The following is a 57671-nucleotide window of genomic DNA, read 5'->3' on the forward strand; positions in this document are numbered from 1 at the left end:
TCGCGTTTTTCCCAGACCTTGATGGCGGTGCGATTGCCGGCCGATGGGCCACCGATACGGATACCTTCGGGATGGTAGCCCCCGTGGCCAAAGGGCGAGGAGCCGCCGGTGCCAATCCACTTGCTGCCCCCCGCGTGACGTCCCTGCTGCTCTTTCAGACGTTCCTTGAACATCTCCAGCAGTTTGTCCAGGCCATGCTTTTCCAGAGCGGCTTTTTGCTCGGGGCTGAGATGACGCGTCAGCGTTTTGCGCAGCCAATCTTCCGGCAAGGTTTTGTCTTTGGCCAGCGCTTCCAGTTGTGGCTGGTAAAACTCGCCAAAGGCCAGATCAAAGCGATCGTACAGCGTTTCGTCTTTAATCAGCACCAACCTGGACAGATGATAGAAATCGTCCAGGGTGGGCGGCATGATGCCTTTGCACAGGGCGTCCAGCAGGGTCAGGTGCTCCTGGATCGAAACCGGTAGTCCGCGCTCGCGCAGGTGGTAGAAAAAATCAAGCAACATGGCTGTGCTGCCTTAGTTTGTCGAGCAAGTGGGCGCGTGTGTCGGGCCACTCGCCTGCCATCAGGCTGTAGAACATCGTGTCGCGGATGGTACCGTCGCGGCGGAGGGCATGGTGGCGAACCCGCCCATCAAAACGCGCTCCCAGGCGAGTGATGGCTTGTTGGGATTTGAGGTTCAGATGATCGGTACGCCAGCCCACGACGCCAGCCCCTAAGGTCTCGAAGGCGTGTTGCAGCAAAAGTAGCTTGGCCGCTGTATTGACATGGCTGCGCTGCGCGCTGCGTGCGTACCAGGTGTAGCCAATTTCCAGCCGGGCCACTGGCGCGACAATGTCATGGTAGCGAGTGGTGCCGACGGCGCGTGCCGTCGTCAGATCGCGTACCAGAAAGGGCAGCATATGGCCTTGCTCCAGACCGTCCAATGCCTTTTTGACATAGTCCTGGGCCTGGCCGGGGGCGGGCACGCTGGTTACCCGTACATTCCAGAGCTCGCCGTCGGCCGCGGCGGCTTCCAGCAGTTCCGCATGCGCCAGCTGCAAAGGCTCAAGTCGCACTCCCCATCCTTCCAGTGTCAGGGGGGCAAGCGGCTGGGAGAAAGCGCTCGCTTGCATATCAGCTCCTGCGCTGGCTGCGTTGGCTCATGGCGGCCAGGCGTTGCATCAAGGACAGATCCTGTTCGTTTTTCAACAGGGCTCCGGCCATCGGGGGCAGACCTTCGTCCAGTTCGTGCAGGGCCTCGGCAGGAATGTCGTTGGCCAGCAGCAGACGCAGCCAATCCAGAAACTCCGAGGTGGAGGGCTTTTTCTTCAGCCCCGGTACCTCGCGCAAGGCAAAAAAAGTATCCAAGGCGCTAGCCAGGATGTCGCTGCGCAGATTGGGGTAATGCACGGCCACAATCTGTTCCATGGTCTCGCGCTCGGGGAAACGGATGTAGTGAAAGAAACAGCGGCGCAGGAACGCGTCGGGCAGATCTTTTTCGTTATTGGACGTAATGATGATTAAAGGGCGATGGCGTGCCTTGACGGTCTGGCGAGTCTCGTAAACATGAAACTCCATGCGATCCAGCTCCTGCAGCAAATCGTTGGGGAACTCGATGTCGGCCTTGTCGATCTCGTCGATCAATACGACGGCCGGCTCTTCGGACTCAAAGGCTTGCCACAGTGTGCCCTGCACAATGTAGTTGCCAATATCGCGGACTTTTTCATCGCCCAGTTGCGAATCGCGCAGACGCGAGACCGCATCGTATTCATACAGGCCTTGATGTGCCTTGGTGGTGGACTTGATGTGCCACTGCAGTAGCGGGCGGCCCAAGGCGCGGGCCACTTCCAGGGCCAGCAGCGTCTTGCCGGTGCCAGGTTCACCTTTGATCAACAACGGACGCTGCAGTGTCAACGCGGCGTTGACGGCCAGCTTCAGATCATCGGTGGCAACGTATTGATCGGTGCCTTCAAAACGGGTCGTAGTAGTCATAAAGCGGCTCAAACTTGTACTTAAAATGTTGATCTGTCAAGAATAGAAACTCGGGTATAAATACTAGTATCAGTCATCCTTGGCAATTATCATACAATCGACTCAGTACTCGTCGGTCAGCATCACAGAGCCAGGTGTCGCGTTGTTTCACCTTTTGCTGCAATGGACGCAGAGCCTGACCCAGACCGTTTTCAACTCCACAACAAAGCGAATAGCGATGATGAAGTTGCAAATGAAGCGGTATGTCTCTTTCTTTCTTCTGGCCTCAAGCGCCTGCCTGCCCTGGGCAGCCAAGGCACAGGATTCCGCGCCGATCAAGGCCGATCCCGAGGCGGCGCGCGACAAGATTTCCATGTGTATAGGCTGTCATGGCTTGCCCGGTTACAAGGCCAGCTTTCCCGAGGTCTATCACGTCCCCATGATTGCCGGGCAAGGAGCCGCGTACATCGAAGCAGCGCTTAAAGAGTACGCCAGTGGTGCCCGAACCTTCCCCACCATGCAGGCCATTGCCCAGAGTTTGTCAGAGCAGGACATGGCCGATATTGCCGCGTACTACGCGGCCATCAAACCTTAAGGACGGGGAGGTGGATATGAAAAAAGCAGTCGTGCTGGTGCTGGTGGGATTGATGGCCGGTGCGGGCGCTCAAGCCATGGCGGCCGACGATCTGGTTACGGCAGGTGGGCAAGCCTGGAAGAGACTCAATTGCGCATCCTGTCACGGAGAGGACGCGAAAACCCCCTTGAACCCTGAATACCCTGTGTTGGCCGGTCAGCATGCAGATTACCTGCGTCAGGCCTTGATGGCTTATCAGCGTGGACAAAAGGGGGCGCCGGCCAGCTCTAACATTCGCAAAAATGCCGTCATGGGCGCCATGGCCAACACCATGAGTCAGGCCGACATTGACAGCGTGTCAGTCTGGCTCTCGCGCCAGCCTGGTCCCTTGAGCACCCGCAAGTAAGCATTACCCGGCGCAGAGGCGTGGCGCTGTTAATCGCGCGTGCTGTGGCGCAAGATGAGTTCGATGTAGCGTTCGTTGTTCAGCGGTGTGCCCAGCCGTTGTGCCTCCCAGATGACTTCGCCCAGCGCTTCCATGATGATATGGGCTGCGGCATGTGGGTCGTGCGTGGCCAATAGGCGCTGGTAGGCGTTTTTGATGCCGGGTGGCTGATCAATGGATAGCTGCTCATTAATGGCCAGATGCATGGACAGATGCAAGAAGGGGTTGCTGCGTCCTTGCTCGACCGAGTAGTCCTGGTTGAGGGCATCGGCGTTGCGCAAATCTTCGTGGTATTCGGGGTGCTGTTGCACCAGATCCACCGCCATGGTCTCCAGAGCCGTCAACAGATGACCGCTCTGGTGCTTATCCCAGGCTTCGATGAAAAATTGGCGAACCTGTTCGCGAGAGGGGTTGAACATGGTGGAATCAAGAAAAAAGGGTCAGGAAATCGGTACGGATGCTGCGTCAGTGGCGTCCAGTTGTGTAGGCGATAGGCCCATACAAGCGGCAAACGGGGCCGTGTAGAATAGATAAGTTGTCAAGAATGCAAGCATTTTTGGCAAGCTTTGAGTTTACAGGTGCCTGAATACGCGCGAATTAAGTTAAACTCTTATATAAGACTTCGGAAACGCGAAAGCGTTCCGTGTTTAGCTATCCCTAATATTGGAGCACAACTGGAGCATCCATGTCCTATCAGCATATCAAGATCCCCGCGTCGGGGCAGAAAATTACAGTTAACGCGGATTTTTCCCTGAATGTTCCCGATCAACCCATTATTCCTTACATCGAGGGTGATGGTACGGGTGTGGATATTTCGCCAGTCATGATCAAAGTGGTCGATGCTGCCGTTGCCAAAGCTTACGGTGGCAAGCGCAAGATCGAATGGATGGAAGTGTACGCCGGCGAGAAATCCACCAAGGTATACGGTTCCGACGTGTGGCTGCCAGAAGAAACCCTGGATGCCGTTAAAGACTACGTTGTTTCCATCAAAGGCCCTCTGACCACTCCCGTTGGCGGTGGCATCCGTTCCTTGAACGTGGCCCTGCGTCAACAACTGGACCTGTACGTCTGCCTGCGCCCTGTGCGCTACTTCAAGGGCGTTCCTTCGCCTGTGCGTGAGCCAGAAAAGACCGAAATGGTCATTTTCCGCGAAAACTCCGAAGACATTTACGCTGGTATCGAGTTTGCTGCCGAGTCCGAAAACGCCAAGAAGCTGATCGACTTCCTGCAAAACACCCTGGGCGTGAACAAGATTCGCTTCCCCAATACCTCCGGCATTGGTGTCAAGCCCGTGTCCCGCGAAGGTACCGAGCGCCTGGTGCGCAAGGCCATCCAGTACGCCATCGACAATGATCGCTCTTCCGTGACGATCGTTCACAAGGGCAACATCATGAAGTTCACCGAAGGTGGCTTCCGTGATTGGGCTTACGAACTGGCTCAAAAAGAATTCGGCGCCGAGCTGATCGACGGCGGCCCATGGTGCAAATTCAAGAATCCCAAGACCGGTCGTGAGATCATCGTCAAGGATTCGATTGCTGACGCCTTCTTGCAACAGATTCTGCTGCGCCCTGCCGAGTACGACGTTATCGCCACACTGAACCTGAACGGCGACTACATCTCCGACGCGTTGGCTGCACAAGTGGGTGGTATTGGTATCGCTCCTGGCGCCAACCTGTCCGACTCCGTAGCCATGTTCGAAGCTACCCACGGTACGGCTCCTAAGTACGCTGGCAAAGACTACGTGAACCCAGGTTCGCTGATCCTGTCTGCTGAAATGATGCTGCGTCACATGGGTTGGACAGAAGCTGCTGATCTGATCATCTCCAGCATGGAAAAATCCATCACCTCGCGCAAAGTTACGTATGACTTTGCCCGTCTGATGGAAGGTGCGACCCAAGTGTCCTGCTCCGGCTTCGGTGACGTGATGATCGAAAACATGTAATGAAAACAGGCTTTTAAGCCAGTTTTCTACATGACAAACCGCCGACCTTCGGGTCGGCGGTTTTTTTTCGTCCCATGCTTTGGCAGGCTGTTCTGCGCCTTTTTTATTTCTGCTTTTGTGCTCAAACTATTTTTGATCGTTAGTTTTATGCAATTGAAACGGCGGATGAATTGTAATTTTTACTAGGTAAATACCCCTATAAACCCAATAAAACAAGGTTTTTTGTATGTTTTTCTGGTTATTAATATTGCGATTATTTAACGATGGCTATAAATTTGAAATATCAAATAATTCTAAGGAGCGGTTATGGCTATCACAGGAGCACCATTGCTTGTCGAGCGTGAGCGGACGATCGTCACGCAGGCCCCGTCCCGTCAGGAGACAGAGGAGATTCTGGAACGTATCCACGACATCGGCCCGCTGCTACGCGAGTTGGCCCCTCAGGCTGACCGTAATCGCGTGTTGTCAGACGAGACGGTTCAAGCTTTGGAGTCCACCGGAGCCTGGCGTATTTCAGCCTTGAAGCGTTACGGTGGTTACGAGGGTGGGGCCGAGATGCTGTTACAGTGCGCCAGCGCGGTGGGCTATTACGATCCGGCGGCCGCCTGGTGTGTGGTGATTTCAAATGGTTCGGTGATGCTTGCCAATCGTTTCAGCGATGCCATGCTGGATGAAGTGTTTGCGGATGGCCCCATCCGCGCTGCGTCTATCTTTGCCCAGCCCCAAGGCACAGCAAGGCCCGACGGCGAAGGCTGGCGTATCACAGGCAAGTGGCCCTTCGCCTCGAACAGCAATCACTCGGACTGGGCGCTTGGGATTTTGTTCATTAAAGAAAGCGAGCAGGCCGAGCCCACCGTGGGCTTTGTGTTAATGCGTCGTGATGAGTTTGAAATTCAGGATACCTGGTACACCATCGGTATGCGCGGTTCGGGCTCCAACACGATGGTGGCTGAAAACCTGTGGGTGCCTAAAGAGCGACTGATTACCTTTCAGCAATTGATGGGGGATGTACAGGAGCAAGACCCTCTGGCCACATTTGGCCGTCGTTTGACCCCGCATTTGACCATGTCGACCTGCATTCAAGCGCCATCGTTAGGTGCGGCTCAGGCCGCGATGGATTTCACCAGCGGCGTCAGTGGCAAGCGTGGCATTACCTACACCCATTACACGAAACAGTCGGACTCAGGGGCGTTCGTTCAGAACCTGGGGGCAGCCAGTATTCAGATTGATAGCGCGCGTTTATTGTTGGAGCGCGCTGCAGCGCAGATTGATGCGGCTGCTTCTGGCATAGTGCCCATGCCCTTGGCGCTGCGTGCCCGCCACCGCGCCGGGATCGGTCATGCTGGGCATGAACTGGTGGATGCGGTGAATAATCTGTGCTGGTTGCATGGCACTGCCTCCTTTGCGGAAAACAGTCTGCTGGGCCGCATGTGGCGCGATATCAATACAGGCACTCGCCATGCTTCGATTACGGCACCGATGGGCTACGAGCTTCACGGCAACGGCATGACCGGTACGCCTTATATTTCCAACAAGCTTTAAGCCATGACGGCGACATTGCGGATCCATGCCCCCTCGCGTCGTTGTCGTGCCGATGGCGTGAAAGTGCAGGCCTGGTATGGCCTGCGTTACGCCCAAGGCACGCGCCGTTTTGAAGCGGCGCAGGCGGCGATCGGGCGGATGGCAGCGACATCGCTGGATCAGGTGCCTGTCTTTCCGCAGCGCCCTAGCCGTCTTGCTGCGGTCATGGGCGCAGGCAGTGCCAATCCGCAATCTGAAGACGCATATTTTCTGAATGTGTGGGCACCTGCCCAAGCGCAAGGTCTGCCCGTGCTGTTCTTTATCCACGGCGGTGCCTGGATGAGTGGCGGCGCTTCTTTGGACTGGTATGACGGCACCCGTCTGGCAGCGCAGGGCATGGTGGTGGTCAATGTGAATTATCGCCTCGGTGCCTTGGGGCACTTGGGTGATGCACAAGCGGACGACTTGCCCTTGCCGGCAGCCGATTTGCGCTTGGCGCTCCAATGGGTGAAGGATCGCATCCACGCCTTTGGTGGCGATCCGGACAGGATCACCTTGATGGGGCAGTCGGCGGGTGGCTGGTACGCGCATTTGCTTAGCGTGCTGGAGTCCACACGAGGCTGGATTGATCGTGTGGCCTTGCTCAGCATGGGAACGCGCACGCCATGGTCGCCCGAGCAGCAAAGAAAAACCACGGAACGCGTGCGACAAAGCCTGGGCGATCAGTGGCTGACCGCGGATGTGGATATCGTGATGCAGCACGGCATGATGGCTTTGGACAAAGAACCACCACGTTTGGCTCATGCTCCGTCAGCATTCTTGCCTGTGATCAGTGCCGGGATGCCACCGGATTTATGGAATCCTGACTGGGCGGCGCACGCCTGCCATGCACAGGCGGTGTATCTGCGCTGTACTGCCCAAGAGTCCTCGGTGTTCTTTTTTGACGTGCCTTTTCATCGGCAGGCGACGCAAGAGCAGGTTGATCAGGCGTTGGGTGAATGGCCTGTGGGGGATTTGCCCGCCATTCTGTTACGAAATGGAATGTATCAGGGAGCGGGGTCGGGCCTGACGCCGTATCGGCAAGTTGTTGCAGCCTCGTCATGGTTGCAATTTCAGCGTTTTCCCACGCACTATGCGGCCAGTTTGAAGGCAGCGGGGCATTCTGTGATTTGGAGTGACTTCACGGAACAAAGCCCGCTGGAGGCTGTGTTCAGCGGGCATTGTTTTGATTTGCCGTTCCAGTTTGGCAACTTCCAGGCCTGGCAGGATGCACCCATGATGCAGGGGGTGACGCTGGAGCGGTTTGAGCGTGTCGCCCAGGACTTGATGGGTGACATCGCTCGCTTTGCAGGGGCGTAACGAAAGGAGTGGACTTAGTCCGTCCCGCGGGCCTTCCAGTTTGGAATGGCCTGCTGCACGTGTTGCGAGCTCAAGGGGCTCAGCAGTCGATGCAAGTCACCAAACAGTTTGCGGGCCGAATTGCCTACCCAGTTGTCTGGCAACAGCTCGGGTGCCAGGCCGGGGTCCAGAAAGGGCAGTCGGCGCCAGCGGGTCACCATCGGCATATAGAGGCGGAAGGCTTCCAGAGGGTCGCCCGTGCCTTGGCGCAAAGCGGTTTGCCAGACTTCAACCTCGTCCTGATACGCGTTCAAAAAAGACTGGTACTCATTAGCCAGCTTGTCCCAATTCCACCAGCGGGAGATTTTTTCCTGAATATCGCTCAGGCCGCTAGGCTCACAGGTGAACAGCTCAATATAAGGCCACAGTTGGTGCTCGCGGATGTACTCCACGGCTTCGGCCTGCAAGCGAGCCGGGCCTATATACAAGCCAGCATTTACCGTGCCGAACCCCATCCGTGACAGGCCCGTTCGAATCTTGTGGCGATTCTGACGCTCACTTTCGGGAACGGAGAAAGAGACCAGGAGCCAAGGGTCGCGGATATTCATGGAGGGCGAGGAGAAAATCCGTTCGTCGCCCGCTTGCATGTGAGGCTCAAGCTCGGCGGCCAAGGCATAGCCTTTTCCTGAGGCGGCCGACTGGCTGATCAGCACGCCTTTTTTCTTGAGTCGTGAGATGGCAGAGCGCACGCTGGAGGGCTCTGCGCCCAGATCGGACAGCAACTGAACGACGCTGGCCACGGGGATGGTGATGCCGGCGGGGCGGGCGAACAAACCATAAAGCGTCAGAATGTAATGATGCGGGGCAAGTTGTTCGTGTTCGCCATGGTCGCGGCTGGCGATGAACTCATCAATCGCGATGCTTGCTTTCATTCTGTTTTCCGGTGGTGGGGCGGATGGCTACCCATTTTTGATAGTAGGTTTGCAGCGAGCCATTTTACCGTGCGTACCCCAGCGGCGCTAGCGTTGTCGGATTGGGACTTGCAGGGGGGGCTATGTACCTGAGCGGGCGCTCAGGCGTTTTAGGGCAAGCTTTCCTCCAGCACGCTATCGAGCACCACAATGTCCTGAATGTGCGGGGTGATGGCCTCCAGCATGGCCTGATGAGCGTCGCTTTCTCTATAAGCGTCCAGCGCTTCCTGGGAGCGGAATACCGATAGCAGAGCATGGCTGTAGCGTGCGGAGCTGCGTGACAGATTTGGCACCCACTCAAAGCGTTCTATCCCTGGGCACTCTTGCCGTATGCGGATAAAAGCGTGATCCAGTGTAGATGCCAGCTCGGGCTTAATGGGGGCGTGGGGCGCCATCAAAACGATATGCAGGTACATATTGTCCTTTGCAGAATAGCTTGTTTTGTTGCAAATAAATAATCGAGAAAGATAATACGCAATAAAATTTATATAAATTGTATAGGTCTATAGCTTTTAAAACGACGTTTTTTCATAGGGTTAATACCTAAAATCAATAAACAAACCCTAGTAAAAGCAAATTTGTTATTGCAAATAAATGACGATCGAAACAGAATTGAGTTCAGGTGAGTGAGCGCTAGGAACGCTCTTCACCTATTGGGTTCTGGTTCTTTAACGCCTGAGCAGGGTCATCGTCATGAAAGAAAGCATAAGTGGGTTGGGGGCCAGGGCGGTACGCGAAGCCTTCGGGCATTTTCCGTCGGGGGTTGCAGCCATTGCAGCCGTGCTCGATGGCAAGCCGCACGTCATTGTTGCGTCCAGTTTTTCCGTAGGGGTCTCGCTAGCCCCGCCTTTGGCTGCCTTTTTTGTGCAGAAAAGTTCCTCGACCTGGGCGCTGCTGTCTCGCGCCTCGCGTCTGGGGGTATCCATTTTGAGTGCTGAACATGCGGCTATTTGTCGTCAGCTGGCCGGGCCGGATAAGGACAGCCGCTTCAGCGATGTCGAGGTCGAGCTGACCGAGGAGGGGGCCGTCCATATAAAAGGGGCATCAGTCTGGTTTGACTGCAGTGTTTTTCAAGTGCATCCGGCTGGGGACCACGATGCCGTGCAATTGCTTATCCACGATGTGCAGATCGAGCGCGAAGTCTCGCCATTGATCTTCCATCGCTCTCGTTTCACGCAGTTGGTGGCCTAAGCCGCCGGATCAACAACAAAAAACAAGAAGCATAACTATCACAGTGAAGGGGACATCTCTTGGACGCACCTACATCATCTTTGCGCGAGCAGCCCATGACTGCCGCGCAGCGTCGACGCGTTATTTTGGGGGTTGGGGCGGGCAACGCCCTGGAGTGGTATGACTGGACGGCTTATTCGATTTTTGCCGCCTATTTTGCCAAGCAGTTTTTCCATAGCGAGGACCCGCTGGCCGCATTGCTGGGCACGCTGGCAGTATTTGCCGTTGGTTTTTTCATGCGTCCTCTGGGAGGCATCTTTTTTGGCTGGCTGGCCGACCGCAAGGGACGACGGTTCACCATGACCTTGTCCATGTTGATTACCGCGTTGGGCAGTCTGGTGATCGGCATTGCGCCCACGTATGACATGGTGGGGCCGATTGCCGCTTTGTTCTTGTTGATGGGGCGCTTGTTACAAGGGATTGGTCATGGTGGTGAGGTGGTTTCTTCCTTCACTTATGTCACGGAAATGGCGCCCGCTCATAAACGCGGGCTGTGGTCGTCCTCTGTTTTTGTGTTTGTCACAATTGGCGTGCTGGCCGCGGTCTTGCTCAGTGCCTGCCTGACCAGTCTGCTGGGGGAGGAGGTCGTTCGAGCCTGGGCATGGCGTGTTCCCTTTGTATTGGGGGGTGCCTTGGGAGTGTATGCGCTGTATCTGCGCAGAAAGCTCGATGAAACCCCCATGTTCAAAGCCCGTCAGGCTGCAGCACAAGCCTCGGGCAAAACGGCACGCCCTGGCGCGCGCGTGTTCTGGGCCGAGGTCTGGAAGTACCGCAGCGCCTGCTTGCGTGTATTCGCTTTGTCGGCAGGCGGCACCGTCTTGTATTACGTCTGGGCCATCATGGCGCCGACCTTTGCCATCACCTCCCTGGGCATGCCTGCTGCCAAGGTGATGTGGGTGGGCGTAGGAGCAAATATATTTTTGATCTTGTGCCTGATCTTCTGGGGGGCGTTCTCCGATCGTTTCGGTCGCAAGGTGAACTGGTATTTTTTTTCCATCGGTTCAATCATCAGCATCATTCCATTGACGATGGTGCTGACCGGCGGACAGGGCGAGATCTGGCGTCTGGTGGTATTCATGATGGGCGGCATGCTTCTGATCTCGGCCCCTACCGCCATCATGCCCGCTTTTTTTCCTGAGCAGTTCCCGACACGCATCCGTGCGGTCGCCATGGGGCTGCCGTATTCGGTTGCCGGTGCCTTGACGGGCGGGACTGCTCCCTATTTGCAAGCCTGGCTGCATTCGATCAATCAAAAGCAGGTTTTTGACTGGTATTTGATCGGCCTGTGTGTTCTGGCTTTGTGGGCCACGATTGCCTCGCCTGAAACCAAGGGCAAGGATTTGCACGACTGATGTGCAGAGGCGCCGCCCGGCTGAAAAAGCCGCGCAGCGCCTTTTTTGAATTTTCAAGGAGTAGTGAGATGTTGCGTGAGCATATTGAAGGCAAGTGGATTGCTGATTTTGTAGAAGTGTTTGGACTGTGCAAGGTGCAGCCCGGCGAAATGGCAGTCGTGCTGTCCGAGACGCAATCGCGCTCTGTGCTGGCCGAGCTGGCCGAGTTGGCCCTGACGCAAATGGGGGCACGGGTTTGTCATGTGAAACTGGTCTCGCCACGACTGAAAAGCAATATTGCCCTGCGCTCGACTGGGACTTCCTTGGCTCTGGAAGGCATGGACCCGATAGTCCAGGCTTTGGCAGGCAGCCAGTTCATCGTGGACTGCACCGTAGAAGGGCTGCTGCATTCGCCCGAGCGTGCCGCACTGCTGGCCAAAGGGGCCCGCATCATGATGATTAGCGACGAGCACCCCGAGATTCTGGAGCGGGTCAAACCCAGTCCTTACCTGCAAGGCAAGTGCGATCTTGGCGGCAAGCTGATTACCGATGCGAGTGTCATGCACATTAGCTCCGAGGCCGGCACGGATCTGACAGTCAGCCTGGAGGGGGTGATTGGACGCGGCAGCGCCGGGATTGCCGACAAACCGGGCAGCTTTGGATACTGGCCGGCAGGTCTGTGCATTTGCTACCCCAGCAATGGTAGTGTGAATGGGACGCTGGTGCTCGATAGCGGAGATGTGAACCTGACCTTCAAGCGCTATCTGGAGTCGTCCGTGACCCTGCGTATCGAAAATGATTATGTCGTGGCGATTGAGGGCAAGGGTGTAGACGCTGATTTGATCCGTTCTTATTACGCCAGCTGGAACGACAAGGATGCCTATGCCGTCAGTCACGTGGGCTGGGGCATGGCACCGGCGGCTCGCTGGGATTCGATGGCCATGTACGACAAGCGCGATACCAACGGAACCGAGTTGCGTGCCTTTGCCGGTAACTTCCTTTTCTCTACCGGAGCGAATCCCGCTGCAGGCCGTTTTTCTGATTGCCATTTTGACTACCCCATGCGCAATTGCACCGTGAGTCTGGATGGGCGTGAGGTCGTCAGCAAGGGGGTTTTGCAAGGCGATCTGGCCTAAAGGCGGCACTCGCCGGAGAATGGACCGACAGAGCCTGGCCTGCTGAGGCCGCCTTTTGATATTCCGTGGTACAAAACCAGGCTCAATGCTTGATGGCCGGACCGTTCAAGAGCTATCAAGCTATTTAGGCTTGTGCGAGTCGCTATTGTGTTTTGTACGAAGACAGCGCAACCACGACTTGCTTTGTTTTCAAGGGTACGGATTATGCGTGAAGGACTGGAAAAATTGCTGGTTGCTGGCAAGGATAACGCTTTACTGCGCTTTGGCCTGGGTAACGCATGTATGGGCGAGGGCGATCTGGAGGCGGCTCGCGAGCATTTTTCTAAAGCCGTAGAAATGAATCCGCGTTACACCGCAGCCTGGAAGTTGTTGGGGCGGGTACTGGTCAACCTGGGGCAATTTACGCAGGCGCAGCACGTTCTGGAGCAAGGTCTGGTGATTGCTCAGGAGCAGGGCGACAAGCAGGCAGAGAAAGAAATGCAGGTGTTTTTGAAACGGGCTGTGAAGGGGCAGGGCCCGGCAACCCAATAAGAAGCGCCGAAGGTAGTGGCTGATATTTTCTTACCATGCGGGTATCAGTGCATTCCCTAAGTGTGACACTTTTATAAATGGGGCACAATACGTTCCATGCAGGTGAGGAGACATAGCCCGCAAAGCTGGGCAATAAAGACCGAAGCAAAACGGTCACTACTATAAAAGCAATAGGCAGTACAACATAACAACAACAAAAAAAAGGCCAGCGAAAGCTGGCCTTTTTTACGTCTCTATCCCACGCAGGACAATCAAACGCCGGGCTCAGTCACAGCCTGCAGCAGGAGTTTGACAGCGCCCTGCCCCCCTTCATTGGGGGCACATTCAACATAAGCCAGAACGTCGGGCAATTGGGTCAGCCAGCGACGCACCGCATGGCGTAAAACGGGTTCCCCATTGCGCGAACCATAGCCCGTGCCATGGACAATGCGTACACAGCGCAGGCCATGTTCCAGACAGGAACGCAAGAAATTGTCCAGTCGTTCGCGGGCCTGCTCTACATCCGAGCCATGTAAATCCAGACTGGATTCGATGGGCCAACGATTGCGTTCCAGATCGCGCAAGACATCGGGGCCACAGCCCGCACGCAGGTGCCGGATATCATTGCTCTCAACCTGTGCGCTGACATACAGGTCAGAGGCCTGCGGCAGGGCAGGGGTAGAAGCGGGCGCGCCCACTGCGTGGCGGCGACGCTGCTCCAATTGCTCCGGGCTGGCTGCGGGGCGATTGGCGATCAGGCGTTGGCCGCGCTTTTTCAAGGGCGCCACATCACGCAGGGACTGGCGCAGCCAGGCTCTGTCGCTGGGGTCCAGTAAAGAAACCGGGTCTTGGACTCCCGTGCTGGCAAGGGCTGCTTGTCGGGCTGGCTTGCCACCCGGGTCGGGCGGGCGCGGGCGCTTGCGGGCTTGAGGACGGGCGGGGGCTGGAGGCGGATTGAGATCCTGGCGGACCTGACTTTGCAACTTCTTCAGGTCTGCCAGGCTACGGCCCACGGCTTTGGGTTTATTGGTTTTCATCCAACCAGCGCTGTGCGTCCAGGGCGGCCATGCAACCGCTGGCTGCACTGGTAATGGCCTGACGATAGATATTGTCTTGTACATCACCCGCTGCAAATACGCCCGGAACGGAGGTCATGGTTGCCATGCCTTGCAGACCACTGCGCGTAGTGATGTAGCCGTCGTGCATATCCAGCTTGCCTTCGAAGATACCGGTATTGGGCTTGTGGCCAATGGCGATGAATACGCCGGTCACTGCCAGGTCTTCCGTGGCTTGAGTCTGATTGTTGATGATGCGAGCACCTGTCACGCCGGATGCATCACCCAGTACTTCCTGCAGTTCGCTGTGCAATTTCAGACGGATGTTGCCGTTCTGGACGCGATCCATCAGCTTGTCGGTCAGGATGGGTTCGGAGCGGAAGGTATCGCGACGGTGAATCAGCGTCACGGTTTTGCAGATATTGGACAGGTACAGAGCCTCTTCAACGGCCGTGTTACCACCTCCGACCACAGCCACGTCCTGATTCTTGTAGAAGAAACCGTCACACGTTGCGCAACCGGACACACCACGGCCCATGAACTCCTGTTCTGTTGGCAAGCCCAGGTACTGAGCCGATGCGCCTGTCGCAATGATCAGCGCATCGCAGGTGTAGACTGTGCCACTATCGCCGTGCAGGGTCAGGGGGCGGGTGGAGAGATCGACCGAGGACACCATGTCAAAGATTAATTCTGTTTCGAATCGTTCTGCATGAGCCTGGAAACGTGCCATAAGATCAGGTCCCTGGACGCCCTGGGCATCGGCCGGCCAGTTGTCTACATCCGTGGTGGTCATCAGTTGGCCACCTTGCTCCATGCCAGTGACCAAGACAGGCTTGAGGTTGGCGCGGGCGGCGTAGATCGCTGCGGTATAGCCGGCCGGGCCTGAGCCCAGAATGAGTACTTTTGCGTGCTTAGTAGTCGACATCACAGAAAATCCGAAAAAGACGATCTCCAATTATAATGAGTCCATGGCAAGAATACCTGCAACATCCCCTCGTTCGTCCCGGTCATCCAAAAATGTGCGCAATGGGCCTTCTGCCTTGCAGCAGCGCCTGACAGGATTGCTGCGCGAAGCACGGTGGATCATCTTCGCTGCACTGGCAGCCTGGCTAGGTCTGGTACTGGCAACCTGGGACCCGGGTGATCCCGGCTGGTCGCACTCTGTGCATTCCGGCCTTACACAAAATGGCGGGGGCATCTTTGGTGCCCACATCGCCGATTTTCTATTGTTTCTTTTCGGGCTGACGTCCTGGCTTTGGGTTGTGCTGCTGGTGCAACGCGTTGCCGTGGGTTTTTACCGGCTGACTGCGTTACTTCTGCCCAGCACCAAGAACGAGGACGTGTTGCCCCGAGTGCGATGGGAAACGGGTATCGGGTTTTTCTTTCTGTTTCTGGGCAGCATGGGCCTGGAATCACTCTTTTTTAAAGAGCTAGGCCAGCAGTGGCAGCTTCCGGCTGGCGCTGGCGGGCAGTTGGGCCAATTATTATCGCAACTGTTGGTAACGTCGATAGGCTTTGGTGGTGCTACGTTGGTGCTGATGGGCCTGCTTGCCGGCGGGGCCAGTTTGTTCTTCGGTTTTTCCTGGTTGACGCTGGCGGAACGTCTGGGCGGCTTGATTGAAGGGGCGATTGCCCGGCTCATGACATTTTGGTCGGCCCGTCAGGATCGGCGTGTGGGCGAGGTCAAACGTGCCGAGCGTACGGAAAGCGTCGTGGCCAAGCAGGAACAACTGGTTCATGAGCAGCCTGTTCGGATCGAGCCCGCTTTTGTAGCCGTGCCCAAATCCGAACGTGTCGAGAAAGAAAAGCAGCAAACCTTGTTCAAGGCACCCCGTCAGGCGGGCGAGGTGAGTGATTTACCCCCACTGTCCTTATTGGACCCGGCCGCTGACAATGTGGAGACCGTATCGCCAGAGACCATTGAGTTCACTTCGCGGCTGATCGAAAAGAAGCTGTCGGATTTTGGCGTGGCAGTAACGGTGGTGGCTGCCCAGGCCGGTCCGGTTATTACACGCTACGAGATCGAGCCAGCCACGGGCGTGAAGGGCAGCCAGATCGTGAATCTGGCCAAAGACCTGGCCCGCGCCTTGAGTCTGGTCAGCATCCGGGTGGTGGAAACCATTCCCGGTAAGAACCTGATGGGGCTGGAGCTACCCAACCCTCGTCGTCAAATGGTGCGTCTGGAGGAAATCGTCGGATCGCAGACCTATCACAGCAGTGCATCCCTGCTGACCATGGCGTTGGGCAAGGATATTGCCGGCAAGCCTGTGGTGGCAGATTTGGCCAAAATGCCTCACCTGCTGGTGGCGGGTACGACGGGCTCCGGTAAGTCTGTCGGGATTAATGCCATGATTTTGTCGTTGCTGTACAAGGCAGACCCGGCCGATGTGCGCCTGATCCTGATCGATCCCAAGATGCTGGAAATGAGTGTCTATGAAGGGATTCCTCATTTGCTGGCGCCGGTGGTCACGGATATGCGTCTGGCGTCCAACGCCTTGAACTGGTGTGTGGCGGAGATGGAAAAACGCTACCGCTTGATGAGCAAGCTGGGCGTGCGCAATCTGGCCGGTTACAACGCCAAGATACGCGAAGCGCAAAAGCGTGAAGAGCCTATCCCCAATCCTTTCTCCTTGACGCCGGATGCTCCCGAGCCACTGTCCGTTCTGCCCATGATTGTCGTCATTATTGACGAGCTGGCTGACCTGATGATGGTGCAAGGCAAGAAGATCGAAGAGTTGATTGCCCGTTTGGCTCAGAAGGCCCGTGCGGCCGGTATTCACTTGATTCTGGCTACACAGCGTCCTAGTGTGGATGTGATTACGGGTCTGATTAAGGCGAACATTCCTACCCGTATCGCTTTTCAGGTGTCCTCCAAGATCGACTCGCGCACCATTTTGGATCAGATGGGTGCGGAAACCTTGCTTGGACAGGGCGATATGCTGTATCTGCCTCCTGGCACCGGTTTGCCCAAACGTGTACACGGTGCATTTGTCAGCGATGACGAGGTTCACCGGGTGGTCGAGCATCTGAAAGAACATGGTGAGCCCGATTACATTGAAGGTTTGCTGGAAGGCGCCATCGAAGGAGAGTCGGGCGAGGGCGTCAATCCCATAACGGGCATGGCGGATGCGGAAGCCGATCCCTTGTACGACCAGGCTGTTCAGGTCATTATCAAAAATCGTCGCGCTTCGATTTCCTCGGTACAGCGTCATTTACGTATCGGTTATAACCGGGCAGCACGGCTGCTGGAACAAATGGAGCAGGCGGGGCTGGTATCGGCCATGCAGCCCAATGGTAACCGTGAAATTCTGGTCCCCGCAGGAGGTGCCAAAGATGAAGATTAAGACATTGTTGGCCAGCATGTTGCTGGCTGCCACACCTGCCTTGACCCTGGCCGCATCGGGCGGCGAGCAATTGCGCTCCTTTGTGCAGGATGTACGTGCCGCCAAGGGAGAGTTCTCTCAGCGCACCGTAGACAGCAACGGCCAATCCAAAGGTGCGCCGCAGTCAGGGCAGTTCGTGTTTCAGCGTCCGGGCCAGTTCAAGTGGCATGTGCAGCGCCCTTATGAGCAGTTGATCGTGTCGGACGGCAAGGTACTGTATCAATACGACCCGGATCTGGCACAGGTCACCGAGCGTGGAGTAGATCAGTCTATTGGCGCTTCGCCTGCCGCTATATTGTTTGGTACTGGCAATCTGGAAGATTCGTTCCGACTGGTCGAGCAGGCGTCGCGGGATGGGATGGAGTGGATACGAGCCACGCCTTTGCAAACTGATGCTGGCTTTTCCTATGTGGATATTGGCTTCAAGGGCAGTGAGCCTCGTCGTCTTGAGTTGCAGGACTCATTTGGGCAGACCACCTATATTGATTTCACCGCTCTGGAACCCAACCCCCGTATTAGCGCCAGCACGTTTACTTTCAAAGCTCCCGCCGGCGTGGATGTGGTGTCCATGCCCTAAGGCGTTGTGGCTCTGGTGCCAAGACAGTCAGAGCCAGCGTGCCGTTCGCTTTAGTACCACACGTTTTCAATATAGACCTGGTCTGCTTGGCCAGGTCTTGCCATTTTAGGAAGGGCGATCGCCATGCGTGATTTGTTCGCTCAGGAACCCGCCGCACCCTTGGCCGAAGCACTGCGCCCCAAAACACTGGATCAAGTAGTAGGGCAGTCCCATTTGCTGGGCGAGGGCAAGCCCTTGCGCTTGGCGTTTCAGTCTGGCAAACCCCACTCCATGATTTTCTGGGGGCCACCGGGTGTTGGTAAAACCACTTTGGCTCGTTTGACGGCCAGTGCGTTTGAGTGCGAGTTCATTGCCTTGTCGGCCGTTTTTTCGGGCGTGAAGGATATTCGTGCCGCCATGGAGCAAGCCCAGCACAACCTGACCATGGGCAAGCACACCATCCTGTTTGTGGACGAGATTCATCGCTTCAACAAGTCCCAGCAGGATGCACTGCTACCCTATGCCGAGAGCGGCTTGGTGACCTTTATTGGTGCCACGACGGAAAACCCCTCGTTTGAGGTCAATTCGGCCTTGCTGTCGCGGGCGCAAGTTTATGTACTTAAATCCCTGACGGATGATGAGCTTAAACGGCTGCTGCGCCGCGTACAGGAGCAAAACGCGCTGGAGGGTCTGGAGTTTGAGGATCAAGCTGTTGATACCTTGATCGGCTATGCCGACGGCGATGCGCGACGTTTTTTGAACCTGCTCGAGCAGACCAATACAGCTGCCAAGACCTCGGGCACCGAGCTGGTTACCACAGACTTTTTGCAAAACGCCTTGACCTTGAACTCCCGACGCTTTGACAAGGGGGGCGATAATTTCTATGACCAGATTTCTGCTTTGCATAAATCGGTGCGTGGTTCCAACCCGGATGCGGCTTTGTATTGGCTCACTCGGATGCTGGACGGCGGGGCGGATGCCCGTTATTTGTCGCGTCGTATCATTCGCATGGCTTGGGAGGATATCGGTCTGGCCGATCCGCGCGCCATGCAAATTGCTAACGATGCTGCCTTGACCTTCGAGCGGCTGGGCAGCCCCGAAGGCGAACTGGCCCTGGGACAGGCAGTCATCTATCTGGCCATCGCTCCCAAGAGCAATGCGGGGTATAAGGCCTACAACCAGGCTCGCGCCTTTGTAAAGCAGGATAAGAGCCGTGAAGTACCCGTGCATTTGCGCAACGCGCCGACCAAGCTGATGAAAGAGCTGGGCCACGGTCATGCGTATCGCTATGCTCACGACGAGCCCAATGCCTACGCGGCGGGCGAGACCTACCTGCCGGACGGCATTCCCGACCCCCATTGGTATCAGCCAGTACCTCGCGGTCTGGAAATCAAGATTGCTGAAAAAATGGAACGCCTGCGTCAACTGGACGAGCAGGCCGGTAAAAAAGACACTTAAGACAGGACGGGCGCTTGCTGGGCCTGTCACCCCCGTATTTCCCGATATCCCGCTACTGCGTGCGCTGTGCTGCGCTTGTGGTGGCTTGCGGTTAAAATCACCACATCAATCGGGATTGAACCATCACCTATATGGCTATTAAATGTTAGATCTGAACCAATTACGCAAAGACTTGGAGCCGCTGGTACAGGGCTTGGCGAAACGTGGCGTGCAATTTGACACCGAGCGTTTCCAGCAGCTGGAAGCCCGCCGCAAAGCGGTGCAGGTGGAAACAGAAACTCTGCAGGCCGAGCGCAATGCACTGGCCAAACGTATTGGCCAGCTCAAGTCCAAGGGCGAAGACGCTAGCGAGGCATTGGCTCAATCCCAGCAAATCCCGGTGCGTTTGAAGCAGCTGGAGCAGGATCTGTCCCAAGTACAGGCCGAGCTGTCCTCCTGGTTCGCCACAATTCCCAACCTGCCGCACGAAAGCGTGCCGGTGGGCGAGTCCGAAGAAGACAACGTCGAAGTGCGCCGTTGGATTCCCGGCCCTAAAGATGAACAGGGCAAGCCCGCGCACATCACCTTTGAGCCGCGCGATCACGTGGATCTGGGTGAAAAGCTGGGCCTGGATTTTGAGTCGGCTCGTAAGCTGGCGGGTGCCCGTTTCATGGTCTTGCGTGGCCCTCTGGCCCGTTTGCACCGTGCGCTGGCTCAGTTCATGCTGGACACGCAAGTGCAAGAGCATGGTTACACCGAATGCTATACCCCCTACATCGTGAACGCCTCCACCTTGTACGGTACTGGCCAGCTGCCCAAGTTCAAGGATGATATGTTCTGGGTCACCAAGGGTGGTCAGGACAATGAGCCAGCCGATCCGGCCGAATCCAAGCCCGAAGACCTGTACTTGATCTCCACCTCCGAGATCAGTTTGACGGGCATGGTGCGCGACGAGATTCTGGCTGGTGATGCGTTGCCCATGCGTCTGACTGCTCACTCGCCTTGCTTCCGTTCGGAGGCCGGTAGCGGTGGCCGGGACACCCGCGGTGTGATTCGTCAGCACCAGTTCGACAAAGTAGAAATGGTGCAGATTGTCCACCCTGAAAAATCTTACGAGGCGCTGGAGGCTATGGTCGGCCACGCTGAACACGTGCTGCAGGCTCTGGAGCTGCCTTACCGTGTGGTGCAGCTCTGTACGGGCGACATGGGCTTTTCGGCGGCCAAAACCTATGATCTGGAGGTGTGGTTGCCCGCACAGGATACGTTCCGCGAGATTTCTTCGGTCTCGAACTGCGAAGCTTTCCAGGCTCGTCGCTTGCAAGCGCGTTTTCGTGCTGACAGCAAGGCTCGCCCCGAGTTTGTGCACACATTGAACGGGTCGGGTCTGGCGGTGGGACGCGCCTTGGTGGCGGTGCTGGAAAATCACCAGCAAGAAGATGGCAGCGTGATTGTGCCCAAGGTTCTGCGCCCCTACATGGGTGGTCTGGAACGTCTGGTGCCTGCGCAGTAAAGCGGCTGTCTTAAAAGAGAAAGGGCTGATGACCGTTGTGGTCCTCAGCCCTTTTTTATGCTTGGCTCCGTTCAGATGGGTCAGTCATCATCCCAGTAGCGCTCCTGATGCTTGCGCCAGCGTTTGTGAGCCCGCCGTTGTTCTTTGCGCCACTCTTTGCTGCCGCGTCCATACTCCACGTAGCCGGGACGATAGACGTAACGGGGTGGATGGTAAACCACTGGCGGGGGCGCGACATAAACCGGGCGCTCCACAACACGTGCGGGTGGGTAGAAGATGGGCCCATAACCAATCCCGGGAATACCAACATTGATGTCCACATTCACACCGCCCGCAAAGGCGGTGCTGGTGCTCAAGGCCATCAAACTGGCGAACAGTAGTTTTTTCATATGCTGCACCTCACGTGACTCTAGCTGCAGCGATTGTTGCCCGGATTTGCAGGCTCAAACGTTAGGCAAACCTGCCAAAGCACTTCCAAAAGCAACATGACTCGTATGAGCTATGCTCAGGATTTACCTTTCTTAACAACTATTTCCCCTGTCCGGATGGACAGGGGAGCCATGCAGTCGGGTCAGAAGGTGTGCCGTTCAACCTGACGGTGACGGACCGGGCGGCGATTGTGGTTCGCGTGCAGTTGTTGAGCGTGCGCGGAATCACTCTGTTTATGCAGATGCGGGGTCAGGCGAGTTTTACGCTGTGGGGGTTCCGCACGGGGCTTGGAGTTGATCTCCAGAAACCAGAGGCACAGGCCGGCCCAGAAAAATAGCGATAGGATATTGACCAGCCCACCTCGCAAGGAGGCGTAGCCCGTCGCTTCCGAGGCCTGGATACGAAGTACGTCTGACAGATATGGAACAGAGCCCAATGTCTCCACTACTAGACTGCCTGGAATTCGGAAAGCCCAGCGCAAGGTCTGGAGGATTTCATTCAGGCTGTACAGGCCATCGCCGTTGGCATCAATAATCCATTGGAAGGTTTGCATGACAATTCCTTTTATCAAGTCCAGTGTTTTGCACTGGAATTACAAGGACTGCCGGAGAAAAGGCAGGGCTGCGATGCATCAATGTGTGATTCCAATATAGGCCCGCCTACCAGAGCAAACAAGCAAAACAGTCGAAAATAAAGGGTAAACCCTTGATCAAAAAGAATACTTTGGGTTCTGAGGCAGGTTCCGCCGACTGACCGTGCGCGTGGAACGAGGCACTCTACACGGTTAGTGCTTGTCAAAACGCATTCTTTCATCTATATTTATGGGCTTGCTTGTAACCATATAAGCAATCGCGGACAGGTGGCAGAGTGGTCGAATGTACCTGACTCGAAATCAGGCGTACGTGCAAGCGTACCGTGGGTTCGAATCCCACCCTGTCCGCCACTTAGAATTTTAAAAGCCCTTGATTATTCAAGGGCTTTTTTGTTTTCTATTTGCCTTGTCGGTTTTGTTGGCCAGTTGCCTGTCATGTTGCGGCGTTAAAGTGGGAAACGTATGGCTGTCTGACGGGCAATTGCCTGCCGAAACGCGGGTTCTCCGTTCCGATTGGGCAGACATGACCTGTGTCGATGCCCACGTGAGCACAGATTACTCCGGTGTTACGGGGCTATCTGTCGCCCCGCGGGGTGGGCGCTCAGCTCGGACAAAACTCTCCTGACGTCTTGTCCGGCCATGCAGAGCGGCGAGTACACTTGAGGTTTCAGTTCTCTGTTGTCCATACTCACGAGGTATCTATGCTGAAAGGTAAAAAAGCGATCGTAACGGGATCGACCAGTGGTATTGGTCTGGCCATGGCCACCGAATTGGCAAAAGCAGGTGCGGATGTGGTGATCAACGGTTTTGGTCAGCCTGAAGATATCGAGCGCGAGCGCAGTTCTCTGGAGTCCAGATTCGGCATCCACGCCTATTATCTGAATGCGGACCTGAGTGACGCCCAGGCGACACGTGACTTTGTTGCCAAGGCCGCGCAAGCCCTGGGTGGCCTGGATATTCTGGTCAATAACGCTGGCATCCAGTACACAGCAACCATTGAGGACTTTCCTGTCGACAAATGGAACGCCATTATTGCGCTGAACCTGTCTGCTGTCTTTCATGGTACGGCTGCTGCCTTGCCCATCATGCAAAAGCAGGGGTGGGGACGTATCATCAATATCGCTTCGGCCCATGGTTTGGTGGCCTCGGTGAATAAGTCGGCGTATGTGGCGGCCAAGCATGGCGTTGTTGGGCTGACCAAAGTGACGGCGCTGGAAAATGCCGGCAAGGGCATTACGTGCAATGCGATTTGTCCCGGGTGGGTCCGCACACCGCTGGTGGAAAAGCAGATTGAGGCCATCAGTCAGCAAAAAGGCATGGATATTGAAGCCGCTGCTCGCGAGTTGCTGGCAGAGAAACAGCCTTCCCTGCAGTTTGTGACGCCCGAGCAATTGGGTGGGGCGGCGGTGTTCCTGTGTTCGGCTGCTGCAGATCAGATGACGGGGACGACGCTCAGCCTGGATGGTGGCTGGACGGCGCGCTAATCGCGGTCAGCGCGTTTTTTGTTCATGGCAGATAAAGGGGGCTCCCTTTATCTGTTTGGTTAGAAAGGATATAGGCGCATGTTGTTATTGCTCTCGCCAGCCAAGAAGCTGGATTACGATTCTCCTGTACGTACACAGCTGGAAACCCAACCCTTGTTTGTGGAGCAGGCGCAAGGCTTGATTGATATTTTGCGCACTCAGTCCGAAGAGGATATAGCGGGCCTGATGAAGCTGAGTGACGATCTGGCACGGCTGAACGTTCAGCGCTATCAGGAGTGGGAGCCCAAGTTTGACCGCTCCAACGCACGACAGGCTATTTTGGCGTTTAACGGCGATGTGTATGAGGGCTTGGCTGCCACGGATTTGTCGGACAAGGAACTCAAGTGGGCTCAGGATCACATCGTGATCTTGAGTGGGCTTTATGGAGCCTTGCGTCCTTTGGACTTGATGCGGCCCTATCGTTTGGAAATGGGCACTCGTTTGAGGAATCCCGGTGGTGCGAATTTGTACGCTTATTGGGGAAGCCGTATTGCCAATTATCTGAACGAGCGTCAGGAAGGTGATGCTGATCCTGTTGTCTTGAACCTTGCGTCGGAAGAGTATTTCAAGGCGGTGGATCAAAAATCCCTGCGAGCTCGCGTGGTGCAGTGTGTTTTCCAGGACGAGAAGAATGGCGTCTGGAAGATCATCAGTTTTTATGCCAAGAAAGCGCGTGGTTTGATGGCCCGCTTTGTGATTGATAATCGTGTTCAAACGGTAGAGGCTTTGAAGGCCTTTGATCGTGAAGGCTATGTGTTCCAGCCTGAGCTCTCCAGCGAGGACAAGCTGGTGTTTCGTCGCTCCGAGCAGGACGCCAAGGCTTGATGCGCAGATAGATTTATGGCTTGCGCCGTAGGGGCAGCTCGTTAGCGGATCAGCGGTGTTGCAGAGATGAAAAGGAAAGGCAAGGCCATGTATATTGCGCCTTGCCTTTTTCTTTTTAGTGCTGCGACCAGATGAGGGCTTCGCGCCCTATGCTCTTGTGCTTTGTGCTTTGTGCTTTGTGCTTTGTGCTTTGTGCTTTGTGCTTTGTGCTTTTGTTTATTCGGCTCTGACAGTGAGTTCCTTAGGTAAGCGGGGCATGGTCATCAAGCCCCTTGCTGGTTCAGCTCCTGCTTGCGCTCGGGTGGCAGCTGTGGGCCAGCACTGTATTCCAGCCCTCTCATATCCTGGCGAATCAACTGGGCTGCCTTGCTCATTTGACGGATTGGGTAGGCCAGCATGGCCAGTTCGCCTTCCGTTTCGATGGAGGCGGGCGGGTCTGCATCCTGATCGTTGATGAGTGCACCAATCGCATCCAGAGCGTTTTGGATGCCTGGCGGAATCTGGCTCAAATTAGCCAGAAGCGGGGCTGCGGCACTGATCTGCGAGGCCAGCACATGGTTCTGAATCAGCAGATTGTTCAGCAGGGACACATTGGCTTGTCGGCTGACAGGTTCGTCCATCATGCGATAGAAGGCCGAGGCAAAGTTGCTAAAGGCAATGTGAACATTCTTGTTCGCCACCTGCCAGGCGGTGTCGGCTTCCATCAAATCCAGATCCACCTGAGCTTTCTGAGCCTCTGTCATCGTGGGTTCGCCCGCTTTATCATTTCTGAGGTTCTGGTTGTGCAGACGACTCAGACGAGCGAACTCCAGACCGGCCCGCCAGAACTCTTTATTGGCGGCCAAGGCTGCGCGTGCCAGGCCCGTCATAGCCGTGGATTCCCAGTTCGGGAGCAAATAACTGGCCGCCATGGCAATGCCGCAACCGATCAGCGTATCGACCAGGCGCTCTCCAATAATGAAAGAGCCGCCTGTAGACAGGAACTGGAAGGACAGAATGACAAAAATGGTATTGAACAGGGCGGATAACAAGAAGTTCAATTGAACCAGACTGTTGCCAAGCAGATAGGCCAGCAACATGGCAATCAGATACAGCTCACGGTTATCGGTGAGCTTGAGCAGCAGAAAGGCCGCCGCACAGCCCAGTATCGTGCCAAACAGCCGCCAGCCATTACGTTGACGGGTGATGGCAAAGCCCGGTTTCATGATCACCAGAATTGTCAGGATGATCCAGTAACTGTGAGCGGTCAGGGCACTGACCAGGCCCAGTTCGCTTTGGAAGTGAGCGCTAAGTGCACCAATTCCCAGGGCCACGATGGAGGCGATGCTGACGCGTGCTGCATAGCGGAAGTGCGAGGACTTCAGCTTGAGATTACTGGTCAGCATGCCCAGACGCAGTTCTTCGCGCGACAGCATGCGGCTGAGTGATTTGTTCAGGTACTGGTCGACCGGAAGATTCTGGCTGGCTCTGTGTGACAGGCTGGCCATGCTGTCGACGATCCGGTTCAGGTTGCGCATGCGGCGCAGCACCTGGACTAACAGGGCATACGTTTCGGGGTCGGATTGAGACATGCCCTGACGTTTGTATTTCTCCAGCTCGTATTCCATGGCGCGGATTTCCGCTTTGACGCTGGAGCGACGGGTTGTGCGAGCGCTGCGTGAAACATTCATGGCGATGCGGCCAATATCCAGCGACAGCTTGTGCAAGCCGTCACGCGCAAAAACCATAAAATCGCTGTCGGAAAGCTGGCGGCGCAGGACGGTGTAGTCGGTGTAAGTGGCAACCAGCGAGTCCAGAATGCTGACCATGTTCAGAAAGATGGTCAGCAGCGCCTTGCGGTGATGATCTCCCCGCCCATGACCGCGTGGCAGTTCGCGCAGTACCACATCGCGGGCCGCCTGATGCTTTTCGGTCATATTGGATTGAAGGTTGATCAGCCGCCGATAGCAAGCGTCCAGATCCGAGCTGGAGTCATAGAACTGTGATCGGGCTTCCATGTACTCAGCGGTGGCAAACAGTGCAACAGCCAGAGTCTGACGTTCTTCCCGATACCAGAACAAGCGTCGAAACAGCGTGCTGAACAGATAATAGGACAGGCCGCCGGCAAACGAGTAAAGGGTGTGCGCCAGCACTTCATGAGGCTGCATGGGAAAGCGCATCGTCAAGGTCATCAGCAGCAGGGCAGCAAAACCGATCAGCCCGCCGCGGCGACCAAAGACAGAAAACATGCTGTACAGAAAGCAGAGCAAGGGGACGCACAGCACCAGCAGCAAAGGGGAACTGGAGGCTAAGCCGGTCAGGCCCACGGTGACCGTGCCCAAGGCAATACCGCCGAGCATTTCATTGTTGCGGTAGCGGCGCGGGCCGCCGGGTTGGTCAATGATGGCAACGCAGGTCGCGCCCATGGACGCAATGACCCCGATGTCATAGTGACCAAAAAACCGGCCCAAAATAATGACCGGCAGCAGTACCCCGATGGACTGGCGCAGTCCACCGAAAAAGTAGTGGCTATACAGGAATTGTTTTAATTGTGGAATGGGCGATGCCATAAAATACCCGGACAGCTCGTCATAGGTAGACAGTATATCGTTTTACGTATGCCCGCTTTAAGCCTGTTTTTTTGCACTTTACCAACAATCACAGTTGCTCGCTTTGTGCAGGCAAGGTAAAGTAACCAGGTGTTTTTGCTCCGTATCCGAGCAAATTGTAGCGAGGCACTGTTAACCGGGCCATCCGCCCGGTTTTTTGCGCCTAAAAACTTTGTTGCTGGCCGCGTCACAAGCGTGGGATGCCAGGACTTCCGTTTCAAGCTAACGCATACGTTTTTGTGTGCACGCACTGGGTGTCGAAGAGTGCAGGCCGGACGGTAATGTGTCTGGGTGGTGTGGTCCTGTGGACCATGAAGCGCCAGATCATGTTGCTGACATCGGTTCAAGCTCGGACCGTCGTGGTCGATCGATATTGCAGAGCAAGACTGAAAGGAAAACTCATGTCTGAATTAAATGGCGCAGATATTGTTGTGCGCACGCTCGCGGACGAAGGCGTAGAACACGTTTTCGGATACCCGGGTGGTGCCGTTCTCTATATTTACGACGCAATCTTCAAGCAGGACCGCTTCCAGCACATTCTTGTGCGTCATGAACAGGCCGCTGTTCATGCTGCGGATGCCTATTCTCGTTCGTCCCAGAAAGTTGGCGTGGCACTGGTAACCAGTGGCCCGGGCGTCACCAATGCCGTGACCGGTATTGCGACCGCGTACCTGGATTCCATTCCGATGGTCATCATCAGTGGTCAGGTCAGCACGCAGGCCATTGGCGAAGATGCTTTCCAGGAATGTGATGCCATTGGCATTACCCGTCCCTGCGTCAAGCACAACTTTCTGGTGCGCGATGTCCGTGATCTGGCCGATACCATTCGCAAGGCATTCTTTATTGCCACTACCGGCCGTCCAGGCCCCGTGCTGATTGATATCCCCAAAGATATTACGACCGCAACGTGCAAATACACGCCTAAGCGTGGCGAAGTCAAGATGCGCTCCTATGCGCCGGTGACCAAGGGCCATCAGGGGCAAATCAAAAAGGCTGTCCAGATTCTCAACAGCGCCGAGCGCCCGCTGATCTACGTGGGTGGTGGCGTGGTGCTGGGTAATGCAGAAAGCGAACTCAATGACCTGGTCAAGCTCAGTGGCGCACCCTGCACCACGACCTTGATGGGTCTGGGTGCCTATCCCGGCACGGCCGACCAGTACATCGGCATGCCCGGCATGCACGGTACCTATGAAGCCAACATGACCATGCAGCATTGCGACGTGCTGGTCGCTGTCGGTGCGCGGTTTGATGACCGCGTGATCGGCAATACCCGTCATTTCGGTCAGAATCCGCGCAAGATCATTCATATCGATATTGATCCTTCCGTGATCTCCAAGCGCGTGAAAGTGGATGTGCCGATTGTGGGCTGTGTCAAAGACGTGCTGACCGAGTTCAATGAGCTGTATGCGCAAAGCCGTCAGGAATCGCAGCACCAGCCTTCCCTGAACGACTGGTGGAAGCAGATCAATGTCTGGCGGGGCAAGAACTCGCTGGCCTACGCCAAGTCGGACGAACTGATCAAGCCGCAATTTGTGGTGGAATCCCTGTGGGAAGTGACGGGCGGCAACGCATTCGTGACTTCCGATGTGGGTCAGCACCAGATGTGGGCGGCGCAGTACTACAAATTCAATAAGCCTCGTCGCTGGATCAATTCCGGTGGCCTGGGCACGATGGGCGTGGGCTTGCCTTACGCAATGGGTGTGCAGATGGCCAATCCAGGCCAGGATGTTGCCGTCATCACCGGTGAAGGCTCCATCCAGATGAATATCCAGGAACTGTCTACGTGTAAACAGTACCGCTTGAGTCCCAAGATTCTTTGTCTGAACAATCGTTATCTGGGCATGGTGCGCCAGTGGCAACAGATCGATTACGGCTCGCGCTATTCCGAGTCCTACGTGGATGCATTGCCTGACTTTGTCAAACTGGTGGAAAGCTACGGTCACGTGGGTCTGGAAATCGACAAGCCAGCCGATGTGGTCCCTGCTATTCGCGAAGCCTTCACCACGCACAAAGACCGCCTGGTATTTCTGAACTTCATCACGGACCAAACCGAAAACGTGTTCCCGATGGTGAAAGCAGGCCGTGGCCTGACAGAAATGCTCTTGGGCCCTGACGATCTGTAAGGAGAGAATCATGAAACACGTCATTTCTATCCTTCTGGAAAACGAGCCCGGCGCACTGTCCCGTGTGGTTGGCCTGTTTTCGGCTCGTGGCTATAACATCGAGACCTTGACGGTTGCTCCTACCGAGGACGACACCCTGTCTCGCATGACCATCGTGACGCGAGGGGCGGACGACGTCATCGAGCAGATCACCAAGCACTTGAACCGTCTGGTTGACGTGGTCAAGGTGGTGGATCTGTCCGAAGGCCCTCACATCGAGCGTGAACTGATGCTCATCAAGGTGCGGGCTGTCGGCAAGGAACGTGAAGAGATGAAGCGCATGGCGGATATTTTCCGTGGCCGCATCATCGATGTGACGGACAAGACATACACCATCGAACTGACCGGTGTTCAAGACAAAATTGCTGCTTTCATTAATGCGCTGGATCGCACGGCCATTCTTGAAACAGTGCGCACCGGAGTCTCTGGTGTCAGCCGTGGCGAGCGTGTCTTAAAGCTGTAAGCCAAGGCTCTTTCAGGACAGAATGACCGCTTTTATTCAAGGGGCTGCCGTTCACGGCAGCGCCTTATAAAGGGTATGCACAGTCTGGTGCTGTGTAGACGCCGGTGTCCCCGTCCTGGAAGTAATGAGTCAAGGTCCTTTTTGTGCCGCTGCTGCATGAGCGGCCATTCTCGAATTGCTGTTTAAGCGAAATTATTAAATTTGGAGCACCTGAAATGAAAGTTTTCTACGACAAGGATTGTGATCTTTCCCTGATCAAAGGCAAGACCGTTGCCATCATCGGCTACGGTTCGCAAGGCCACGCCCACGCCCTGAACCTGCACGAGTCCGGCGTGAATGTGGTTGTGGGTCTGCGCAAAGGCGGCGCTTCCTGGAGCAAAGCCGAGAACGCTGGCCTGAAAGTTCAGGAAGTGGCCGAAGCCGTCAAGAGCGCTGACGTCGTCATGATCTTGTTGCCCGACGAAAACATTGCTGAGGTTTACCGCAACCAGGTTGCCGAGAACATCAAGCCTGGCGCCGCTCTGGCATTTGCTCACGGCTTTAACGTTCACTACGGCCAGGTTGTGCCCCGTGACGATATCGACGTCATCATGATTGCTCCCAAGGCTCCTGGTCACACGGTTCGTGGCACCTACAGCCAAGGCGGCGGCGTTCCTCACCTGATCGCTGTTTACCAGGACAAGACCGGCGCTGCTCGCGACGTGGCTCTGTCCTACGCATCGGCTAACGGCGGTGGTCGTGCCGGTATCATCGAAACCAACTTCCGCGAAGAAACCGAAACCGACTTGTTCGGTGAACAGGCTGTTCTGTGCGGCGGTGCGGTTGAGCTGATCAAAGCAGGCTTCGATACGCTGGTAGAAGCGGGTTACGCGCCTGAAATGGCTTACTTCGAGTGCTTGCACGAGCTCAAGCTGATCGTGGACCTGATCTACGAAGGCGGTATCGCCAACATGAACTACTCGATCTCCAACAACGCTGAATACGGCGAGTACGAGACCGGTCCGAAGATTGTTACCGAAGAAACCCGCAAGGCTATGCGCAAGTGCCTGGAAGACATCCAGACCGGCGTTTATGCCAAGAACTTCATCCTGGAAAACGCCGCTGGCGCTCCTACCTTGATCTCGCGTCGTCGTATCAATGCCGAATCGCAGATTGAGCAAGTGGGTAGCAAGCTGCGCTCCATGATGCCTTGGATTGCGGCCAACAAATTGGTCGATAAGTCCAAGAACTAAGTTTGATATCGGGGTAGGCGCCTAGTCTGCTCTGGTCTTGAACCTGAACCGGCTGATGTCTCGCGGCGTCAGCCGGTTTTTTTATTGCAGGACGCGTTGGGCGCGCAGCGCGGCTGCCCAGGCCAAGGGAGGCATACCCGCGTTGTGTCCTTGTCTTGTGGCTGTATTGATGACTGCGCGATAAAATGCAGTGCTCTTGCTGTGAGCATCGCGTCCTTGTCAGCATGCTGCGCAAGCGAGTTCGATAAAATCTACTCGTTCTTCGCGAACGCCCTGGTCGCAGGCCTCTCGGTCTTTTTTGCTTGTCCTGGCTTATATTTGCTTGAACTATTTGCGCTCTGTAGCCTTGTGGACAATGCTACATTCGAGTGTTCAGTCTTTAGCAACAACTCTTAAAGCATAAATTATGCCCAATTTGCTCAATGATGAAACCCGTCGTCGGCGTAGCATCTATCTTTTGCCCAACGCCTTTACCACCGCCAATTTGTTTGCGGGCTTTTATGCCGTTGTGCAAGCGATGAACGGTCGCTTTGAAGCGGCGGCCATCGCCATTTTCCTGGCCTTGGTGTTCGATGGGATGGATGGGCGGGTTGCTCGGCTGACCAATACGCAGTCTGCTTTTGGCGAGCAGTATGACTCCATGGCAGACATGATCTCTTTTGGTGCGGCTCCTGCGCTGGTCATGTATGTTTGGGCCATGCAGGGCTTGGGACGCTGGGGATGGTTGGCCGCCTTTATCTATGTGGCGGGTGGCGCCTTGCGTCTGGCTCGTTTCAACACCAATATTGAAGTGGTCGACAAGCGTTTCTTTCAAGGTTTACCCAGTCCGGCCGCCGCCGCGCTGGTAGCCGGTTTTGTCTGGCTGGCCGTGGACAATAAATTGTCGCTGCAAGTCAATGTGATCCCCTGGGTAGCCTTTGGTCTGACTATTTACGCCGGCCTGGCCATGGTATCCAATGCGCCGTTTTATAGCGGCAAGTCCTTTGCCATCAGCCGCAGCGTTCCATTTTGGGGCATGTTGCTGTTTGTGCTGGTCTTTGTATTTGTGTCGACCGATCCGCCCGTCTTTCTGTTTGGTCTGTTCTGCCTGTATGGGCTGTCGGGATGGTTTGTGATGGCCTGGCGTTGGCGTCGTGCCCGTGCCTTGGCGCGACTACGGCGTGGAAACAACTAAAGTTGTCGGCTTCAGTGGAGGCGCAAGGCGAAATGCTTAACGCTGATCCTGGTTTTTCGTTATAATCGTTTGCTTGCACGGGCCCGTTGGGCCGGTGTACTCAATTTCATTTTCAACACGTTAGGGCACCTCGGTCCTAACGCAAGTCTTAGAGGCTATATAAAATGGCAGTTGCAGATATCAAAAAAGTCGATATCGTTTCCGAGTTTCAGCGTAAACAAGGCGATACAGGCTCCCCAGAAGTGCAAGTGGCTTTGCTGACCGCTCGCATCAACGAATTGACCGGCCACTTCAAGGCTCACAACAAAGATCACCACTCCCGTCGTGGTCTGTTGCGCATGGTTAGCCGTCGTCGCAAATTGCTGGATTACCTGAAAGGTCGTAATCCAGACGCTTACCGTGCTTTGATCGAAAAACTCGGTCTGCGTAAGTGATACCGGGGCTGGCTCCCCGCTAAACAACCGTGCATTCGGCGAACTGGTTTCGCTGTGTGCACGGTTTTTTTATTGTAAGGATTCTCCTAATGTTCAATAAAGTCACCAAGTCTTTCCAGTACGGTGAGCACACCGTTGTGCTGGAAACCGGAGAAATCGCACGTCAGGCGTCAGGTGCCGTGCTGGTTTCCATCGAAGATACTGTTGTGCTGGCCACCGTTGTGGGCGCCAGCAAAGCGAAAGCCGGTCAGGACTTTTTTCCTTTGACCGTGGATTACGTTGAAAAAACCTACTCTGCCGGCAAAATTCCCGGTGGTTTTTTCAAGCGTGAAGGTCGTCAGTCCGAGCGCGAGATCCTGATCTCCCGCCTGATCGATCGCCCCTTGCGTCCTCTTTTCCCCGAGGGCTTCTACAACGAAGTTCAGGTCATCATTCACACCGTATCGGTCAACCCTGAAATTGACCCAGACATCGCTGCCATGATTGGCGCGTCCGCTGCTCTGGCCATCTCGGGTATTCCTTTCAATGGTCCGGTGGGCGCGGCGCGCGTTGGTTACATCGATGGTCAGTATGTGCTGAATCCATCGGCCACTCAGCTGAAGTCTTCGGATCTGGATCTGGTGGTTGCCGGTACCGAACAAGCTGTCTTGATGGTTGAGTCCGAAGCCAAGCAATTGTCTGAGGAAGTCATGCTGGGCGGTGTGGTGTTTGCTCATGAGCAAATGCAAGCTGCCATCAACTGCATTCATGAGTTGGTTGAGGAAGCAGGTAAGCCCGAGTGGGATTGGCAGCCGGCTGCTGTCAACGAAAGCCTATTGGCTTCGGTTAGCGCCGCTGCCGAGGAAGGTTTGAAGCAAGCGTATCAAACGCGTGAAAAACAGGCTCGCACGGAGCAGCTTCGCGCGGTATACGCCCACGCCAAAGAAACCGTTCTGGCTCAAGCAGAGGCTAACGGTCAGGAACAGCCTGACATGGTGGCTGTTGAAAACATGCTGTTTGATCTGGAAAGCAAGATTGTGCGCTCGCGCATCTTGAGTGGCGAGTCCCGTATTGACGGTCGCGATACCCGCACTGTTCGTCCTATCAGCATCCGTTTGGGCGTATTGCCTCGTGCTCACGGTAGCGCCTTGTTTACGCGTGGCGAAACCCAGGCTTTGGTGGTGACGACGCTGGGCACCAAGCAAGATGAGCAAATTATTGACTCGATCATGGGTGAGTACCGCGATCGCTTCATGATGCACTACAACATGCCTCCTTTCGCTACCGGCGAAGCCGGCCGTTTCGGTGCCCCCAAGCGTCGTGAGATTGGTCACGGTCGTCTGGCCAAACGTGCTCTGACCCCTTTGCTGCCAGCAGCTGAGGATTTCCAGTACTCCATCCGCGTGGTGTCCGAGATCACCGAATCCAACGGTTCGTCTTCTATGGCGTCCGTGTGCGGTGGCTCTCTGTCCATGATGGATGCGGGTGTTCCGGTGCAAGATCACGTGGCGGGTGTGGCCATGGGTCTGATCAAGGAAGGCAACAAGTTTGCCGTACTGACCGACATTCTGGGCGACGAGGATCACCTGGGTGATATGGACTTCAAGGTAGCCGGTACCGAGAAAGGTATTACTGCTTTGCAGATGGACATCAAGATCCAGGGCATTACCAAGGAAATCATGCAGGTTGCATTGGCTCAGGCCCATGAAGGCCGTATGCACATCCTGGGCAAGATGAAAGAGTCCATCGACGGTTCCCGTACCGAGATGTCCGAATTTGCTCCTCGCATGTTGACCGTGAAGATCAACCCCGAGAAGATTCGTGACGTGATTGGTAAGGGTGGTGCCACCATCCGCGCTCTGACCGAAGAGACGGGCACGCAGATCGATATTTCGGACGACGGTACGATTACCATCGCCAGCGCTGATCTGGACAAGGCTCGCGAAGCGGAGCGTCGTATCAAAGAACTGACGGCTGAAGTTGAAGTGGGTCAGGAATACGAAGGCCCAGTGATGCGCTTGCTGGATTTTGGTGCGATCGTTCAGGTTCTGCCAGGTCGTGACGGTTTGCTGCATATCTCTGAGATTGCCAACTACCGTATTGCCAATATCAATGACGTACTGAAAGTCGGCCAGATTGTGAAGGTCAAGATCATTGAGGCTGATGAGAAAGGTCGTCTGCGTCTCTCGATCAAGGCTATTGGTGGCATTGAAGCTCAAGGCGGCCCGGCTGCTCCTGCTGCTTCTTGATAGCGTCTGCTGTTTGATGAAAGAAAAACCCGCTTAAAGGCGGGTTTTTTTGTGCCCGGCCATCTGTAAGACAGAACAAAGGCAGCACGTGCTGTGCAGTGCCGGAAGTCTGGGTGACTACACTATTTATGCAGTAGCAGTAGCAGTAGCAGTAGCAGTGGCAGTTAGTGGGAGGTTGCTGGTGGCATCCCTGCTTTTTGTTGTGCCTGTGTTGCATGGGGCTTAGCAGGGGCCAGCCTTGGTGTGTACGATGCGGGTAGGGGAGGACATTGGGGGTGAGCGGCTGCTGCTTGAAGTAGTGCCTGCTAAGTGCCTGCATCGCAGGCTTGGCTTTCGGCCGGGAGTCGACATAAAAAAACCCGCTTTAGGGCGGGTTTTTTATGACTGGACAGAGGCTATGAGCGAATAAAAACGGATGCTTTTATCGCGGGCGAAGATATCCGCCACTATCGAGAATATATGGTGCATCCAGCCGGAATCGAACCGGCACGATCAAGGATCGAGGGATTTTAAGTCCCTTGCGTCTACCAATTCCGCCATGGATGCAGCGGGAGTTGATGGCGGAAGCGGTGAGATTCGAACTCACGGATGGGTTACCCCATCGCCGGTTTTCAAGACCGGTCCATTCAACCGCTCTGGCACGCTTCCTATCAATCGCACTTTTACTGGACGCATACTAGTGCCTTTAAGCACCGCGGCCAGGAAAGCCTTAAAGTGTAACGTATAAATTCGCCAACGTCATGGAAATAATCGGTTTTCCTCTACGAAGCCGGGCACCTGTAGCGGCGCATATGATAGATTGCAGCAGGTATGGTGGCCGCATGGTGTTTTCTATCCGGGCCGCGATAAGCAAATAGTAGAGATATCACAGGGAGCAGGCATGCGAGCAGTGGAAATTACCGAGTTTGGAAAACCAGAAGTATTGCGAATTGGCGAGCGACCGATGCCGCAGGCGGGTGCCGGGGAGGTATTGGTCAAGGTGTTGGCGGCGGGTGTCAATCGGCCTGATGTGTTGCAACGTGCCGGCGCCTATCCGCCACCTGCTGGGGCTTCTGATATTCCAGGGCTTGAAGTAGCGGGTGAAATCGTGTCCGGCGATCTGCAGGGTAGTGAGTTCAAGATAGGTGATCGGGTGTGTGCGCTGGTAAGCGGTGGCGGCTATGCCGAGTACTGCGTGGTCCCGGTAGAGCAGTGTTTGCCGGTGCCCGCCGGCTTCAGTGTGCTGGAGGCGGCCGGTTTGCCCGAGACCTTTTTTACAGTCTGGAGCAATGTATTTGAGCGTGGGCAGTTAAGCGCAGGCGAAACCTTGCTGGTTCACGGTGGAGCAAGTGGTATTGGAACCACCGCCATTCAGCTTGCTGTGGCGCTAGGGCATAAGGTTTATGCCACGGCGGGCAGCGATGAGCGTGTGCAAGCCATCAATCGTCTCGGCGGAATTGGTATCAACTACAAAACACAGGTTTACGAAGAAGTCATTAAAGGCAAAACAGAAGGCCGTGGCGTAGATGTGATTTTGGATATGGTCGCCGGTGACTATATCAATCGCGATCTGGCTTGCTTGGCGGACGATGGCCGCATCGTCATTATTGCGATGTTGGGTGGCGTGAAGGCGACCATTAATTGTGGTGAGATTTTGCGCCGACGCCTGACGATTACCGGCTCTACCCTGCGTTCTCGGCCCGTTACGTTCAAGGCCCAGTTGGCGCGGGCCCTGAGGACGCATGTCTGGCCTTTGCTCGAGGCCGGGCGGGTACGACCGTTGATTCACGCTACTTTCCCCCTGGAGAAAGCCAGTGAGGCGCACGCCATGATGGAGGCGGGTGAGCAGGTTGGCAAGATCATTCTTGTTCCCTAAAAGCAGCAAAGGGTGGCACGGCCACCCGTTTTCTAGCGCTGAAGAAAGGAATTTTCAGCTAAAGATGCGCGTAAAGGATTGGCTCGCGCTACAATAGCCGGTTAGCTGCGCCTTGATTTGTAGGCGTTGGTGTAACTTTCTGACTGGCATCAAGGGAGCAATGAGCGTACATTCTTCGCGTAAACGACTGGTTGCGGGCAATTGGAAATTAAATGGCTCGCTTGATGGCAACAGCCGTCTGCTGCAAGAACTGCTTGTTCGGCCTGAGATGCAGGCAGAGTGTGATGTGCTTGTATGCGTTCCTTACGTGTATTTGCCTCAGGCGGTGAGTATCCTGAAAGGATCGGCTATTGCTGTCGGTGCTCAGGATGTGAGTGTTCATGCCAAGGGAGCTTACACCGGGGAAGTTTCGGCAGCGATGCTGGCCGATATCGGTTGCCGCTGGGTCATTGTCGGGCATTCTGAGCGTCGGCAGTATCATCAGGAAAGTAGCGCTCAGGTTGCGGCCAAGGTGTTGGCTGCCTTGGATGCGGGCGTGACGCCGATAGTCTGTGTTGGTGAGCAGTTAGCTGATCGCCAGGCAGGGCAGGAGGTCTGCGTGGTACAGGACCAGCTCGAACCGATTAAAGCGCTGGGCGCGCAGATCGTGTCTCGTCTGGTGTTGGCTTATGAGCCCGTGTGGGCTATTGGCACGGGTCTGACGGCTTCGCCGCAGCAAGCGCAGCAAATGCACCAACAGATTCGTGCCTATATGGAATCGGATCAGGTGCGCATTTTGTATGGTGGCAGTGTGAAGGCTGATAACGCCGCTGAGCTATTTGCCATGCCGGATATTGATGGTGCCTTGGTGGGTGGTGCATCTTTGGATGCGCAAGAATTTTTACGTATTGTGGCCGCTTAAAGGGTCTGGAGTCTTTAAATGCAAGATTGGATGTCTTCCGTTCTGATGGCGGTGCAGGTTATCTCCTCGCTGTTGATTATTGGTCTGGTTCTGTTGCAGCAGGGTAAGGGCGCAGATATGGGATCTGCTTTTGGTGGTGGTTCCGCAGGTAGCGTTTTTGGCGCTGCGGGTGCGGCCAACTTCCTGTCGCGTATGACCAAATGGGCGGCTATCGTCTTTTTTGCTTCTACTGGCGGTTTGGCATGGGTGGCTCACCATCCTGCGCAAAAGGCAGACGCAGGTGTGATGCAAGGTTACGAATCCTCTGTGCCGGGTGCGGCTCCAACGGGGGCAGCGTCAGTTCCAGCGCCCGCGCCTGCAGCGTCCGTACCGGCAGCTGTGCCTCCAGCAGCTTCGGAAAGTCAGGAAGTACCCGCGACTCCTGCGGCAAAGTAAATGCGACTGGCTTGTGAGCATTTGGTCTCTCTATATAAGAGGCTGGAAAGATCACAAGGCAGTTTGAAAAGTAAGCAGACAAAGCCCGCCCTCAAGGCGGGCTTTGTTGTTTATGGCTGATTGTGTGAAATATGCCCCAGTACCGGCTTTTTTAAGTGTTTTAGGCTGTTTTGTGCTGACAGTCTCACTTTTATCGTGCTAATATCGCTGTCTTGATTGCTTGCCGACGTGGTGGAATTGGTAGACACGCTATCTTGAGGGGGTAGTGGCGAAAGCTGTACGAGTTCGAGTCTCGTCGTCGGCACCAAACAAAAAGCTGTGCGCTTGTGCGGCTTTGAAATAAAACCTGATCCTGAAAAGGACAGGTTTTTTTTTGCTTTTTTTGACGCCAGGCTGTCGGTGCGGTGGGGGTGAGGGTGTGGAATGTGGAGCGATTTGGACTCGTCTCACCGCTTTCCTGGCTCATTTGATAGCGGTCAGGCTGGCCCTCGTAAAAATTCCCGCATTATGGAAAAGCTGAAAACCCGATGTCTTGGATGGAGGCTTTGCTGGAGAGGTGATGGGGGCGTGGGTGGGTGGTTGCGCTTTCTGGCGGGGTCGGCTCTATTTTGTCAGAATCCAGTATTGGCGATGCATTGCTGTAAGGACTTAAAGCAAGTTCTTAAGATGATTTCCGGCTTAGCCCGCTAATTGTCGCCTTCACTCAAAGCGGCCAGGAAAGCCTCTTTAAACAGGTTTTTGTTGTGTATAGCCAACAGCCTGTGCACAAAGATTCACGTTTCCGAAGGCTTTCGTAGTCAAGCGACGGGAATTTTGATGCAATAACGTTAACTTCCCATCGCGGAGTTAGAAAGAGCAGCAGCACTGTTGTAGTTGGGCTGCTCTGATTTACTCAAATCTACGGAGATTTCTTACATGAAAAAGACTCTGCTCGCTGCTGCTCTGATGGCCGGCTTCGCTGGCGTCGCACACGCAGAAACGTCTGTCACCCTGTACGGTATTCTGGACGGTGGTATCGGTTACCAGAAGTTCAAAGGTGTTGATTCTTATGCTTCTAACCGTGATGGTATGGAGTCTATCAGCCAGAAGAAAACCGGCATGATCAATGGCATCCAGTCCGGCAACCGTTGGGGCCTGAAGGGTTCTGAAGATCTGGGTGATGGCCTGCGTGCTGTGTTCGTTCTGGAAAGCGGTTTCGATCTGGGTACCGGTACCCACAAGCAAGGTGACCGTCTGTTCGGTCGTCAAGCCACTTTGGGTCTGGCTGGTGACAGCTGGGGTCAACTGGACTTCGGTCGTCAAACTAACATCGCCTCCAAGTACCTGCCAGGCGTAGCCGATCCATTCGGCGGTGGTTTCGACCAAGCTAACATCGGTGCTGCTTTCACAGCTGCTAACACCGTTCGTTACGACAACATGGTCATGTACCAAACCCCTAACTTCTCCGGCTTCCAGTTCGGCGTTGGTTACTCCTTCAACACCAATGGTCCTGAAGAGTACAAGATCACCAACAGCGTAAGCCCTGAAGATGGTCTGGAGCGCAACCAGCGCGGTATCACTACCGGTCTGCGTTACGCTAACGGCCCTATCGGTGTTGCTCTGACATACGATCAGTACAAGACTCGTGAAAACCGCGCTGCAGTTGGTGCTCCTGTGACTGGCGGCGACACTGTCAAGTCCTGGAACATCGGCGGTAGCTACGACTTTGAAGTTGTGAAAGCTCACTTGGCTTTCGGTCAAACTCGTGACGGTCTGTTCGAAGCTCAGTCCTTCAGCGGTGTTGGCATTGACACCAGCAACCTGAAAGGCCTGAAAGTTAACACCTACCTGGTCGGCTTGTCCGCTCCAGTTGGTGCCGGTACTGTGATGGGTTCCTGGACGATGGCTGATCCTCGTTCGGCTCCAGACGCATTGGCTAACACCGGTGCTTCGTGGGAAATGAAGAAACAGCACACTTTCAGCCTGGGTTACAGCCACCCACTGAGCAAGCGCACCAACGTGTACGCAATTGGTTCCTACGCCAAGAACGTTCACTTCTTGCCAGACGGCAAGTCGACTCTGGTCGGCGTTGGTCTGCGTCACCAGTTCTAATCGTTTCGCGTAGCATGTCTACGCGTTGCGAAGGGCAGGTCTTAGGACTTGCCTGAACTGCAGAAGTAAAAAAAGCCATCCTTCGGGATGGCTTTTTTATTGCTGGTTTGTAGGAGGGTGCGCGCATGGGAAGTCGGTTGCCGGCTGCGGTAGGTTTGAGCTGCGGCTGCGAGTTTGGATGTGTGGAAGGATATGCGTAGACGGCAGGTTTTGGGCTGGCCGAAAGCTTTAGGTGTGCATGCCGGGCTATATCGGGCTTGAGTGTATTTTGTGCTGGATGTTGGAGTGGAGCTTTTGGGGCCGACAGGCATCTGCTGTGTTTTTCTTGCTTACAAATTAATAAGGAAAATTTGTTTTCTAATGCCTAATTGCTGACATTTTCCTTACAAAACGGAGTAAGATGGGTAATCATGATCTTAAATCGCAACCCTTAATAGAATAAATAATCAATAGTTGAAGGGTTTTTGGTCAGGTAGCTGACAGTTTTTGCGGCGTGGGTGCAACACCCGCGCATAGATGTAATGCTTTGGGGTTATCCCCCAAAACTGTGCTCTCAAAATGCTACAATCCAAGAGTTTATTTACTGCGATTGGATGCTTTGCATGAACCTGCAAGAGTACTTTCCCGTTTTGCTATTTATCATCGTTGCCACTGGGATTGGCCTGGCGCTACTTTTGGTCGGTCGAGTGCTCGGTCCCAACCGGCCCGATGCTGAAAAGCTCTCTCCTTACGAATGCGGTTTTGAAGCATTCGGCGATTCGCGCATGAAGGTGGATATCCGTTACTACCTGATCGCGATTCTGTTCATCATGTTCGATCTGGAAATCGCTTTTCTGTTTCCCTGGGCCATGGCCAATGGAACAGTAGGCCTGGTTGGTTTCTGGACCGTTATGGCGTTTCTGGCCGTTTTGACGGTCGGTTTTATCTACGAATGGAAAAAAGGCGCTCTGGACTGGGAGTAACCCATCCACAGAGAACCCGCCTGAGGGTTTTCGCGTCTGCTGCTGGGCATAAGGGGCACGAGGATGCGTCTTGATGACAGCGGGTTTGGTCAGCAACAGGACAGGCCGGGTCTTCCCTGGCTCTGATCCGGCAAAAGGCAACTACTATGGCTATCGACGGCATTCTCAAAGAAGGTTTTGTGACGACCAGTGCAGACAAGTTTCTGAACTGGGCAAAAACAGGGTCTATGTGGCCCATGACATTTGGTCTGGCCTGTTGTGCAGTGGAAATGATGCACGCTGGTGCGGCTCGTTATGACCTGGACCAATTTGGCATTATTTTCCGTCCCAGCCCACGTCAGTCTGACTTGATGATTGTGGCGGGTACCCTGTGCAACAAGATGGCGCCTGCCTTGCGCAAGGTGTACGACCAGATGGCCGAGCCACGCTGGGTCGTATCCATGGGCTCCTGTGCCAATGGTGGCGGCTACTACCACTACTCCTATTCGGTTGTGCGCGGTTGTGATCGCATCGTTCCGGTGGACGTGTATGTGCCGGGCTGTCCTCCGACCGCTGAAGCCTTGGTTTACGGCTTGCTGCAAATGCAGAACAAGATCCGCTTGACCAATACCATCGCACGCTGAACGGTTAGAACAGGCTAAACAAGACTATGACACGGCTAGAAACTTTAAAAACCAACCTGCTCTCCATCCTGGGCGAGCAGGCTGCGTTGACGCAAGCGCGCAATGAGCTCACTTTGGAAGTGCCGGCTGATGCGTGGGTTGATACCTGCACCTTGCTGCGCGACCATGCTGATTTGCGCTTTGAAACCTGTATTGACCTGTGCGGGATTGATTACTCCGCCTGGAAAGCGCCTACCTATCAGGCGGCTGCGGGTCAGTTCCCTCATCGCTTTGCCGTTGTGCTGCACCTGATGTCCTTGAAGCACAATTGGCGCCTGCGTGTGCGCTGCTTTGTGCCCAACGATGATTTTCCAACATTGCCGACCCTGTTCGAGGTCTGGCCTTCGGTGAACTGGTTCGAGCGCGAGGCGTTCGACCTGTACGGCATTATTTTCGAGAACCACCCTGATCTGCGTCGCATTCTGACCGACTATGGTTTTATCGGTCACCCGTTCCGCAAAGACTTCCCCATCTCCGGTTACGTCGAAATGCGCTATGACACCGAGCAGAAGCGGGTCATTTACCAGCCCGTCACCATTGAGCCGCGTGAGATCACGCCGCGAGTGGTGCGCGAGGATGATTACGGAATTGGGCGATAAGCATCATGGCAGAAATTCAAAACTACACCCTGAACTTTGGTCCTCAGCACCCGGCTGCGCACGGCGTGTTGCGTTTGGTGCTCGAGTTGGACGGCGAAGTTATTCAGCGTGCCGACCCCCATATTGGTCTGTTGCACCGCGCCACCGAGAAGCTGGCCGAGCACCGCACTTTCCTGCAAACCCTGCCTTACATGGATCGTCTGGACTACGTGTCCATGATGGTTAACGAACACGCCTACTGCATGGCCGTGGAACGTCTGGTGGGCGTAGAGGTTCCTTTGCGCGCTCAGTACATCCGCGTCATGTTTGACGAAATCACCCGCATTCTGAACCACCTGATGTCGGTCGGTTCGCATGCGCTGGACGTGGGTGCGATGGCGGTGTTCCTGTACGCTTTCCGCGAACGCGAAGATCTGATGGACTGCTATGAAGCAGTCTCTGGCGCTCGGTTGCACGCCGCTTACTACCGTCCAGGTGGTGTGTACCGCGACTTGCCCGGCACGATGCCTCAGTACAAGGCCAATAAGTACCGTTCCGACAAAGAATTGAAGGCCATGAACGAAGCCCGTTCGGGTTCGCTGCTGGACTTCATTGAGGACTTCACCAATCGCTTCCCAGCCTGTGTGGACGAGTACGAGACCCTGCTGACGGATAACCGTATCTGGAAGCAGCGGCTGGTGGGTGTGGGCGTGGTCGATCCCGATCGTGCCAAGGCGCTGGGCTTTACCGGCCCCATGCTGCGTGGTTCGGGCGTGGAGTGGGATCTGCGCAAGATGCAGCCCTATGAAGTGTACGATCGCGTCGAATTTGATATTCCCGTGGGTCGCAACGGTGACTCTTACGACCGCTATCTGGTTCGTATCGCTGAAATGCGCGAGAGCAATCGCATCATCCGTCAGTGTGTCCAGTGGCTGCGCAACAATCCCGGCCCTGTCATCACGGATAACCACAAAGTGGCGCCACCCTCGCGCGAACGCATGAAAACCGGGATGGAGGATTTGATCCACCATTTCAAACTGTTCTCCGAAGGTATGCACGTGCCTACTGGCGAAGTGTATGCCGGTGTGGAGCATCCCAAGGGCGAGTTTGGCATTTATCTGGTATCTGACGGTGGTAACAAGCCTTACCGCATGAAGATCCGTGCTCCGGGCTTCGTCCACTTGCAGGCCCTCGATGAAATGAGCCGCGGTCACATGATTGCCGACGCGGTCACGATCATCGGCACGCAGGACATTGTGTTTGGCGAGATCGACCGTTAAGGTCGCGCCTGGAAAAACGGAACCGAATTATGTTGCTTTCCGAAAAAGCCTACCAACAGATAGATAAGGAACTGAGCAAGTTCCCGGCAGATCAACGTCGCTCTGCCATCATGGCCTCCCTGGCCATCGCCCAGCAGGAAAAAGGCTGGGTATCGCCAGAAATTATCGAGGATGTTGCCCAATACATTGGCGTGGAGCCTATTGCCGTGCAGGAGGTTGCGACCTTCTACAACATGTTCCACACCAAACCCGTTGGCCGCGTCACCATTTCCGTTTGCACCAACTTGCCCTGTGCGCTGCGTGATGGCGTCAAGGCCGGCGAGTACCTGAAAGAGAAGCTGGGTATCGATTACGGTGAAACCACGGCAGATGGCCAGTTCTCCCTGATCATGGGGGAGTGCATGGGTTCATGTGGTGATTCGCCCGTCATGTTGCTGAACAATCAGCACATGTGCGTGCGCATGGAAGCCGAGCGCATTGATGCCATGCTCGAAGAATTGAAGACATACGGAGAATCGGCATGATTGCACCGGACATTCTGCGCAAGTTCGCACAGGGACTGGAACCCAACCCTGGTGGCGACCTGTCGCGCAGCATGATTTTTCATGATCGTCACATCCAGCCGCAGATTCTGGCTGGCTTGAATGGCGATAACTGGGGCCTGGAAGATTACGTCAAGCGCGGTGGCTACGAAGCCTTGCGCAAGGTGCTGACCACCGGCATGAAGCCTGAAGACGTGATCGCAGAGGTCAAGACCTCGGCCTTGCGCGGTCGTGGTGGCGCAGGTTTCCCGTCGGGTCTGAAGTGGAGCTTCATGCCCCGCAGCCTGCCAGGCCAGAAGTACCTGGTCTGCAACTCGGACGAGGGCGAGCCAGGTACTTTCAAAGACCGCGACATTTTGCGTTTCAACCCGCATATCGTGATCGAAGGCATGGCTATTGCGGCTTATGCCATGGGCATTACCGTTGGCTATAACTACATCCACGGTGAGGTCTTCGAAATTTATCAGCGTTTTGAAGAAGCGCTGGAGCAGGCCCGTGCGGCCGGTTTCCTGGGTGACAAGATCCTGGGTTCGGACTTCAGCTTTCAGCTGCATGCGTTCCACGGTTATGGCGCCTACATTTGCGGTGAAGAAACCGCTTTGCTGGAGTCTCTGGAAGGCAAGAAGGGTCAGCCCCGTTTCAAACCTCCCTTTCCCGCCAGCTTTGGTCTGTATGGCAAGCCAACGACCATCAATAACACCGAAACCTTTGCGGCCGTTCCCTGGATTTTGCGCAACAGTGGTCAGGAATACCTGGAAGTAGGTATCCCCAACGCTGGCGGTACCAAGATCTTCTCCATTACCGGTGACGTAGAGCGTCCCGGTAACTACGAAGTGCCTCTGGGGACACCGTTTGCCACCTTGCTGGAATTGGCTGGCGGCATGCGTGATGGTCGCAAACTGAAGGCGGTGATCCCGGGTGGGTCCAGTTCGCCTGTTTTGCCGGCTGACATCATGATGGCCACCAATCTGGACTACGACTCGATTGCCAAGGCGGGTTCCATGTTGGGATCGGGTGCCGTCATTGTGATGGATGAGACACGTTGCATGGTCAAGTCCCTGCTGCGTCTGTCCTATTTTTACTATCACGAAAGTTGCGGCCAGTGTACGCCGTGCCGGGAAGGCACAGGCTGGTTGTGGCGTATGGTGCATCGTATCGAGAACGGTCAAGGTCGTCCGGAAGATCTGGACATGCTCGACGACATCGCACATAACATCATGGGTCGCACCATTTGCGCCCTGGGTGATGCTGCTGCCATGCCGGTGCGCAGTTTCGTTAAGCATTTCCGCGACGAGTTCGCACACCACATCGAGCATAAAGGCTGTGTGGTGCCTCAATATTTGTAGGCCAGGACAACGTAATGGTAGAACTCACCATCGATGGCATTAAAGTTGACGCCCCGGAAGGCAGCATGGTCATTCAGGCTGCCCATGACGCCGGGGTCTACGTGCCGCACTTCTGTTATCACAAAAAACTGAGTATTGCCGCCAACTGCCGCATGTGTTTGGTGGATGTGGAAAAAGCGCCCAAGCCTTTGCCTGCTTGTGCCACTCCCGTCACCAACGGCATGGTTGTGCGTACTCGTTCGGAAAAAGCCATTGCCGCTCAAAAGAGCGTCATGGAGTTTCTGTTGATCAATCACCCTCTGGATTGCCCTGTCTGCGACCAGGGGGGAGAGTGTCAACTGCAGGATCTGGCCGTGGGTTACGGTGGCTCCGAGTCGCGCTACAAGGAAGAGAAGCGCGTTGTGGCTGCCAAGTCCATGGGCCCGCTGATCTCCACGGATGCCATGCAGCGTTGCATTCATTGCACGCGTTGTGTTCGGACAGGCGAAGAAATCGCCGGTGTGCAAGAGGTTGGCATGCTCAACCGAGGCGAACACGCCGAGATCACGACCTTTGTGGGTCGCGCAGTGGAGTCCGAGCTGTCGGGCAACATGATTGACGTTTGCCCCGTTGGCGCCTTGCTGTCCAAGCCGTTCCGCTTCAATGCCCGTACCTGGGAATTGGCCCGTCGTCGCAGCGTTAGCCCGCACGACAGCGTGGGTGCCAACCTGGTGCTGCAGGCCAAGATGGACAAAGTGCTGCGTGTCGTTCCTTTCGAGAACGAGGAAGTCAACGAATGCTGGATCAGCGACCGTGACCGTTTCTCGTACGAAGGCCTGTATACCGAAGATCGTCTGACCCGTCCCATGGTGCGTGGTGATGACGGCCAGTGGCGCGAGGCCTCGTGGAACGACGCCATGCAGACCATTGTGGCTGGCATGAACGCTGTGCGCGAGAAGTTTGGTGCGGATCAGTTGGGCTGTATTGGTTCGGCGACTTCCACCACTGAAGAACTGGCTTTGCTGGCTCGTCTGGGCCGTGCTCTGGGTACTGAAAACGTAGATTTCCGTCTGCGTCAGACCGATGCCCGTCTGGATGGCGCCTTGGCCGGTGTACCTTGGTTGGGTATGCCTCTGACTGCCTTGAACGAGCTGGATCGCGTTCTGGTTGTGGGCTCCTTCCTGCGTAAAGATCATCCCTTGATGGCTCAGCGTCTGCGCCAGGCTGTCAAACGGGGGGCACAGGTTTCTTTTATCGATTCGGCTGCCGATAATCCATTGTTCAATGCGATTGCTGGTCGTATGACCGTGGCTCCAAGCCAGTTGGCCAATTCTCTGGCTCAAGTGCTGGTTGCGGTTGCCAAGGCCAAGGAGACTGCGGTTCCTGCTGGTCTGGAAAGCGTGCAGGTGTCTGCTGAGGCTCAGCAGATCGCTGACAGCCTGGTGTCTGGCGAGCGTGTCGCTGTCCTGCTGGGCAATATGGCGGTCAACTCGGATCAGGCCAGCGTGATTGCGGCCAACGCTCATGCGATTGCACAGGCTAGCGGTGCCAAGCTGGGTTTCCTGACTGCGGGTGGTAACACCGTGGGTGGTTATCTGGCTAACGCCGTACCGGGCAAGGGTGGCTTGACCGCCGAGCAAATGCTGGCTCAAACCTTGCGTGCTTATCTGGTTCTGAACGTTGAGCCTGCTCTGGACAGCGATCTGGGCGAACGTGCTGTCGAGACATTGAAGTCCGCTACGTTCTCGGTGGCGCTGACATCGTATCGTTCCGCTGCCGAGCAGTGGGCCGATGTAATGTTGCCCGTGTCTCCCTTCACTGAAACCTCTGGCACCTTTGTCAACGCCGAAGGCCGTGTACAAAGCTTCAAGGGGGCAGCCGCTCCCGTGGGTGATACACGTCCTGCCTGGAAAGTTTTGCGTGTGTTGGGCAATCTGTTCCAGCTGGACGGTTTCGATGACGAAACCTCCGAGTCGGTGCGTGACTCTGTCATGGCTGCCGGTGTGGAATCGCGTCTGTCCAATCAGATCAATCTGGCTGCCAGCGTTCTGCCTGAAGGCAGTGGCCTGGAGCGTGTGGCTGATGTGCCTATTTACCGTAGCGATGCACTGGTACGTCGTTCGGCTCCGCTTCAGCAAACACCGGCTTCGGCACCGCCCACAGCTCGTATGGCTGCTGCCACCCTGGCTCAGTTGGGTCTGGTTGACGGTGATCTGGTGAAGGTTCGTTCGTCGCAAGGCGAAGTCAGCTTGCCTGCTCAACTGGATGACACCGTGGCATTGAACTCGGTGCGTGTTGCCACCGCTTTTTCTGAAACTGCCGCTTTGGGTAGTGCATTCGGTCAATTGACAGTGGAGCGTGCATAACATGGATTTTCTCTCTGCCATCAATAGCTACGGTACGGACCTGCTGGGTCCGGACGCATGGTATGTGGTGTGGACGCTGCTGAAGGTTGTCGCTATTGCGGTGCCCGTCATTCTGTGTGTTGCCTACCTGACCTACTGGGAACGCAAGATGATTGGCTTCATGCACGTTCGTCTGGGACCGACTCGTGTCGGTTACCGCGGCCTGCTGCAGCCTTTTGCTGACGTTTTCAAACTTTTGACCAAAGAGCTGATCGTTCCTGCGAAGTCCAACAAGGTCCTGTACCTGCTGGCACCCGTCGTGACGCTGATGCCCGCTCTGGCCGCCTGGGCTGTGATTCCTTTCAGCCCCGATGTGGTGCTGTCTGACGTGAACGCCGGTCTGCTCTACATTCTGGCGATCACCTCGCTGGGTGTGTATGGTGTGATCGTGGCGGGTTGGGCATCCAACTCCAAGTACGCCTTGCTGGGCGGTCTGCGTGCAGCTGCTCAGGTGCTGTCCTACGAATTGGCCATCGGTTTTGTCTTGATCACGGTGTTGCTGGTTTCCGGCACCTTGAATCTGTCGGGCATCGTGGTCGGTCAGACCCAGGGTTATTTTGCGGACAAGGGCTTGAACTTCCTGTCCTGGAACTGGTTGCCCTTGCTGCCACTGTTTGTAATCTACGTGATTTCCGCTGTTGCTGAAACCAACCGTCACCCCTTTGACGTGGTGGAAGGCGAATCGGAAATTGTGGCCGGTCCCATGGTGGAGTACTCCGGTACGGGTTTCGCTCTGTTCTTCCTGGGTGAGTACGCCAACATGATTTTCCTGTCGGCGCTGGCGTCCATCATGTTCTTGGGTGGCTGGACTCCGATTGTCGAGTTCGCTCCCTTCACCTGGATTCCGGGGTGGTTGTGGCTGGGGCTGAAGACTTTTGTCGTCGTCTCCATGTTCATCTGGTTCCGTGCGACGTTCCCACGTTACCGCTATGACCAGATCATGCGTTTGGGCTGGAAAGTATTTATCCCGCTGACCGGTGTTTGGCTGGTTATTGTGGCGATCTGGATGCAGACGCCCTGGAACATCTGGCATTAAGGCTAAGGGGCAAGATTATGGAAGCAATCAAAGATTTCTTCGGCAGCCTGATGCTGTCCGAGATGCTCAAAGGCATGCGCCTGACGGGGAAGTATTTTTTCAAGCGTAAAGTGACGCTGCGTTACCCCGTTGAGACCACGCCCGCTTCGCCACGTTTTCGCGGTCTGCACGCTTTGCGTCGCTACGAGAACGGCGAGGAGCGCTGCATCGCCTGCAAACTGTGCGAGGCCGTCTGTCCCGCCATGGCCATCTCCATCGAATCGGCAGAGCGCGAGGACGGCACCCGCCGCACCACACGTTATGACATCGATCTGGCCAAGTGTATTTTCTGTGGTTTCTGTGAGGAAAGCTGCCCGGTCGATTCGATCGTGGAAACGCATATTCACGAATACCACGGTGAAAAACGCGGCGATTTGTACTACACCAAGGACATGCTGCTGGCTATCGGTGACCGCTACGAAGACGAGATCGCTCGTCGTCGTGCCGCAGATGCACCTTATCGCTAAGGCCGGAGCTCTACACTCATGTTATTTACTACTGTTCTGTTTTATGTGCTGGCGCTGGTGATGGTGGTGGCCGCGTATCGCGTGATCGCCGCCAAGAACCCGGTTACAGCCGTATTGCATTTGATTCTGGTGTTCTTCACCGCTGCCATGATGTGGATCACGATGGGGGCCGAGTTCCTGGGCCTGCTGCTGGTTGTGGTCTACGTGGGTGCCGTGATGGTGATGTTCCTGTTCGTCATCATGATGCTGGATGTGCGTCAGGAGTCCGCTGCCCAGAAATTCAAGGCTTACGTGCCTATGGGGCTGTTGATCGGCGCCATCATGGTTCTGGAAATGGGCTTTGTGCTGACCAAGCTGTGGTTCACCACTGCCCCTGCTGCAGCCGTGGCTGCGGATTACAACAACACGCGCGTTATTGGCGAGCTGATGTATTCCCAGTACGTCCTGGCTGTTTTGCTGGGCGGTATTGTGCTGCTGGTTGGCATGATCTCGGCCATTGCACTGACGATGCGTAAACGTGAAGGCGTCAAACGCACCGTTTCCAGCGAACAGGTCAAGGTTCGCTCGAAAGACCGTCTGCGCATGGTTTCCATTCCTTCTCAAACCGAAAAGCCGTCGGTGTCCAGTTCGGCTGACGCTGTCGTGCCAGGAGACAAATGATGATGACGCTGACGCTTGCGCACTATTTGGTCCTGGGCGCTGTGCTGTTCACGATTGGCCTGTTTGGCTTTTTCCTGAACCGTCGCAACCTGATTGTTTTGCTCATGTCTGTTGAGCTGATTCTTTTGTCGGCCAACATGAATTTCGTGGCCTTCTCCACGTGGATGGGCAATGAGGCAGGTCAGGTGTTTGTCTTTTTCGTCCTGACGGTCGCTGCGGCCGAGGCGGCCATTGGTCTTGCAATTCTGGTTCTGTTGTTCCGTAACCTTAATTCGATCAATGTCCAGGATCTCGACCAGCTCAAGGGTTGATGGGATAGCACACTAATGAACTCCATAAATCTTTACTTAACGATTGCGCTTGCTCCCCTGGTGGGCTCGGCGCTAGCCGGTTTGTTCGGTACCGGCTTTCTGGGTCGATTTGTCGGCAAGACAGGCGCTCATCTGATCACGATCGCGGGCGTGCTGATTTCCTTTATCGGCTCGGTCATGGTCTTGCTGCAGGTCCTGGAAGGCCAGACGTTCAATGGTCCGGTCTACACCTGGATCACCATTGGCAGCATTCAGTGGGATATCGGTTTTCTGATCGACAAGCTCACCGCCCTGATGATGGTCGTGGTGACGTCCGTGTCGCTGATGGTTCACATCTACACCATTGGCTACATGAAGGACGATCCGGGCTATCAGCGCTTTTTCTCCTACATCTCGCTGTTTACCTTCTCGATGCTGATGCTGGTCATGTCCAACAACATGCTGCAGCTGTTCTTCGGTTGGGAAGCGGTGGGTCTGGTGTCCTACCTGCTGATCGGTTTTTGGTACGAGCGCAAGACCGCTATTTTTGCCAACATGAAGGCCTTTCTGGTCAACCGTGTGGGTGACTTCGGCTTTGCCCTGGGTATCGGTCTGCTCTATGCCTACACCGGTTCGATGAACTACAGCGACGTGTTCGCCAAGGTTCAGGAACTGAGTACCCTGACATTCCCCGGTACTGACTGGCAATTGCTGACGGTGGCCGCCCTGGCCCTGTTTGTGGGTGCCATGGGTAAGTCGGCTCAGGTGCCTTTGCACAGCTGGTTGCCAGATTCCATGGAAGGTCCCACTCCTATCTCGGCGCTGATTCACGCCGCGACCATGGTGACGGCCGGTATCTTCATGGTGGCCCGTTTCTCGCCTGTCTTTGAGCAGTCGACGACCGCCTTGTCCTTCATTATCGTGATCGGTGCTACGGGTGCCTTGTTCCTGGGCCTGCTGGGTATTATCCAGAACGACGTCAAGCGTGTTGTGGCTTACTCCACCTTGTCCCAGCTGGGTTACATGACCGTGGCTCTGGGTGCGTCGGCCTACTCGGCGGCGGTGTTCCACCTGATGACGCACGCGTTCTTCAAAGCCTTGCTGTTCCTGGGTGCTGGTTCGGTCATCATTGGCATGCATCACGATCAGGACATCCGCAACATGGGTGGTCTGCGCAAGTACATGCCAATCACCTGGCTGACGTTCCTGATCGGTACGCTGGCTCTGGTGGGCACGCCGTTCTTCTCGGGTTTCTACTCGAAAGAGCACATCATCGAAGCGGCAGGCGACGCCGGTATCTGGGGTTCGACCTACGCTTACTACGCCACACTGATCGGTGTGTTCGTCACTTCGCTGTACTCCTTCCGTCTGTACTTCCTGGTGTTCCACGGCAAAGAGCGCTTCCGTGACGTCAAGCACGATGAGCATCATGGTCATGACGATCATCACGCTCATGGTGGTGATCCGCACGAGTCGCCTTGGGTGGTGACACTGCCTTTGGTTCTGCTGGCCATTCCGTCCATTTTCGCCGGTATCTGGTTCGTTGAACCCTTGCTGTTCGGTGGCTACTTTGACGGTATTGTGACGGTTCTGCCGGATCATCCTGCCATGGCGACCCTGGCCAGCCATTGGACTGACTGGATGGCTTACGCTCTGCACGGCTTTGTGACCTTGCCATTCTGGCTGGTTGTGGCTGGTGCGGTGGTAGCCTGGTACATGTACCTGGTCAATCCTGCCTTGCCTGCAGCCATCAAGAAGAACTGCTCTTTTATCTACCGTATCCTGGAGAACAAGTACTACGTTGACTGGTTCAACGAGCAGGTGCTGTCTCGCGGCGTTCGCTGCCTGGGTACGGGCCTTTGGAAAGGTGCTGACCGTGGCCTGATCGACGGCCTGGTGGTCAATGGTAGTGCGCGCGTGGTGGGCTGGGTGGCTGCAATCAGCCGTCATATCCAGTCCGGCTATGTCTACCACTATGCCTTTGCCATGATCCTCGGGATTCTGGCGCTCTTAACCTTTTTTGTACTGGCGAGTTCGGTAAATGGCTAGCGATATGGCGTCTTCTACTCTTCCTTGGTTAACGCTGGCGATTTTCGTACCTATCGTCGCTGGCCTGTTGGTGCTGGCTCTGGGGCGTGATGATCGTCCCACCTTCACCCGCTGGCTGGCGCTGCTGGGTTCGATTGCCGGTCTGATTGTCACGATTCCTCTGTACACGGGCTTTAATCCCGCCACGGCTGACATGCAGTTTGTCGAACTGGCTCCCTGGATTGACGCCTTCAAGGTGAATTACCACCTTGGCGTGGACGGGATTTCCATGTGGTTTGTTCTGCTGACCGCCTTCATCACTGTGATTGTGGTGCTGGCGGGCTGGCAGGTGATCACCAGCCGTGTGGCCCAGTACATGGGCGCCTTCCTGATCCTGTCGGGTCTGATGGTAGGTGTGTTCGCGGCTCTGGATGGCTTGCTGTTTTACGTGTTCTTTGAAGCCACGCTGATCCCGATGTATCTGATCATCGGTATCTGGGGTGGCCCCAACCGCGTTTATGCCTCGGTCAAGTTCTTCCTGTACACCCTGCTGGGTTCCTTGCTGACGCTGATTGCATTCATCTATTTGTGGAATGTGTCTGGCGGTACCTTCGATATCCTGACCTGGCACAAAGTGCCGCTGGATTACACCACGCAGGTGATGATCTTTGCTGCGCTGTTTATGGCGTTTGCCGTGAAAGTGCCTATGTGGCCCGTTCACACCTGGTTGCCCGATGCTCACGTGGAAGCGCCCACGGGCGGTTCCGTGGTTCTGGCTGCCATCATGCTGAAACTGGGTGCTTACGGCTTCCTGCGCTTTTCCCTGCCGATTGCGCCTGATGCCTCCCAAGGTCTGGCCGGCATCATCATTGCCCTGTCCCTGGTCGCGGTGATCTATATCGGTCTGGTTGCCATTGTTCAGGACGACATGAAAAAGCTGGTGGCGTATTCCTCTGTGGCTCACATGGGTTTTGTCACGCTGGGCTTTTTCGTGTTCAACACCACGGGGATGGAAGGTGCGATCATGCAAATGATCTCGCACGGTTTTGTCTCTGGCGCCATGTTCCTGTGTATTGGTGTCTTGTACGACCGCCTGCATAGCCGCCAGATTGCCGATTACGGTGGTGTGGTCAAGGTTATGCCGCGCTTTGTCACCTTCTTCGTGCTGTTCTCCATGGCCAATAGTGGTTTGCCTGGCACCAGCGGGTTTATCGGTGAGTTCACCGTCATCATGGGTGCGGTCGAATACAACTTCTGGATCGGTTTGTTGACAGCCACTGCTTTGATTACCGGTGCATCCTACTCGTTGTGGATGCTCAAGCGCGTGGCTTTTGGCCCCGTGGGTAATGACAAGGTGGCTGGCATGAGCGATCTGAGCGGCCGTGAGTTCTTCGTTCTTGGCGTAATGGCGATTGCGGTGTTGGGCATGGGTGTGTATCCCAAGCCATTCACCGAGGTCATGCACGTTTCGGTTGAAGCGTTGCTGCAACACGTCTCCATCTCGAAACTGTAGGCCGAATCACTATGGATACTACCTTTAACTTTTCTCTGGCTTTGCCCGAGATCCTGCTCCTGGTTCTGGCTTCGTGTGTGCTGATTTTTGATGCGTTCAGCACACACAAACAGCGCCACTCGACCTTTGTTCTTAGCCTGCTGACGCTTGCCGTGGTTGCGGCCAGTGTGGCCTGGCAATGGTCCAAGGGTGTGAACGGCGTCTCGTTCGGTGGTCTGTTCGTCGTTGACGAAATGGCGCACTTCCTGAAGCTGCTCTCGTGTGCCGCTGTGGCCGCTACCCTGATTTACGGTCGTGAGTACGCTGAACAGCGTGACATGATGGAGCGTGGCGGTGAGCTCTATACCCTGACTCTGATGGCTCTGCTGGGCCAGATGATCATGATTTCGGCCAACAGCATGTTGACCGCCTATCTGGGTGTGGAGTTGATGTCCTTCGCGCTGTACGCACTGGTTGCCTTGCGTCGCGAACATCGTCAGTCCATCGAAGCAGCGCTCAAGTACTTCGTTCTGGGTGCGTTGGCATCGGGTATCTTGCTGTACGGTATGTCCATGATTTTTGGCGCTACCGGTCATCTGGAGTTCCCACGCATTGCTGAAGTGATTGCCAATGGTCAGGCCGAGCGTCTGGCGCTGGTCTTCGGTGTGGTGTTTGTGGTGGCAGGTCTGGCTTTCAAATTGACGGCCGCTCCTTTCCACATGTGGACACCGGACGTCTATCAAGGCGCTCCGACCACGGTCACCCTGATTATCGGTGCTGCTCCCAAACTGGCTGCGTTTGCGGTAACCATGCGTTTCCTGGTTGAAGCCCTGCACGGTATTGCCGTGGATTGGCAGCCTATGTTGCTGATCATGGCTGTGCTGTCGCTGGCCTTGGGTAACCTGACTGCGATCATGCAAAAGAATCTCAAGCGTATGCTTGCGTATTCGACCATCTCGCACATGGGTTTCATTTTCCTGGGCTTGCTGGCAGGCGTGTTTGACGGCGAGACTCACTCTCAAGCCTATGGTGCCTCGCTGTTCTACGTGGTGATCTACGTGCTGACCACGCTGAGCACCTTCGGTCTGATTCTGATCCTGAGCCGTCGCGGTTTTGAATGTGAAAACATCAGCGATCTCAAAGGTCTGAACCGTCGCAATCCCGGCCTGGCATTGGTCTGGCTGTTGTCCATGTTCTCCCTGGCTGGCATTCCTCCGCTGGCCGGTTTTGCCGCCAAGCTCAGTGTGCTGCAGGCGGTGGTGGGCGCAGGTTATATCTGGCTGGCCGTGTTTGCCGTGATCATGTCCTTGATCGGCGCCTTCTACTATTTGCGCGTTGTGAAGGTGGTTTACTTCGACGAGCCCGAAGGGGAAGAGCATCCGGTGGCAACCGGTTTGTTGACCAAGCTGGTCATGCTGGTAAATGGTGTGCTGATTATCGGCCTGGGTTTGTTGCCCGGCGGTCTGATGGATACCTGCATTCGCGTGATCCAGTCTTCCTTGCAGTTTTAAATAGGTAGCCCCATGGACCAAAGCCTTTCCATCTGGGTCTTGATTGTTCTTTCCGTGATAACGGCTAATCTGCCGTTTCTCGTGGAAAAGCCCTTGCTGGTATTGCCTTGGTCCTTGCCGGGCGAACGGTCTGGTCTTTCGCCCTGGCTGCAACTGATAGTCGGTCTGGTGTATCTGCTTGTCCTGGCGGCTTTGGGACTGGGCATTTACACCTTGATTGCGTCCAGCTCGGGTCTGAATTCCTTGCCGCTCATGGTAGGCAAGCTGCTTCTAGGCTTAGCGTTAGCGGCTGCTTTGTTTTTCTTTCCCGCGTGGCGTGCTCGTCATCAAAAGATCTCCAAGGGCTTTCTGTCCCGCCTTCTGGAGGTGTGCGCCTTGTACGGTATCGTGGGGGCATTTGGTTTTGCCTTTGAAGCCAGCATTGGTAATCCGTTCAAGCAGACCTGGGTGTTTTACACCATTACTTTCGCTTTGTTTTTGGTCATGGCCTACCCCGGCTTTGTGTATCGCTACTTGATGCGTCATCCCAAGGGTAAATTTGATTAAGACTGGCCCGTGTAAAAAAAACCTCGCAAAACTATTTGCGAGGTTTTTTTTAGGAGGTCTCGGATGTGTGACTTAGTCCGTCTGTCGGCCAGTGTGGACGGGGGCCTGTCCCTTCAGGTCGCAAGGTCTGGCCTTAATCAGGGCTGATCCAGGGGGGCATGAGTCGCGCCGGCCAAACCCAGACGTTTACATACGCCCTGAGCTTCTTGAGCCAGTACCAAGGTTAATTGCTCAGCAGGCAGTGCGCGGCCCAATGCTGCGCTTTGACCGCTCCATAGAGAGGTGAACTCGCTGCGGCCTTGTTTCTCCGCTTCGATACGCAAGGGGCTCAGCGCGGAACCAGCATGAGGAAACACAGGAGCGCTGTCACTTAATGGGCCGATTTCGTCCATCAGACGAGTGCGGATACTGCGGGCGGGGCGGCCGGAGAACAGATTGGTCAGCGCTGTTCCATCCGAGCGGCTCTGTCCCAAGGCCTCACGGTGTAGTGGGCTGATCTTAGACTCAGGGCAGAACAGGTAGGCGGTCCCAATCTGGGCGGCACAGGCTCCTAAGGCCAGCGCTGCCGCAATGCCCCGTCCGTCGGCAATGCCGCCAGCCGCGATGACAGGAATGCTTACGGCGTCGGCAATCTGAGGAACCAAAGACAGGGTGCCCACTTGAGTATGAACTTTATTATCAAGAAACATGCCGCGGTGGCCGCCTGCTTCGACGCCTTGGGCGATGATGATATCGGCACCGTGTTCTTGCAGCCAGACAGCTTCGGCGGTGGTAGTGGCACTGGACATGACCAAAGCGCCGGATTTTTTGACGCGCTCAACCAGATCAGCGGTGGGCAGGCCAAAATGGAAGCTGACCACCTCGGGCCGGATCGCTTCCACCAGTTCAGCATGAACCGGCGAGAAAGGCGCGCGTGCCGCCTTGGGCAGCTCCTGGTTCGGGTCCAGCCCATATTCCTGGTAGTAGGGCATCAGTCGCAAGCGCCATTCCTGCAGGGCCTCTGGCTCCAAACGCAGATCTTCATGGCAAAAAAAGTTCAGATTGATGGGCGCTGAGACGGCTTGCCGAAATAGCGCCACTTGTTCACGAATCTGGTCCGGGCTGAGCATGGCGCAAGCCAGGGAGCCAAGGCCACCGGCACGAGCGACTGCGATGGCCAACTCGCTGTCTTGGGCACCGGCCATGGGAGATTGGACAATGGGGTGTTCGATGTGGAGCAGATCGAGCAAGCTATGGTTGGGCCAGATGTACATGGAGGGCGTCCTCGGTCATTTCGCAATAGCGTTTATCGTAGCAGGATGAGTTCAGACTGAAAACTGACAGGGATGCGTGAAGGCCAGGCTGTGACTGACCGTTGGCAGGCTACAATACTGGTTTTTTGGCACAGTGCCTGTGCTGTATTTTTGCTTTGTGGACGATCTGATGTCTCATCTCATTCTTCAAGGGCCGCGCCTTGACAGCGCCATCATCGAAAAAATTGCGGCAGTGGTGCAAGCCGATGGCGTGCAGGAACTGGGCCCCACTGCAGTCCGCGTTCTGGGTGCGGATGCCTCGCAGTGTGCTGACGTGCAGACCCTGTGCAAGAGCGGCGCGATGGACTTTGCCTTTCTGGAGCAGATCGATCGCCTCAAGGATATGCGCGTGTTGGCTATGGACATGGATTCCACGCTGATAAATATCGAATGCATTGACGAGATTGCCGATATGGCGGGCCGCAAAGAGCAGGTTGCCACGATTACTGAAGCGGCGATGCGGGGCGAGATCAAGGATTTTTCTGAAAGCCTGGTTCGTCGAGTGGCGTTTCTGGAAGGGGTGCCGGTCAGCGATCTGAGCCGTGTCTATGAAGAGCGTTTGCAGCCCAATCCCGGGGCTGAGCGCCTGATCGCAACCGCGCATGCGCACGGCGTGAAGACCTTGCTGGTGTCGGGCGGCTTCACTTTCTTTACGGAGCGCATGAAAGATCGCTTCAGCCTGAGTTTTGCCCACTCCAATACCTTGGAAGTGGTGGACGGTAAATTGACTGGCA

Annotated in this window: 53 protein-coding genes and 4 tRNA genes (2 of these 57 only partly in view); 43 read left to right on the top strand and 14 right to left on the bottom strand. The window is 55.5% G+C overall.

Going from position 1 to position 57671, the window contains the following annotated elements; translation table 11 throughout:
• The 3 genes in view from V6936_RS00770 to V6936_RS00780 are tightly spaced (at most 1 nt apart) and all read right to left on the bottom strand, a layout consistent with a single transcriptional unit that may run on beyond the window.
• Positions 1-503 carry the beginning of a vWA domain-containing protein gene (locus V6936_RS00770; RefSeq protein ID WP_059318026.1) on the bottom strand. Its footprint begins 670 nt before the window's first position, so 503 of the gene's 1173 nt are visible here — the first part of the coding sequence; it begins with the start codon at positions 501-503; its stop codon lies off the left edge, out of view.
• Entirely contained in the window at positions 493-1113 is a 621-nt protein-coding gene (locus tag V6936_RS00775) for a GNAT family N-acetyltransferase (RefSeq protein ID WP_131070798.1), read from the bottom strand. Before V6936_RS00775 ends, V6936_RS00770 begins: the two co-directional genes overlap by 11 nt.
• Before the next feature lies 1 nt (position 1114).
• Positions 1115-1972: an AAA family ATPase gene (locus V6936_RS00780; protein WP_003801120.1), complete on the bottom strand. Its 858-nt coding sequence runs from the start codon at positions 1970-1972 to the stop codon at positions 1115-1117.
• Positions 1973-2204: 232 nt separating this feature from the next.
• Here V6936_RS00780 and V6936_RS00785 point away from each other — a divergent pair, with 232 nt between their 5' ends.
• Positions 2205-2546 (top strand): c-type cytochrome, encoded by a 342-nt coding sequence (locus tag V6936_RS00785; RefSeq protein ID WP_193353488.1) that lies wholly within the window; start codon positions 2205-2207, stop codon positions 2544-2546.
• Positions 2547-2562: 16 nt separating this feature from the next.
• The gene (locus tag V6936_RS00790; protein WP_003801116.1) at positions 2563-2931 is read left to right on the top strand and encodes a c-type cytochrome; all 369 of its coding nucleotides are present in this window, start codon (positions 2563-2565) and stop codon (positions 2929-2931) included.
• A 29-nt stretch (positions 2932-2960) separates the two neighbouring features.
• Here V6936_RS00790 and V6936_RS00795 read toward each other — a convergent pair whose 3' ends face one another.
• Entirely contained in the window at positions 2961-3389 is a 429-nt protein-coding gene (locus V6936_RS00795) for a DUF1841 family protein (RefSeq protein WP_003801114.1), read from the bottom strand.
• Between the two features lie 266 nt (positions 3390-3655).
• On the opposite strand from V6936_RS00795, the gene icd reads away from it, so the two are divergent.
• The 3 genes from icd to V6936_RS00810 all read left to right on the top strand — a co-directional run bounded on the left by icd (position 3656) and on the right by V6936_RS00810 (position 7792).
• Positions 3656-4912 carry an NADP-dependent isocitrate dehydrogenase gene (icd, locus tag V6936_RS00800; protein ID WP_003801112.1) on the top strand — a complete coding sequence of 419 codons (1257 nt, stop codon included), beginning with the start codon at positions 3656-3658 and terminating at the stop codon, positions 4910-4912.
• Positions 4913-5218: 306 nt separating this feature from the next.
• The gene (locus tag V6936_RS00805; RefSeq protein WP_003801110.1) at positions 5219-6454 is read left to right on the top strand and encodes an acyl-Coa dehydrogenase type 2 domain-containing protein; all 1236 of its coding nucleotides are present in this window, start codon (positions 5219-5221) and stop codon (positions 6452-6454) included.
• Between the two features lie 3 nt (positions 6455-6457).
• Complete coding sequence (locus V6936_RS00810) at positions 6458-7792, top strand: carboxylesterase family protein (protein WP_131070797.1); 1335 nt, start codon at positions 6458-6460, stop codon at positions 7790-7792.
• A 14-nt stretch (positions 7793-7806) separates the two neighbouring features.
• On the opposite strand, the gene V6936_RS00815 is transcribed toward V6936_RS00810, so the two are convergent.
• Positions 7807-8703: a PaaX family transcriptional regulator gene (locus V6936_RS00815; protein WP_003801106.1), complete on the bottom strand. Its 897-nt coding sequence runs from the start codon at positions 8701-8703 to the stop codon at positions 7807-7809.
• A gap of 149 nt (positions 8704-8852) precedes the next feature.
• A complete protein-coding gene (locus V6936_RS00820) occupies positions 8853-9158 on the bottom strand; it encodes a Dabb family protein (protein ID WP_003801105.1) in 306 nt (101 codons plus the stop codon).
• Positions 9159-9435: 277 nt separating this feature from the next.
• Between V6936_RS00820 and V6936_RS00825 the strand changes: the two genes are divergently transcribed.
• From V6936_RS00825 to V6936_RS00840, 4 genes are all read left to right on the top strand, one after another.
• Positions 9436-9933: a flavin reductase family protein gene (locus V6936_RS00825; protein WP_003801104.1), complete on the top strand. Its 498-nt coding sequence runs from the start codon at positions 9436-9438 to the stop codon at positions 9931-9933.
• Positions 9934-9992: 59 nt separating this feature from the next.
• Entirely contained in the window at positions 9993-11324 is a 1332-nt protein-coding gene (locus tag V6936_RS00830) for an MFS transporter (RefSeq protein ID WP_237714414.1), read from the top strand.
• 68 nt (positions 11325-11392) lie between these two features.
• On the top strand, positions 11393-12439 hold the full coding sequence (locus tag V6936_RS00835; protein ID WP_003801102.1) for a hypothetical protein: 1047 nt from the start codon (positions 11393-11395) through the stop codon (positions 12437-12439).
• Between the two features lie 204 nt (positions 12440-12643).
• A complete protein-coding gene (locus tag V6936_RS00840; protein ID WP_003801101.1) occupies positions 12644-12970 on the top strand; it encodes a tetratricopeptide repeat protein in 327 nt (108 codons plus the stop codon).
• A 251-nt stretch (positions 12971-13221) separates the two neighbouring features.
• Here the strand turns inward: V6936_RS00840 and V6936_RS00845 are convergent, their stop codons facing one another.
• On the bottom strand, positions 13222-13986 hold the full coding sequence (locus V6936_RS00845) for a Smr/MutS family protein (protein ID WP_336579255.1): 765 nt from the start codon (positions 13984-13986) through the stop codon (positions 13222-13224).
• The gene (trxB, locus tag V6936_RS00850; protein ID WP_003801097.1) at positions 13973-14929 is read right to left on the bottom strand and encodes a thioredoxin-disulfide reductase; all 957 of its coding nucleotides are present in this window, start codon (positions 14927-14929) and stop codon (positions 13973-13975) included. Before trxB ends, V6936_RS00845 begins: the two co-directional genes overlap by 14 nt.
• Positions 14930-14972: 43 nt before the next feature.
• Here trxB and V6936_RS00855 point away from each other — a divergent pair, with 43 nt between their 5' ends.
• The 4 genes from V6936_RS00855 (at position 14973) to serS (ending at position 20890) form a co-directional block, all read left to right on the top strand.
• Positions 14973-17348: a DNA translocase FtsK gene (locus V6936_RS00855; protein ID WP_039943203.1), complete on the top strand. Its 2376-nt coding sequence runs from the start codon at positions 14973-14975 to the stop codon at positions 17346-17348.
• On the top strand, positions 17338-17964 hold the full coding sequence (gene lolA / locus V6936_RS00860) for an outer membrane lipoprotein chaperone LolA (protein WP_003801094.1): 627 nt from the start codon (positions 17338-17340) through the stop codon (positions 17962-17964). Before V6936_RS00855 ends, lolA begins: the two co-directional genes overlap by 11 nt.
• A gap of 123 nt (positions 17965-18087) precedes the next feature.
• Positions 18088-19401 (top strand): replication-associated recombination protein A, encoded by a 1314-nt coding sequence (locus V6936_RS00865; RefSeq protein WP_003801092.1) that lies wholly within the window; start codon positions 18088-18090, stop codon positions 19399-19401.
• Positions 19402-19543: 142 nt separating this feature from the next.
• Positions 19544-20890 (top strand): serine--tRNA ligase, encoded by a 1347-nt coding sequence (gene serS / locus V6936_RS00870; RefSeq protein WP_003801090.1) that lies wholly within the window; start codon positions 19544-19546, stop codon positions 20888-20890.
• A gap of 80 nt (positions 20891-20970) precedes the next feature.
• On the opposite strand, the gene V6936_RS00875 is transcribed toward serS, so the two are convergent.
• Positions 20971-21279: a hypothetical protein gene (locus V6936_RS00875; RefSeq protein ID WP_003801088.1), complete on the bottom strand. Its 309-nt coding sequence runs from the start codon at positions 21277-21279 to the stop codon at positions 20971-20973.
• Positions 21280-21461: 182 nt separating this feature from the next.
• Entirely contained in the window at positions 21462-21872 is a 411-nt protein-coding gene (locus tag V6936_RS00880) for a hypothetical protein (RefSeq protein ID WP_003801086.1), read from the bottom strand.
• Positions 21873-22172: 300 nt separating this feature from the next.
• On the opposite strand from V6936_RS00880, the gene V6936_RS00885 reads away from it, so the two are divergent.
• From V6936_RS00885 to yaaA, 3 genes are all read left to right on the top strand, one after another.
• Positions 22173-22262, top strand: a tRNA-Ser gene (locus tag V6936_RS00885).
• A gap of 350 nt (positions 22263-22612) precedes the next feature.
• Positions 22613-23395 (top strand): 3-hydroxybutyrate dehydrogenase, encoded by a 783-nt coding sequence (locus V6936_RS00890; protein WP_003801083.1) that lies wholly within the window; start codon positions 22613-22615, stop codon positions 23393-23395.
• A gap of 78 nt (positions 23396-23473) precedes the next feature.
• On the top strand, positions 23474-24259 hold the full coding sequence (gene yaaA, locus V6936_RS00895) for a peroxide stress protein YaaA (protein WP_131070748.1): 786 nt from the start codon (positions 23474-23476) through the stop codon (positions 24257-24259).
• A 263-nt stretch (positions 24260-24522) separates the two neighbouring features.
• Here the strand turns inward: yaaA and V6936_RS00900 are convergent, their stop codons facing one another.
• Positions 24523-26808 (bottom strand): FUSC family protein, encoded by a 2286-nt coding sequence (locus tag V6936_RS00900; RefSeq protein WP_003801079.1) that lies wholly within the window; start codon positions 26806-26808, stop codon positions 24523-24525.
• Between the two features lie 440 nt (positions 26809-27248).
• Here V6936_RS00900 and ilvB point away from each other — a divergent pair, with 440 nt between their 5' ends.
• The 6 genes from ilvB (at position 27249) to pnp (ending at position 34540) form a co-directional block, all read left to right on the top strand.
• Positions 27249-28970: a biosynthetic-type acetolactate synthase large subunit gene (gene ilvB, locus V6936_RS00905; RefSeq protein ID WP_003801077.1), complete on the top strand. Its 1722-nt coding sequence runs from the start codon at positions 27249-27251 to the stop codon at positions 28968-28970.
• 10 nt (positions 28971-28980) lie between these two features.
• Positions 28981-29472 carry an acetolactate synthase small subunit gene (gene ilvN / locus V6936_RS00910; protein WP_003801075.1) on the top strand — a complete coding sequence of 164 codons (492 nt, stop codon included), beginning with the start codon at positions 28981-28983 and terminating at the stop codon, positions 29470-29472.
• A gap of 215 nt (positions 29473-29687) precedes the next feature.
• Entirely contained in the window at positions 29688-30704 is a 1017-nt protein-coding gene (gene ilvC / locus V6936_RS00915) for a ketol-acid reductoisomerase (RefSeq protein WP_003801073.1), read from the top strand.
• A 406-nt stretch (positions 30705-31110) separates the two neighbouring features.
• On the top strand, positions 31111-31878 hold the full coding sequence (gene pssA, locus V6936_RS00920; RefSeq protein WP_003801070.1) for a CDP-diacylglycerol--serine O-phosphatidyltransferase: 768 nt from the start codon (positions 31111-31113) through the stop codon (positions 31876-31878).
• A 164-nt stretch (positions 31879-32042) separates the two neighbouring features.
• Positions 32043-32312: a 30S ribosomal protein S15 gene (gene rpsO / locus V6936_RS00925; protein ID WP_003801068.1), complete on the top strand. Its 270-nt coding sequence runs from the start codon at positions 32043-32045 to the stop codon at positions 32310-32312.
• A gap of 89 nt (positions 32313-32401) precedes the next feature.
• Complete coding sequence (gene pnp / locus V6936_RS00930) at positions 32402-34540, top strand: polyribonucleotide nucleotidyltransferase (protein ID WP_003801066.1); 2139 nt, start codon at positions 32402-32404, stop codon at positions 34538-34540.
• A 460-nt stretch (positions 34541-35000) separates the two neighbouring features.
• Here pnp and V6936_RS00935 read toward each other — a convergent pair.
• Positions 35001-35086 (bottom strand) — tRNA-Leu (locus V6936_RS00935).
• 12 nt (positions 35087-35098) lie between these two features.
• Positions 35099-35188: transfer RNA gene (locus tag V6936_RS00940), tRNA-Ser, on the bottom strand.
• Between the two features lie 232 nt (positions 35189-35420).
• On the opposite strand from V6936_RS00940, the gene V6936_RS00945 reads away from it, so the two are divergent.
• The 20 genes from V6936_RS00945 to V6936_RS01040 all read left to right on the top strand — a co-directional run bounded on the left by V6936_RS00945 (position 35421) and on the right by V6936_RS01040 (position 55645).
• Positions 35421-36395, top strand: a complete 975-nt coding sequence (locus V6936_RS00945) for an NAD(P)H-quinone oxidoreductase (RefSeq protein WP_003801065.1) — start codon at positions 35421-35423, stop codon at positions 36393-36395.
• 160 nt (positions 36396-36555) lie between these two features.
• Complete coding sequence (gene tpiA, locus V6936_RS00950) at positions 36556-37296, top strand: triose-phosphate isomerase (protein ID WP_003801064.1); 741 nt, start codon at positions 36556-36558, stop codon at positions 37294-37296.
• Positions 37297-37314: 18 nt separating this feature from the next.
• Positions 37315-37731 (top strand): preprotein translocase subunit SecG, encoded by a 417-nt coding sequence (secG, locus tag V6936_RS00955; protein WP_003801063.1) that lies wholly within the window; start codon positions 37315-37317, stop codon positions 37729-37731.
• Positions 37732-37953: 222 nt separating this feature from the next.
• Positions 37954-38038: transfer RNA gene (locus tag V6936_RS00960), tRNA-Leu, on the top strand.
• A gap of 608 nt (positions 38039-38646) precedes the next feature.
• A complete protein-coding gene (locus tag V6936_RS00965; RefSeq protein WP_059318018.1) occupies positions 38647-39822 on the top strand; it encodes a porin in 1176 nt (391 codons plus the stop codon).
• Between the two features lie 602 nt (positions 39823-40424).
• Positions 40425-40784, top strand: a complete 360-nt coding sequence (locus V6936_RS00970) for an NADH-quinone oxidoreductase subunit A (RefSeq protein WP_003801061.1) — start codon at positions 40425-40427, stop codon at positions 40782-40784.
• 146 nt (positions 40785-40930) lie between these two features.
• Positions 40931-41407 carry a NuoB/complex I 20 kDa subunit family protein gene (locus V6936_RS00975; protein WP_003801059.1) on the top strand — a complete coding sequence of 159 codons (477 nt, stop codon included), beginning with the start codon at positions 40931-40933 and terminating at the stop codon, positions 41405-41407.
• Positions 41408-41433: 26 nt separating this feature from the next.
• Complete coding sequence (locus V6936_RS00980) at positions 41434-42045, top strand: NADH-quinone oxidoreductase subunit C (RefSeq protein ID WP_003801057.1); 612 nt, start codon at positions 41434-41436, stop codon at positions 42043-42045.
• Between the two features lie 5 nt (positions 42046-42050).
• Positions 42051-43304, top strand: a complete 1254-nt coding sequence (locus tag V6936_RS00985) for an NADH-quinone oxidoreductase subunit D (RefSeq protein ID WP_003801056.1) — start codon at positions 42051-42053, stop codon at positions 43302-43304.
• A 29-nt stretch (positions 43305-43333) separates the two neighbouring features.
• A complete protein-coding gene (nuoE, locus tag V6936_RS00990; RefSeq protein ID WP_003801055.1) occupies positions 43334-43828 on the top strand; it encodes an NADH-quinone oxidoreductase subunit NuoE in 495 nt (164 codons plus the stop codon).
• Positions 43825-45192 carry an NADH-quinone oxidoreductase subunit NuoF gene (nuoF, locus tag V6936_RS00995; RefSeq protein WP_003801054.1) on the top strand — a complete coding sequence of 456 codons (1368 nt, stop codon included), beginning with the start codon at positions 43825-43827 and terminating at the stop codon, positions 45190-45192. The genes nuoE and nuoF overlap by 4 nt, the downstream gene beginning before the upstream one ends.
• Before the next feature lie 14 nt (positions 45193-45206).
• Positions 45207-47537, top strand: a complete 2331-nt coding sequence (nuoG, locus tag V6936_RS01000) for an NADH-quinone oxidoreductase subunit NuoG (protein WP_003801053.1) — start codon at positions 45207-45209, stop codon at positions 47535-47537.
• Position 47538: 1 nt separating this feature from the next.
• Positions 47539-48612, top strand: coding sequence for an NADH-quinone oxidoreductase subunit NuoH (nuoH, locus tag V6936_RS01005; RefSeq protein ID WP_003801052.1), 1074 nt, complete (start codon positions 47539-47541; stop codon positions 48610-48612).
• Between the two features lie 17 nt (positions 48613-48629).
• Positions 48630-49118, top strand: a complete 489-nt coding sequence (nuoI, locus tag V6936_RS01010) for an NADH-quinone oxidoreductase subunit NuoI (RefSeq protein WP_003801051.1) — start codon at positions 48630-48632, stop codon at positions 49116-49118.
• A gap of 18 nt (positions 49119-49136) precedes the next feature.
• Complete coding sequence (locus V6936_RS01015) at positions 49137-49778, top strand: NADH-quinone oxidoreductase subunit J (RefSeq protein ID WP_003801048.1); 642 nt, start codon at positions 49137-49139, stop codon at positions 49776-49778.
• A gap of 2 nt (positions 49779-49780) precedes the next feature.
• The gene (gene nuoK, locus V6936_RS01020) at positions 49781-50089 is read left to right on the top strand and encodes an NADH-quinone oxidoreductase subunit NuoK (RefSeq protein ID WP_003801046.1); all 309 of its coding nucleotides are present in this window, start codon (positions 49781-49783) and stop codon (positions 50087-50089) included.
• 15 nt (positions 50090-50104) lie between these two features.
• The gene (gene nuoL, locus V6936_RS01025; RefSeq protein ID WP_003801044.1) at positions 50105-52117 is read left to right on the top strand and encodes an NADH-quinone oxidoreductase subunit L; all 2013 of its coding nucleotides are present in this window, start codon (positions 50105-50107) and stop codon (positions 52115-52117) included.
• 4 nt (positions 52118-52121) lie between these two features.
• Complete coding sequence (locus V6936_RS01030; RefSeq protein WP_003801041.1) at positions 52122-53609, top strand: NADH-quinone oxidoreductase subunit M; 1488 nt, start codon at positions 52122-52124, stop codon at positions 53607-53609.
• A gap of 11 nt (positions 53610-53620) precedes the next feature.
• Complete coding sequence (gene nuoN / locus V6936_RS01035) at positions 53621-55099, top strand: NADH-quinone oxidoreductase subunit NuoN (protein ID WP_003801040.1); 1479 nt, start codon at positions 53621-53623, stop codon at positions 55097-55099.
• Between the two features lie 12 nt (positions 55100-55111).
• A complete protein-coding gene (locus tag V6936_RS01040; protein ID WP_240209444.1) occupies positions 55112-55645 on the top strand; it encodes a DUF2818 family protein in 534 nt (177 codons plus the stop codon).
• A gap of 137 nt (positions 55646-55782) precedes the next feature.
• Here V6936_RS01040 and V6936_RS01045 read toward each other — a convergent pair whose 3' ends face one another.
• The gene (locus V6936_RS01045) at positions 55783-56898 is read right to left on the bottom strand and encodes an NAD(P)H-dependent flavin oxidoreductase (protein ID WP_003801035.1); all 1116 of its coding nucleotides are present in this window, start codon (positions 56896-56898) and stop codon (positions 55783-55785) included.
• Between the two features lie 169 nt (positions 56899-57067).
• Between V6936_RS01045 and serB the strand changes: the two genes are divergently transcribed.
• Positions 57068-57671, top strand: the 5' portion of a protein-coding gene (serB, locus tag V6936_RS01050; protein WP_039943217.1) for a phosphoserine phosphatase SerB. The gene runs 248 nt beyond the window's last position; only the first 604 of its 852 coding nucleotides appear in the window; the start codon lies at positions 57068-57070; its stop codon lies off the right edge, out of view.

Origin of the sequence: Alcaligenes sp. CHO6, from assembly GCF_037120595.1 — a bacterium.
Taxonomy (GTDB): Bacteria; Pseudomonadota; Gammaproteobacteria; order Burkholderiales; family Burkholderiaceae_B; genus Alcaligenes; species Alcaligenes ammonioxydans.

Coding starts and splice junctions, on each gene's coding strand:
- V6936_RS00795 (WP_003801114.1), bottom strand. CDS start 3,389: ATGTTCAACCCCTCTCGCGAACAGGTTCGCCAATTTTTCATCGAAGCC.
- V6936_RS00985 (WP_003801056.1), top strand. CDS start 42,051: ATGGCAGAAATTCAAAACTACACCCTGAACTTTGGTCCTCAGCACCCG.
- V6936_RS00805 (WP_003801110.1), top strand. CDS start 5,219: ATGGCTATCACAGGAGCACCATTGCTTGTCGAGCGTGAGCGGACGATC.
- lolA (WP_003801094.1), top strand. CDS start 17,338: ATGAAGATTAAGACATTGTTGGCCAGCATGTTGCTGGCTGCCACACCT.
- nuoF (WP_003801054.1), top strand. CDS start 43,825: ATGATTGCACCGGACATTCTGCGCAAGTTCGCACAGGGACTGGAACCC.
- nuoG (WP_003801053.1), top strand. CDS start 45,207: ATGGTAGAACTCACCATCGATGGCATTAAAGTTGACGCCCCGGAAGGC.
- V6936_RS00855 (WP_039943203.1), top strand. CDS start 14,973: ATGGCAAGAATACCTGCAACATCCCCTCGTTCGTCCCGGTCATCCAAA.
- V6936_RS00775 (WP_131070798.1), bottom strand. CDS start 1,113: ATGCAAGCGAGCGCTTTCTCCCAGCCGCTTGCCCCCCTGACACTGGAA.
- V6936_RS01015 (WP_003801048.1), top strand. CDS start 49,137: ATGTTATTTACTACTGTTCTGTTTTATGTGCTGGCGCTGGTGATGGTG.
- rpsO (WP_003801068.1), top strand. CDS start 32,043: ATGGCAGTTGCAGATATCAAAAAAGTCGATATCGTTTCCGAGTTTCAG.
- tpiA (WP_003801064.1), top strand. CDS start 36,556: ATGAGCGTACATTCTTCGCGTAAACGACTGGTTGCGGGCAATTGGAAA.
- nuoI (WP_003801051.1), top strand. CDS start 48,630: ATGGAAGCAATCAAAGATTTCTTCGGCAGCCTGATGCTGTCCGAGATG.
- secG (WP_003801063.1), top strand. CDS start 37,315: ATGCAAGATTGGATGTCTTCCGTTCTGATGGCGGTGCAGGTTATCTCC.
- icd (WP_003801112.1), top strand. CDS start 3,656: ATGTCCTATCAGCATATCAAGATCCCCGCGTCGGGGCAGAAAATTACA.
- V6936_RS00790 (WP_003801116.1), top strand. CDS start 2,563: ATGAAAAAAGCAGTCGTGCTGGTGCTGGTGGGATTGATGGCCGGTGCG.
- V6936_RS01030 (WP_003801041.1), top strand. CDS start 52,122: ATGGCGTCTTCTACTCTTCCTTGGTTAACGCTGGCGATTTTCGTACCT.
- nuoK (WP_003801046.1), top strand. CDS start 49,781: ATGACGCTGACGCTTGCGCACTATTTGGTCCTGGGCGCTGTGCTGTTC.
- V6936_RS00875 (WP_003801088.1), bottom strand. CDS start 21,279: ATGAAAAAACTACTGTTCGCCAGTTTGATGGCCTTGAGCACCAGCACC.
- V6936_RS00835 (WP_003801102.1), top strand. CDS start 11,393: ATGTTGCGTGAGCATATTGAAGGCAAGTGGATTGCTGATTTTGTAGAA.
- ilvN (WP_003801075.1), top strand. CDS start 28,981: ATGAAACACGTCATTTCTATCCTTCTGGAAAACGAGCCCGGCGCACTG.
- V6936_RS00810 (WP_131070797.1), top strand. CDS start 6,458: ATGACGGCGACATTGCGGATCCATGCCCCCTCGCGTCGTTGTCGTGCC.
- V6936_RS00820 (WP_003801105.1), bottom strand. CDS start 9,158: ATGTACCTGCATATCGTTTTGATGGCGCCCCACGCCCCCATTAAGCCC.
- pssA (WP_003801070.1), top strand. CDS start 31,111: ATGCCCAATTTGCTCAATGATGAAACCCGTCGTCGGCGTAGCATCTAT.
- V6936_RS00865 (WP_003801092.1), top strand. CDS start 18,088: ATGCGTGATTTGTTCGCTCAGGAACCCGCCGCACCCTTGGCCGAAGCA.
- V6936_RS01045 (WP_003801035.1), bottom strand. CDS start 56,898: ATGTACATCTGGCCCAACCATAGCTTGCTCGATCTGCTCCACATCGAA.
- V6936_RS00780 (WP_003801120.1), bottom strand. CDS start 1,972: ATGACTACTACGACCCGTTTTGAAGGCACCGATCAATACGTTGCCACC.
- V6936_RS00785 (WP_193353488.1), top strand. CDS start 2,205: ATGAAGCGGTATGTCTCTTTCTTTCTTCTGGCCTCAAGCGCCTGCCTG.
- V6936_RS00980 (WP_003801057.1), top strand. CDS start 41,434: ATGACACGGCTAGAAACTTTAAAAACCAACCTGCTCTCCATCCTGGGC.
- V6936_RS00815 (WP_003801106.1), bottom strand. CDS start 8,703: ATGAAAGCAAGCATCGCGATTGATGAGTTCATCGCCAGCCGCGACCAT.
- ilvC (WP_003801073.1), top strand. CDS start 29,688: ATGAAAGTTTTCTACGACAAGGATTGTGATCTTTCCCTGATCAAAGGC.
- nuoL (WP_003801044.1), top strand. CDS start 50,105: ATGAACTCCATAAATCTTTACTTAACGATTGCGCTTGCTCCCCTGGTG.
- V6936_RS00880 (WP_003801086.1), bottom strand. CDS start 21,872: ATGCAAACCTTCCAATGGATTATTGATGCCAACGGCGATGGCCTGTAC.
- serS (WP_003801090.1), top strand. CDS start 19,544: ATGTTAGATCTGAACCAATTACGCAAAGACTTGGAGCCGCTGGTACAG.
- trxB (WP_003801097.1), bottom strand. CDS start 14,929: ATGTCGACTACTAAGCACGCAAAAGTACTCATTCTGGGCTCAGGCCCG.
- V6936_RS00845 (WP_336579255.1), bottom strand. CDS start 13,986: ATGAAAACCAATAAACCCAAAGCCGTGGGCCGTAGCCTGGCAGACCTG.
- nuoH (WP_003801052.1), top strand. CDS start 47,539: ATGGATTTTCTCTCTGCCATCAATAGCTACGGTACGGACCTGCTGGGT.
- ilvB (WP_003801077.1), top strand. CDS start 27,249: ATGTCTGAATTAAATGGCGCAGATATTGTTGTGCGCACGCTCGCGGAC.
- V6936_RS00840 (WP_003801101.1), top strand. CDS start 12,644: ATGCGTGAAGGACTGGAAAAATTGCTGGTTGCTGGCAAGGATAACGCT.
- V6936_RS00890 (WP_003801083.1), top strand. CDS start 22,613: ATGCTGAAAGGTAAAAAAGCGATCGTAACGGGATCGACCAGTGGTATT.
- V6936_RS00945 (WP_003801065.1), top strand. CDS start 35,421: ATGCGAGCAGTGGAAATTACCGAGTTTGGAAAACCAGAAGTATTGCGA.
- pnp (WP_003801066.1), top strand. CDS start 32,402: ATGTTCAATAAAGTCACCAAGTCTTTCCAGTACGGTGAGCACACCGTT.
- V6936_RS00975 (WP_003801059.1), top strand. CDS start 40,931: ATGGCTATCGACGGCATTCTCAAAGAAGGTTTTGTGACGACCAGTGCA.
- V6936_RS00825 (WP_003801104.1), top strand. CDS start 9,436: ATGAAAGAAAGCATAAGTGGGTTGGGGGCCAGGGCGGTACGCGAAGCC.
- V6936_RS00970 (WP_003801061.1), top strand. CDS start 40,425: ATGAACCTGCAAGAGTACTTTCCCGTTTTGCTATTTATCATCGTTGCC.
- V6936_RS00900 (WP_003801079.1), bottom strand. CDS start 26,808: ATGGCATCGCCCATTCCACAATTAAAACAATTCCTGTATAGCCACTAC.
- yaaA (WP_131070748.1), top strand. CDS start 23,474: ATGTTGTTATTGCTCTCGCCAGCCAAGAAGCTGGATTACGATTCTCCT.
- nuoE (WP_003801055.1), top strand. CDS start 43,334: ATGTTGCTTTCCGAAAAAGCCTACCAACAGATAGATAAGGAACTGAGC.
- nuoN (WP_003801040.1), top strand. CDS start 53,621: ATGGATACTACCTTTAACTTTTCTCTGGCTTTGCCCGAGATCCTGCTC.
- V6936_RS00965 (WP_059318018.1), top strand. CDS start 38,647: ATGAAAAAGACTCTGCTCGCTGCTGCTCTGATGGCCGGCTTCGCTGGC.
- V6936_RS01040 (WP_240209444.1), top strand. CDS start 55,112: ATGGACCAAAGCCTTTCCATCTGGGTCTTGATTGTTCTTTCCGTGATA.